The following is a 55,537-nucleotide window of genomic DNA, read 5'->3' as shown; positions in this document are numbered from 1 at the left end:
GGCCACCGCCATGGTTGCCGCCCAGGTGATCGGTAACGACGCGACCATCGCCGTGGCAGGGCAGTCGGGCAACTTCGAGTTGAACGTGATGTTGCCGGTGATTGCCCGCAACTTGCTGGAAAGCATCGAGCTGATGGCCAATGCCAGCCGCCTGCTGGCTGACAAGGCCATCGCCAGCTTCAAGGTCAACGAAGGCAAGCTCAAGGAAGCCCTGGCGCGCAACCCGATCCTGGTGACCGCGCTGAACCCGATCATCGGCTACCTCAAGGCCGCCGAGATCGCCAAGACCGCCTACAAGCAGGGGCGCCCGATCATCGACGTAGCGCTGGAGCACACCGACCTGTCGCGCGATCAGCTCGAAGCGTTGCTGGACCCGGAAAAACTCACTGCTGGCGGCATCTGACCCGCGTCAGCGCCCTGGAGAAGAAACGTCATGCAGCACTGGAAACGCACCACCGAAACCGCCAACCGCTTGTTCGAACAGGGCGAGTTGGTCGATGCCCGGGAACACTACCTGCAAGCGTTGGCCTTGGCCCAGGTGTTGTTCGAGCGCTGGCATGACGTCGACGAGGCGGTGGCGGTGTTCGTCATCGCCCACCACAACCTGGCCGACCTGCACCTGCGCCTCAACCAGCCACATGAGAGCGCCGACTACCTGTGCGCCGCTCACCAGCGGCTGCTCCAGGCCAGCCAGGAAGTGCGTCTGCCCCAGGCGCTGCGCGATGCGGCCCTGCGCCACAGCGCACGCACCTACACCGAGTTGCTCAGTTTCATTGCCGAATACGGCCAGTATCCGCGTACCGAACGGCTGCTCAATCGTCATTCGCCTGTAGCGGGCGAGTTGGCTGCGCAGCCGAACCTGGCGTCCAGAATCCCTGCTTACGGAGTCCATTGACATGTCCCATACCTTGCCTGCGTTGCCTTATGCCTACGATGCGCTGGAACCGCACATCGACGCCCAGACCATGGAGATTCACCACAGCAAGCATCACCAGACCTATATCAACAACCTCAACGCTGCCATCGAGGGTACCGAGTGGGCCGAGTGGCCGGTGGAAAGGCTGGTGGGTGCGGTCAAGCAGTTGCCTGAGAAGCTGCAAGGCGCGGTCATCAACCAGGGCGGCGGACACGCCAACCACACCCTGTTCTGGACCGTGATGGCGCCACAGGGTGGCGGCCAGCCGCAGGGGCGAGTGGCCCAGGCCATCGACGCTGAACTGGGCGGTTTCGATGCGTTCAAGGACGCCTTCACCAAGGCTGCGCTGACCCGCTTCGGCAGTGGCTGGGCCTGGCTCAGCGTAACGCCGGGCGGCAAGCTGGTGGTGGAAAGCAGCGGCAACCAGGACAGCCCGCTGATGCATGGCAACACACCCATCCTTGGCCTGGATGTCTGGGAGCATGCCTATTACCTCAAGTACCAGAACCGTCGTCCGGAATACATCGGTGCCTTCTACAACGTCGTTGACTGGGCGGAAGTGGAACGTCGTTATCTTGAAGCCTTGAAGTGAGTCGACCCGCCATGCGCTCGGAGGTGATGTCTGTCAGCAGTGTGCGCCTGTTCCGCCTGGCGCTTGGGACCTTGCTGTTGCTGGTCGGCACAGCGTTGCTGGTGGCACGCGGCATCGCCTGGCTAGACCTGGAGCCGCGCATGTTGCGTGCCCTCGAGGGCGGTGCACTGTGTGCGCTGGGCACGGCGCTGGGGGCGGTACCGGTGTTGGTCATTCGCAACATGCCGGTCGCCTTGGCCGACACGCTGCTGGGCTTTGGTGCTGGCGTGATGCTGGCGGCTACCGCGTTTTCCCTGATCATCCCAGGGCTCGATGCTGCCCAGTCCATCGGGTTCAGCCCATGGGGTGCTGGCGGCGTGATCAGCTTTGGCCTGTTGTTCGGCGCGTTGTGTCTATTCCTGGTCGACCTCAAGGTCTCCGGCGCTTCGCCAGAGGCCTTGGTTGGCTCCGAGCATCAGCCGGTGATCGCCGCGCGAATCTGGCTGTTCGTGATCGCCATCATCGCCCACAACATTCCTGAAGGTATGGCCATTGGTGTTTCTGCCGGTGGCGGGATGGCCGATGCCGATAGCCTGGCCATGGGTATCGCCTTGCAGGATGTGCCCGAAGGGTTGGTGATCGCGCTAGTGCTGGCGGGGGCGGGGATGCCTCGATTCAAGGCGTTTCTGATTGGTGCCGCGTCGGGGCTGGTGGAGCCACTGGCGGCAGTGATTTGCGCCTGGCTGGTGAACGTCGCTGAGCTGTTGCTGCCGCTGGGCCTGGCCTGCGCGGCGGGGGCGATGTTGCTGGTGGTGACTCAGGAAATCATCCCTGAGTCGCGCAGTAATGGGCATCATCGGCTGGCGAGTTTGGGGCTGTGCGTGGGGTTCTGTTTGATGATGGTGATGGATACGGCGATGGCCTGATTTTGGTCCAGGGCCAGGCGGTACATTTTTTGCGCCTGTGAGATCGAGCGCCGCCCGTGCGGCGCATCGCGAGCAAGGCTCGCTCCTACGTTTGTTTGCGGCCAATAACACCTGTGACAGACGCGCGCGACCGCCTTGTGCGTACGACTCGATATCAAGCCATGCGCCAAGGCGTTCGCGCGCAAATTCCACAGGCATAATTGGCCCGAAAAAAACGTAGGAGCGAGCCTTGCTCGCGATGCGCCGCGCGGGCGGCGCTCGATTTCGCCACCGCTGAAGGAGTTGTGTCGAGCCCTGAAGGCTTACTCGCCTTCGTCGAAGAAGTTGTTGATCAGCGCTACCAGGGCATCCATGGCATCGCCATCTTGCTCGCCCTCGGTAAGCAGATGGACCTGGGTTCCTTTACCTGCCGCCAGCATCATCACGGCCATGATGCTTTTACCGTCCACCATCTTGTCGGGGGCTCGGCCGACCCTGACCTGGCAGGGGAATCGACCGGCCACGCCGACGAATTTGGCTGCCGCCCGGGCATGCAGGCCCAACTTGTTGATGATGGTAATTTCGCGGGCGGGCATCGTGGTGCGGATCCTGTGGGCTATAGGTCGCGGTGGCGGACCTGGACGTTTTTCAGGGATTGCTGAAGTAGCTGGCCGAGGCGCTCGGTCAGGTACACAGAACGGTGGTGACCGCCAGTGCAACCAATGGCAATGGTGACGTAGGCGCGATTGCTGGCGGCAAAGCGGGGCAACCATTTCAGCAGGTAGCTGGAGATATCGTTGAACATCTCTTCGACATCCGGCTGGGCGGCCAGATAATCGATTACCGGTTGGTCGAGACCGGAGTGTTCACGCAGCTCTGGCTTCCAGTAAGGGTTGGGCAGGCAGCGGACATCGAACACCAGGTCGGCATCGACCGGCATGCCTCGCTTGAAACCGAACGATTCGACCAAAAAGGCTGTGCCAGGTTCAGGCTGGTTCAGCAGGCGCAGCTTGATCGAGTCGCGCAGCTGGTACAGGTTGAGGTTGGTGGTGTCGATCTTGAGGTCGGCCAGGTCGGAAATCGGCCCCAGCAACTCGCTTTCGACACGGATCGCTTCGGCCAGCGAACGGTTGGCGTTGGTCAGCGGATGGCGCCGCCGGGTCTCGGAGAAGCGTTTGAGCAGCGTTTCTTCGTCAGCGTCCAGAAACAGTACATCGCACTGGATGTGCCGGCCGCGGGCTTCTTCGAGCAGTTCGGGAAACCGCGTCAGGTGGCTCGGCAGGTTTCGAGCGTCGATGGAAACGGCAACCTTGGGCTGCTGTAGCTCGGTATTGATCAGCGCATTCTCCGCCAGCTGCGGTAGCAGCCCGGCGGGGAGGTTGTCGATGCAGTAGTAGCCGTTGTCTTCCAGCACATCAAGGGCGGTACTCTTGCCCGAGCCGGACCGGCCGCTGACGATGATCAGGCGCATGTTCAGTGCTCGTTCTGTGCGTCCAGGACAACCTGGAACAGGGCCTCGCTGCTGGCGGCGGAACGCAGGCGATCGCGGACCTCCTTGCGATCGAGCATGCTGGCGATCTGGCGCAGCAGTTCTAGGTGGGCATCAGTGGCGGCTTCGGGGACCAGCAGGACGAACAGCAGGTCGACCGGGGCGCCATCGATGGCGTCGTAATCGATAGGGGCATCCAGGTGCAGCAGTGCGCTAACCGGTGCAGTGCAACCTTCAAGTCGGCAGTGAGGGATGGCAATACCGTTGCCGAAACCGGTCGAGCCGAGTTTTTCACGGCCGATCAGTTTTTCGAAGACGTCTTGCATCTCCAGCTCTGGCACTTGTTCGGCAATGAGGTTGGCGACCTTTTCCAGGGCGCGCTTTTTACTGCCTCCCGGCACGTTCACCAGGGAACGGCCGGGGGTCAGGATGGTTTCAAGTCGGATCATGGATGAGGGGGATCAGCGTGCGGCTGCACCTTGCAGCAGGCTTTGCTGTTTTTCCTTGTGTTTTTTCAGTTGGCGGTCGAGCTTGTCGGCCATGGCGTCGATCGCTGCATACATGTCTTCGTGTTCCGCGTTTGCTACCACTTCGCCACCGGGAATCTGCAGGGTCGCTTCGACCTTCTGTTGCAGTTTCTCGACTTTCAGGATGACCTGCACGTTGGTGATCTTGTCGAAGTGACCCTCCACGCGCTTAAGCTTTTGCTCTACGTAGTCGCGCAGAGGGGAGGTGACTTCTACATGGTGTCCACTGATGTTGACTTGCATACAGCTTCTCCTTTGTTGCCCGTGCATAAAGAGGCAGGTATTGCACCTGCCCCGCAAACGCTTTGGCACATTCAGGGGCTACATCAGTCGCTTGCGCTCGCTCGACGGCGCGATGCCGAGGGACTCGCGGTACTTGGCGACGGTGCGACGGGCTACCTGAATGCCTTGTGCCTCCAGTAAACCAGCGATCTTGCTGTCACTCAATGGCTTTTTCTGATTTTCCGCCGCAACCAGTTTCTTGATGATCGCGCGGATCGCCGTAGACGAGCATTCTCCGCCTTCGGAGGTGCTGACGTGGCTGGAGAAAAAGTATTTCAGTTCGTAGATGCCACGGGGTGTGTGCATGTATTTCTGGGTGGTGACCCGGGAAATCGTCGACTCGTGCATGCCTACCGCTTCGGCGATGTCGTGCAGCACCAACGGCTTCATCGCTTCGTCACCGTGGTCGAGGAAGCCGCGTTGGTGCTCGACGATCTGGGTGGCGACCTTCATCAGGGTTTCGTTGCGGCTTTGCAGGCTCTTGATGAACCAGCGAGCCTCCTGCAGCTGATTGCGCATGAAGGTGTTGTCGGCGCTGGTGTCGGCGCGGCGGACAAACCCGGCGTACTGTGGATTGACCCGCAGGCGTGGGATCGCCTCCTGGTTCAGCTCGACCAGCCAGCGGTCGCTGTCCTTGCGCACGATCACGTCGGGCACCACGTATTCCGGTTCGCTGGATTCGATCTGCGAGCCTGGGCGCGGGTTGAGGCTCTGCACCAGTTCGATGACCTGGCGCAGCTCGTCTTCCTTGAGCTTCATGCGGCGCATCAACTGGCTGTAGTCGCGGCTGCCGAGCAGGTCGATGAAGTCGACCACCAAGCGTTTGGCTTCGGTCATCCACGGTGTGCTGGCGGGCAGTTGGCGCAGTTGCAGCAGCAAGCACTCGCCAAGATTGCGTGCGCCGACCCCGGCGGGCTCGAACTGCTGGATGCGATGCAGGACGGCTTCGACCTCGTCGAGTTCGATGTCCAGCTCTGGGTCGAAGCCCTCGCAGATTTCTTCGAGGGTGTCTTCCAGGTAGCCCTGGTCGTTGATGCTGTCGATCAGGGTGACGGCGATCAGGCGGTCGGTGTCCGACATCGGTGCCAGGTTCAGTTGCCACAGCAGGTGGCTCTGCAGGCTCTCGCCTGCGGATGTGCGGGTGGTGAAGTCCCACTCGTCATCATCGTTGCTGGGCAGGCTGCTGGCGCTGGTCTGGTAGATGTCTTCCCAGGCCGTGTCGACTGGAAGCTCGTTGGGAATGCGCTCGTTCCACTCACCGTCCTCCAGGTTCTCGGCACTGGGCGTGCTTTCCTGGAAACTGTTGTCCTGAACTTCGGCGGCCGGCTTGTTCTCGGCGTTGTCCGCCATCGGGTCGCTGTTGTCGAAGTCGTCGCCGTCTTCCTGACGTTCGAGCATCGGATTGGACTCCAGCGCTTCCTGGATTTCCTGTTGGAGGTCCAGGGTAGAAAGCTGGAGCAGGCGGATGGCCTGTTGCAACTGCGGTGTCATCGTCAGTTGCTGGCCCATTTTTAGGACGAGCGATGGTTTCATGGCAGGGGCTAAATACCTTGTTCGCCGGCGCGCATGCGCCATCCACTACACGAGGGCGCCGGGGCGCCAAATCAAGCAAGTTTTATGCCTTAAATTGTAGCGTTTGCCTAGAGCGCTGTAACAACTTAAGCCTCGTTGAGGCGCTATTGCCAGTGCTCCAGGCGCGCCGAGGTCAGAGCCGGAACTCGTGACCCAGGTAAACCTCTTTGACCAGATCGTTGGCCAGGATGGTCTCGGCATCGCCCTCGGCGATCAGTTGACCATCATTGACGATGTAAGCGGTTTCGCAGATATCCAGGGTCTCGCGGACGTTGTGGTCGGTGATCAGAACACCGATGCCCTTGGCCTTGAGGTGGTGGATGATCTGCTTGATGTCGCCCACGGAAATCGGGTCGACACCGGCGAACGGCTCGTCCAGCAGGATGAACTTCGGTGCGGTTGCCAGTGCCCGGGCGATCTCGACGCGGCGTCGCTCACCACCGGACAGGCTCATGCCGAGGTTGTCGCGGATGTGGCTGATGTGGAACTCCTGCAGCAGGCTTTCCAGCTCCTTGCGGCGGCCATCGCGGTCGAGGTCCTTGCGGGTCTCGAGAATCGCCATGATGTTGTCGGCCACCGACAGCTTGCGGAAGATCGAGGCTTCCTGGGGCAGGTAGCCGATACCGGCACGGGCGCGACCGTGCATCGGTTGGTGGCTGACATCGAGGTTGTCGATGCGCACGCGGCCCTGATCGGCCTGGACCAGGCCTACGATCATGTAGAAGCAGGTGGTCTTGCCGGCGCCGTTGGGGCCGAGCAGGCCGACGATCTGGCCGCTGTCGATCGACAGGCTGACGTCGCGCACGACTTGCCGACCCTTGTAGCTCTTGGCCAGATGCTGGGCTTTGAGGGTTGCCATTTACTCGGCCTTCTTCTTCGGCTGGATCACCATGTCGATACGCTGACGCGGTGCAGTCACGTTGCCACCACGGCCCGCGGTCGCAACCTGGGTCTTGGTGTTGTAGACGATCTTCTCGCCTTCGGTGGTGTTGCCTTCGTTCTCGACCTTGGCGCGGTCGGTGAGGATCACCATGTCCTTCTGCGCCTGGTACTGGATGGTCACGGCCCAGCCTTTCATTTTATCGGGCTTGGCGGCGCTCTGCTGCTGCTCGAAGTAGGCCAGGTTGCCCACCGAGGTCACCACGTCGATGTCGCCTGACTGGGCGCGAGTGATGGTCACGGTGTTGCCTTTGATCATCATCGAACCTTGGGTGATGATCACATCGCCGGTGTAGGTGGCCACACCTTGCTTGTCGTCCAGGTGAGCATTGTCGGCCTGGATGCGGATCGGCTGGTCACGGTCGTTCGGCAGGGCGAAGGCGCTCGCGCTTCCCAGTGCTGCGCTCAGGCTGAGCAAAAGGGGGAGGGTTTTAACGAGCCTCATACTGTCCTCTTACGTTAGAGAGCAAGTCCATCTTGCCTTCTTTCAAATACGCTTTCATTCCTTTGCCCGTAGTCGTGCCACCGGCGCCGTCGATTCTAACGGCTTGCTCGGTCTGCGCATATTGCTTCTGCGGGAACACGGTCATGCGTGAGCTGGTGATGATCATTTCGCGCTGCTTTTCGTCGGTACGGGCAACGCGAACCTGGTCGATCAGTTCGACCTCGGAGCCGTCCGGGTTGACCTCGGCGCGCTCGCTTTGCACATGCCAGGGGTACTCGGTGCCGCGGTACATGTGCAGGTCGGGTTTGGTCAGCAGGGTAACTTCACTGGCGGTGAGGTGCTCCACCTTGTCGGCGGTCATCTCATACTGCAGCTTGCCATCGGGCAGAAACTGCACGCTATGGGCATTGATCGCATAGTAGTCGATCGCGCTCTCGTCCACCTGAGCCGCCGGCTTGTCGAGGAAGCTCTCCGGGCTGACGTTCCAGTAGCCGATTGCCACCAGCAGGGCGGCAATGACCGCGAGCAGCGCAATATTGCGGGCTTTCTTGCTGAACATGGGCGGCCTTACAGGTAATTGGCGTTGGCAGCGTCCAGGGTGCCCTGGGCCTGCATGATCAGTTCACAGAACTCGCGGGCAGCCCCTTCGCCGCCGCGTGCCTGGGTCACGCCGTGGGCGTGCTGGCGAACGAACGGCGCGGCGCTGGCCACCGCCATGCCCAGGCCGACCCGGCGAATCACCGGAAGGTCGGGCAGGTCGTCACCCAGATAGGCGACTTGTTCATAGCTTAGGCCCAGTTCGGCGAGCAGGCCGTCCAGAACCACCAGTTTGTCTTCCCTGCCTTGGAACAGGTGCGGGATGCCCAGGTTCTTGGCCCGGCGCTCGACCACCGGGGTCTTGCGCCCGCTGATGATCGCCGTGGTCACGCCGGAGGCCATGAGCATCTTGATGCCTTGGCCGTCCAGGGTGTTGAAGGTCTTGAATTCGCTGCCGTCTTCGAGGAAGTACAGGCGGCCGTCGGTGAGGACACCGTCGACGTCGAAGACGGCCAGCTTGATGGCCTTGCCGCGTTGCATCAGGTCGTGGTTCATGTCCATTGCTCTCCTTACATGACCCCGGCGCGCAGCAGGTCGTGCATGTTCAGGGCGCCAGTCGGGCGGTCGTTCTGGTCGACTACCACCAGTGCGCTGATCTTGTGGTCTTCCATGATCTTCAGGGCTTCGGCGGCCAGCATTTCGGCGCGAGCGGTCTTGCCGTGCACGGTCATCACTTCGTCGATCAGGGTGCTGTGCACGTCGATGTTGCGGTCCAGGCTGCGGCGCAGGTCGCCGTCGGTGAATATCCCGGCCAGCGTGCCGTCCTGTTCGAGAACAACGGTCATGCCCAAGCCTTTGCGCGACATTTCCAGCAGCGCGTCCTTGAGCAGGGTGCCACGTTGCACCTGCGGCAGTTCATCGCCCGAGTGCATGACGTTCTCGACCTTCAGCAGCAGACGGCGGCCAAGGGCGCCACCGGGGTGCGAGAAGGCGAAGTCTTCGGCGGTGAACCCGCGGGCCTCGAGCAGCGCGATGGCCAGGGCGTCGCCCAGCACCAGTGCGGCGGTGGTGGAGGAGGTGGGTGCCAGGTTCAGCGGGCAGGCCTCTTGAGCGACGCTGGCGTCGAGGTTGACCTCCGCAGCCTGCGCTAGCGGCGAGTCCGGGTTGCCGGTGAGGCTGATCATCTGGATGCCCAGGCGCTTGATCAGCGGCAGCAGGGTGACGATTTCAGCGGTGCTGCCGGAATTGGACAGGGCAAGAATGACGTCGTCGCGGGTGATCATGCCCATGTCGCCATGGCTGGCTTCGGCCGGATGCACGAAAAACGCCGTCGTGCCGGTGCTGGCCAGGGTCGCGGCGATCTTGTTGCCGATGTGCCCCGACTTGCCCATGCCGACCACGACGACCCGGCCCTTGCTCGCCAGAATCAGCTCGCACGCCTTGACGAAGCTAGCGTCGATGCGGGCCATCAGGCTCTGGACGGCCTCGAGTTCAAGGCGCAGGGTACGCTGGGCGGATTGGATCAGCTCGCTGGATTGGCTCATGTCGGAAAGCAATGCCTGATGAAAAGGCGGCGATTATAGCCGCAATAGAAGAAACCCTCACCCTTTCGATTGTCCTATCAAATGTCATGAAAGTCTGTCCCTGGGCTGAACGACTCCATGCATGGCCTTGGGGCGGCACTGTCAGCGGTGATATAGTTCCCTGCTATTCGGCCCGCCAGGGGCGTGTGTGCCTTCAAGATGAGGGCCGGCGTCCACTAGGACGAGGCTGCACTAGCAAGGAGTCTAGATGAGTGTGGATAGCGCCTACGCGGTCGAGTTGAAGGGAGTCACCTTCAAGCGCGGTTCGCGCAGCATTTTCAGCAATGTCGACATACGCATCCCGCGCGGCAAGGTCACCGGCATCATGGGGCCATCGGGTTGCGGCAAGACCACGTTGCTGCGTCTGATGGGGGCGCAACTGCGTCCAGCCAGCGGCGAAGTCTGGGTGGCCGGGCAGAACCTGCCGACCCTGTCCCGAAGCGACCTGTTCGACGCACGCAAGCAAATGGGGGTGCTGTTCCAGAGCGGCGCTCTGTTCACCGACCTCGACGTGTTCGAGAATGTCGCGTTTCCGTTGCGGGTGCACACCCAGCTGTCGGATGAAATGATTCGTGACATCGTGCTCATGAAGCTGCAGGCCGTCGGCCTGCGCGGCGCCATCGACCTGATGCCGGACGAACTGTCGGGTGGCATGAAGCGCCGTGTGGCGCTGGCCCGGGCTATTGCACTGGATCCGCAGATTCTGATGTACGACGAGCCGTTCGTCGGCCAGGACCCGATCGCCATGGGCGTGCTGGTGCGGTTGATTCGTCTGCTCAATGACGCGCTGGGCATCACCAGCATCGTCGTGTCCCACGATCTGGCCGAAACCGCCAGCATCGCCGACTACATCTATGTGGTCGGTGATGGGCAGGTATTGGGCCAGGGCACCCCTGACGAACTGATGGGTTCCGACAACCCGCGCATTCGCCAGTTCATGAAGGGTGACCCGGACGGTCCGGTGCCATTCCACTTTCCCGCGCCTGACTATCGCGCCGATCTGCTGGGGGCGCGTTGATGCGCAGAAAATCCTTACTCGAACGTATCCGTCTGTTCGGTCGCTCGGCGATCGACGTGCTGGCGGTGCTGGGGCGTTCCTGTCTGTTCCTGTTCCATGCGCTGGTGGGGCGTGGCGGCATCGGCGGCGGTTTCCAGCTGCTGACCAAACAGCTGTATTCGGTTGGCGTGCTGTCGCTGGCGATCATCGTCGTGTCGGGCGTGTTCATCGGCATGGTGCTGGCGCTGCAGGGTTACAGCATCCTGACCAAGTACGGCTCCGAGCAGGCGGTGGGGCAGATGGTTGCCCTGACCTTGCTGCGAGAACTCGGCCCGGTGGTGACCGCGCTGCTGTTTGCCGGGCGCGCAGGCTCTGCGTTGACCGCCGAAATCGGCAACATGAAGTCCACCGAGCAGTTGTCGAGCCTTGAGATGATTGGTGTCGACCCACTGAAATACATCGTCGCGCCGCGCCTGTGGGCCGGTTTCATCTCGTTGCCGCTGCTGGCGCTGATCTTCAGCGTGGTCGGTATCTGGGGTGGGTCCTGGGTTGCCGTCGACTGGCTGGGCGTTTACGAGGGCTCGTTCTGGGCCAACATGCAGAACAGTGTTTCCTTTACCGACGACGTGCTCAACGGGCTGATCAAGAGCCTGGTGTTCGCCTTCGTCGTCACCTGGATCGCCGTATTCCAGGGGTACGACTGTGAGCCCACCTCAGAAGGGATCAGCCGTGCCACCACCAAGACCGTGGTCTATGCCTCGCTGGCTGTCCTGGGTCTGGACTTTATTCTGACCGCCTTGATGTTTGGAGATTTCTGATGCAAAACCGCACCCTGGAAATCGGTGTCGGCCTGTTCCTTCTGGCCGGGATCCTGGCGCTGCTGCTGCTGGCCCTGCGTGTCAGCGGGTTGTCGGCCAGCCCGAGCAGCGATACCTATAAAGTTTATGCCTACTTCGACAATATCGCCGGTTTGACTGTCAGAGCTAAAGTGACCATGGCCGGGGTAACCATCGGCAAGGTCACCGCCATCGATCTGGACCGTGATTCCTACACCGGTCGGGTGACGCTGCAGCTGGACAAGAATGTCGACAACCTGCCGGTCGACTCCACTGCTTCGATCCTGACCGCCGGGCTGCTTGGCGAGAAGTACATCGGCATCAGCGTGGGCGGTGAGGAAGATGTGCTCAAGGATGGTGCCACCATCCATGACACTCAGTCCGCACTGGTGCTGGAAGATCTGATTGGCAAGTTCCTGCTCAACTCCGTTGGCAAGGAACCGAAAGAAGCGCAACCCGCTAATTAAGGAGTTTCCATGATTTCGATCCTGCGACGTGGCCTGCTGGTGCTCCTGGCGGCCTTCCCTCTGATGGCCCTGGCAGCCACCGGGCAGACCCCTCACGATGTGGTGCAGGGCACGACCACCGCGCTGCTGGGTGATCTGAAGGCCAACAAGGAGCAATACAAGACCAACCCGAACGCCTTCTACGATGCGCTTAACCGCATCCTCGGCCCGGTGGTGGACGCTGACGGTATTTCCCGCAGCATCATGACCGTCAAGTACTCGCGCAAAGCCACGCCTGAGCAAATGCAGCGCTTCCAGGAAAACTTCAAGCGCAGCCTGATGCAGTTCTACGGCAACGCCTTGCTGGAGTACAACAACCAGGGCATCACCGTCGATCCGGCCAAGGCCGATGACGGCAAGCGTGCCAGTGTTGGCATGAAGGTGACTGGCAACAATGGTGCCGTGTATCCGGTGCAGTACACCCTGGAAAACATCGGCGGCGAGTGGAAGGTGCGCAACGTGATCGTCAATGGCATCAACATTGGCAAGCTGTTCCGCGACCAGTTCGCCGACGCCATGCAGCGCAACGGCAACAACCTGGACAAGACCATCGACGGCTGGGCCGGCGAAGTGGCCAAGGCCAAGGAAGCTGCCGACAATTCGCCTGACAAGGAAGTGAAATGAGTGACACCGGCGTGAGCATGGCCGAGCCCGGCGTTCTGCGCCTGGCCGGCGTGCTGGATTACCGCAGCGGCCCTGCTTTGCGCAAGCAAGGGCAGGCGCTGATCGCGGCGAGTCGCGAAACCCACCTGGTGCTGGATTGCTCGGCGGTTGCCAAGTCGTCCAGTGTCGGCCTGTCGCTGCTGCTGGGGTTCATGCGCGATGCACAGGCCGGCGGCAAACGCTGGGAAGTGCGCGGTATGCCCGACGACATGCGGGAAATTGCCGGGGTCTATGATCTTGATGAGGTGCTGGCGAGCTGATCGCTCGTCGGCAATGGAGGGCCCCTCGGTCAGCACATGCCTTTGATGGGCTTCGCAGGCGAGGGGCTTTTTTGTATGATGGCCGACCCGCGCGCATCGGGCGCCGATTGAGGTTGAGCATGCAGGCCGTAGAAGTTAAAAGCTTCCTTGAAGAGAAATTGCCGGGATCCCGGGTCGAAGTTGAAGGCGAAGGCTGCAACTTCCAGTTGAACGTGATCAGCGACGAGTTGGCTGGCCTGAGCCCGGTCAAGCGTCAACAGGCGATCTATGCTCACCTGAATCCCTGGATCGCCAATGGCAGCATCCATGCGGTAACCATGAAATTTTTCAGCAGCGCAGCCTGGGCTGAGCGCACCTGAGCCAACTTGGCGGCGAGATTCCAATGGACAAACTGATTATTACTGGCGGCGCTCGTCTCGACGGCGAGATCCGCATTTCGGGCGCGAAGAACGCGGCCCTGCCTATTCTGTCGGCCACACTGCTGGCCGATGGCCCGGTGACCGTGGGCAACCTGCCACACCTGCACGACATCACCACCATGATCGAGCTGTTCGGTCGCATGGGCATCGAGCCTGTGATCGACGAGAAGCTGTCGGTGGAGATCGACCCACGCACCATCAAGACCCTGGTAGCCCCCTACGAGCTGGTCAAGACCATGCGTGCTTCGATCCTCGTGCTCGGCCCGATGGTCGCACGTTTCGGTGAAGCCGAAGTCGCCCTGCCTGGCGGTTGCGCCATCGGTTCGCGTCCGGTGGACCTGCACATCCGCGGCCTCGAGGCCATGGGTGCGAAAATCGAAGTCGAAGGTGGCTACATCAAGGCCAAGGCGCCTGAGGGCGGCCTGCGCGGTGCGCACTTCTTCTTCGACACCGTCAGCGTGACCGGTACCGAGAACATCATGATGGCCGCTGCCTTGGCCAAAGGCCGCAGCGTGCTGCAAAACGCCGCCCGTGAGCCGGAAGTGGTCGACCTGGCCAACTTCCTGATCGCCATGGGCGCGAAGATCCAGGGCGCGGGCACCGACACCATCACCATCGATGGCGTCGAGCGCCTGCACTCGGCTACCTATCGCGTCATGCCCGACCGTATCGAGACCGGTACCTACCTGGTTGCCGCTGCCGTTACCGGCGGTCGCGTCAAGGTCAAGGATACTGATCCGACCATTCTCGAGGCTGTGCTGGAAAAACTGAAGGAAGCCGGTGCCGACGTCACCACCGGTGACGACTGGATCGAGCTGGACATGCACGGCAAGCGGCCGAAAGCCGTCAACCTGCGTACCGCTCCGTACCCGGCGTTCCCGACCGACATGCAGGCGCAGTTCATCTCGCTCAACGCCATTGCCGAAGGCACCGGTGCAGTGATCGAGACGATCTTCGAGAACCGCTTCATGCACGTGTACGAAATGCACCGCATGGGCGCTCAGATCCAGGTCGAAGGCAACACCGCCATCGTCACCGGGGTCAAGGCACTCAAGGGCGCGCCGGTAATGGCCACCGACCTACGTGCTTCGGCCAGCCTGGTGCTGTCGGCGCTGGTCGCCGAAGGCGATACCCTGATCGACCGCATCTACCACATCGACCGTGGTTACGAGTGCATCGAAGAAAAACTGCAGATGCTCGGCGCCAAGATCCGCCGCGTACCGGGCTAGTAGCCTGAGGGCGCAGGGTGTGGGAGCGGGTTTACCCGCGAAGCAGACGCCGCAATGTATGGCACCGGCTTTGCCGGTGTTCGCGGGGCTGGCCCGCTCCTACGCACGAATTGAATGCGGTCAGGCGAAACCCGCCTGGCCGGCTGTAGCCGCTTAAGGACCGACGTTTCCCATGTTGACCATCGCGCTATCCAAAGGCCGAATCCTCGATGACACGCTGCCACTGCTGGCTGAAGCCGGTATCGTGCCGACCGAGAATCCGGACAAGAGCCGCAAGCTGATCATTCCTACCACGCAGGAAGACGTACGCCTGCTGATCGTCCGTGCCACCGATGTACCGACCTATGTCGAGCATGGTGCCGCCGACCTGGGTGTGGCTGGCAAGGACGTGCTGATGGAGTACGGCGGCCAGGGCCTGTACGAGCCTCTGGACCTGCAGATTGCCCGCTGCAAACTGATGACCGCCGGCGTCGTCGGTGCACCGGAGCCCAAGGGGCGCCTGCGTGTGGCCACCAAGTTCGTCAACGTAGCCAAGCGCTACTACGCCGAGCAGGGCCGTCAGGTCGATATCATCAAGCTGTACGGCTCCATGGAGCTGGCACCGCTGATCAACCTGGCCGACAAGATCATCGACGTGGTCGACACCGGCAACACCCTGCGCGCCAACGGCCTGGAGCCCCAGGAACTGATCGCCACGATCAGCTCGCGCCTGGTGGTCAACAAGGCTTCGATGAAAATGCAGCACGCCCGCATTCAGAGCCTGATCGACACCCTGCGCAAAGCTGTCGAATCTCGACACCGCGGCTGACTCGAACGCGCGACCTTCGCTGTCGCGCCCGTCTATCCGCGTCATAGCCATTTTTCTCGGGTGCCCGCGCGGATGGACTGGTAGCCTAGGGCGCCTGAGCATTCGCTAATAATCGAGGCCCTCGCCATGACCGTGTCCACTGCAATTGCCCGTCTCAACGCTGCTGATCCAGATTTCGCCCGACATCTGGATCATCTGCTGAGCTGGGAAAGCGTGTCCGATGACGCGGTCAACCAGCGCGTGCTCGACATCATCAAGGCCGTGCGTGAGCGCGGCGATGCGGCACTGGTGGAATTCACCCAGCGCTTCGACGGCGTCGATGCCAAGCGCATTGACGACCTGATCCTCGGTCGCGAGCGTCTTGAGCTGGCACTGACTCGTATTACCCCTGAACAGCGCGAAGCCCTGGAAAAGGCCGCCAACCGCGTGCGCCTGTACCACGAGCGGCAGAAGCAGGACTCCTGGCAGTACACCGAGGCCGACGGCACCGTGCTGGGCCAGAAAGTTACCCCGCTGGACCGCGCCGGCTTGTATGTGCCGGGTGGCAAGGCGTCCTACCCATCCTCCGTGCTGATGAACGCCATCCCGGCCAAAGTCGCAGGTGTGGGTGAGGTGGTGATGGTGGTGCCGACTCCGCGTGGCGAGGTCAATGAACTGGTGCTGGCCGCAGCCTGCATCGCCGGGGTCGACCGGGTATTCACCGTGGGTGGCGCCCAGGCGGTCGCGGCCTTGGCCTATGGCACCGAGAGCGTGCCGCAGGTGGACAAGATCGTCGGCCCAGGCAACATCTATGTGGCCACCGCCAAGCGCCATGTGTTCGGCCAGGTGGGCATCGACATGATCGCCGGCCCGTCGGAAATTCTCGTGGTGTGCGACGGCCAGACCGTCCCTGACTGGATCGCCATGGACCTGTTCTCCCAGGCCGAGCACGATGAGGACGCCCAGGCCATCCTCGTCAGCCCGGATGCCGACTTCCTCGACCGCGTTGCCGCCAGCATCGACAAATTGCTGCCGACCATGGAGCGTGCCGAAATCATCGAGAAGTCGATCAACGGCCGTGGTGCCTTGATTCAGGTGCGTGACATGCAGCAGGCCATTGAAGTCGCCAACCGCATCGCCCCAGAGCACCTTGAGCTGTCGGTTGCCGACCCGCAGGCCTGGCTGCCGCAGATCCGCCACGCTGGCGCGATCTTCATGGGCCGCCACACCAGCGAAGCGCTGGGCGACTACTGCGCCGGCCCCAACCACGTGCTGCCGACTTCCGGCACTGCGCGCTTCTCGTCGCCGCTGGGGGTGTATGACTTCCAGAAGCGTTCGTCGATCATCTTCTGCTCCGAGCAGGGCGCGTCCGAGCTGGGCAAAACCGCCTCGGTCCTGGCCCGTGGCGAGTCGTTGACCGCCCACGCCCGCAGCGCCGAATACCGTATCCTGACCCAAGACAAGGGGAACTGAGCAATGAGTCGATTCTGGAGCCCCTTCGTCAAGGACCTGGTGCCTTACGTCCCGGGTGAGCAGCCGAAGCTGGCCAAGCTGGTCAAACTCAACACCAACGAAAACCCTTATGGCCCGTCGCCCAAGGCGCTGGAGGCCATGCGTGGCGAACTCAACGACAACCTGCGCCTGTACCCGGACCCGAACGGTGACCGGCTCAAGCAAGCGGTGGCCGAGTACTACGACGTGACCCCGGCTCAGGTGTTCGTTGGCAACGGTTCGGACGAAGTGCTGGCACACATCTTCCACGGCCTGTTCCAGCACGCCCAGGGCCCGCTGCTGTTCCCGGATGTCAGCTACAGCTTCTACCCGGTGTACTGCGGCCTGTACGGCATTCCGTTCGAGCAGGTACCGCTGGATGAGCAGTTCCAGATTCGCGTCGCGGATTATGCCAAGCCCAATGCCGGCATCATTTTCCCCAACCCCAACGCACCTACCGGCTGCCTGATGCCGCTGGAACAGGTCGAGCAACTGCTGCAGGCCAACCGTGATTCGGTGGTGGTGGTCGATGAGGCCTACATCGATTTCGGTGGTGAAACCGCGATCAAGCTGGTGGACCGCTACGACAACCTGCTGGTCACCCAGACCCTGTCCAAGTCGCGCTCTCTGGCCGGTTTGCGCGTCGGCCTGGCCGTAGGCCATCCAGACCTGATCGAGGCGCTGGAGCGGATCAAGAACAGCTTCAACTCCTACCCGCTGGACCGTATGGCGATCGTTGGCGCGGCCGTAGCCTTCGAAGACCAGGCTTATTTCGAAGAAACCTGCCGCAAGGTGATCGACAGCCGCGAGGCGTTGGTCGAACAGCTCGTCGCCAAGGGTTTCGAGGTGCTGCCATCGGCTGCCAACTTCATCTTCGCCCGTCACTCGCAGCAGGACGCGGCGCAGCTGGCGGCACGGCTGCGTGAACAGGGCGTCATCGTGCGTCACTTCAAGCAGGAGCGTATTGCACAGTTCCTGCGAATCACCATTGGCACGCCGGAGATGAACCAGGCGTTGCTCGATGCGCTGAACTAAGCCAGCAGCTCGATCGCCGTGGTTCTTCGCCACGGCGGTTGAGTCTAATGTGTATCGGTCGGGCTGTTGCGCACAGCCACTGGAGTGCCGTCCAGCACCAGCACGTAATCGTTGGCCTGGGCCATGCCCTGCGGATCGGTCCATTCCTGAAGCTTCGCCTGCACATTCGCGACCACCTGGCCATTTCGATGGATGACCACTGTCTCCTCGGACGTGCTGTTCCATAGCAGCTTGGCTTCACTCTCCTTTGCCCTTGCCTTGCGTACACCCGTGTTGCCCAGCAACGGGGTGCCATCGAGTTGCCAATCGGGTAGCAGGTCGAGCCCCATATGCCGCAACACAGTCGTGGCCACCGACGACTGCGCGGCAAAGCTGTAGAGGTTGTTCGGCCAGGGGTTGTCTTCTGGAATGCTGGGTTGGGTCAACTCTTCGTTCAGCGGTTTGTTACTGGCGATGAATATGGTCTTTTCCTGTTCTGTCACGCCGCCATGGCCCATGCCCCTGTAATCACGGCCATGGTCCGTGCTGACGATCACCAGCCAGTCCTCCTGCTGATGCTTGCGTTGGCGCTCGGCCACCTTGTCCAGCAGGCGGCCCAGGCGTGTATCTGCATTCTGCAGTGCTTCCTGATAGCGGGCACCGAAGCCGTTGCTGTGGCCAGTCTGGTCGGGCTCATCCAGCTGGATGAAGGTGAAGTCTGCCGACGTGCCATCGAGGATCTCCAGAGTGCGCTGGATGACCTGGTCGTCGGTCAAGCCGCTTTCGCGCACGTTGTTGCCCTGGGCATCTTCCAGCAGGAACGCGGTATTGATCGGTGCCCAGTTCACGACGCTCGAAATGTAGGCATTGGGCAGGGCTTGTCGAAGGCGCCTGAACACGCTTGGGTACGCTGGATCGAGCCTCAGCGAAGGATTGTTGGACACCACACCATGTTTGATGGCCCAGACGCCGGTCAGCAAAGTCATCCACCCTGGGCCGCTGTTGGTTTCTTGTTCCGTCGCCCGCCCAGTGATGCCTCCGGCATAGGCCTTGCCATAGTGCAGGCGCTTTTTCAGGTTGGTGTTTTCCCCCAGTTGCTCGTAGTGCAGCAATTGGACGCCGTCCATGCCGACGATCAAGGTCTTGGGTTGCACGGCCTGAGGTGACAGGTCGCAACCGGCCAGCAGCAGGCAAAGCATCAGGCTCAATCCGCGAAGCAGCATCGTTGGGCATCCTCCAGTGAGAGCCGTAAGCGTTGCAATTAGCATGGCAGCCCACAACTGGCAGAAATGCCAGGTGGTTTGATGTTGATCATGGCTTGCATTAAGCTTCGAAAATTCATCGGATGATTGGTTGAATGAAATGAGCAGTGAATTGTCCAGGCGCTCGCTGGTCGAGCTAGCGGTCGAGCGCATGCGTGAGCGTATTCTTCAGGGCGACTGGAAAGTCGGCCAACGCCTGCCGACCGAGCCCGAACTGGCCCTGGAGTTGGGCATCAGCCGTAACACCGTTCGTGAAGCCATGCGCGTGCTGGCATTCAGCGGCCTGGTGGAGATCCGTCAGGGTGATGGCAGCTACCTGCGCACTGCCCAGGACCCGTTGCAGGCGGTGTTGGCCATGTCGCGCTGCACCCCTGAGCAAGCCCGGGAAACGCGGCACATTCTGGAAACCGAAGCCATCGGCCTGGCAGCCCTGCGCCGCACTGAAGCGGACATTCAAGGCTTGCGTGAAGCGCTGCAAGGCAGTGGTGAACACTTTCACGGTGACGTCGATGCCTACGTGAGCTGCGATCTGGTGTTCCACCAGCGGCTGGTAGATGCCGCCCACAACCCGGCGTTGAGCGAGTTGTATCGCTATTTCTCCGGTGTGGTGGCCGCAGCACTGCAACACAACATGGCTACGGTCCCACGCAGCCAGGCGACCTTCGATCTGCACGGGCAGATTCTAGAGGCCATCGAACAGCGCGATCCGGAGCGGGCCAAGTGCCTGAGCCGTACCCTCATTGAATCCTGATATCGAGAAGGCCATGGCTGAACCAATGACCCGAAACACGACGGCTGTCGAGCGGGAGTTCGACGAACTGCTGATCGACGCTGAGGCCGACGACGAGCAAGTACAACAGCAGCCGGTGGTCCTGGTCCGGCCATGGTTGCTGTTGCTTGGCCTGGTACTGGTGGCGCTGAACCTGCGCCCGGCATTGTCGAGCATGGCGCCGGTGCTGGGCCAGGTTTCTGCAGGGCTGGGTTTGACGGGGTCCGAGGCTGGATTGCTGACCACGCTGCCAGTGCTTTGCCTTGGCTTGTTCGCACCGCTGGCGCCGATTCTGGCGCGCCGTTTCGGTAGCGAGCGGGTGATTCTGGGCATTCTGCTGACCCTGGCGCTGGGTATTCTGGTGCGCAGCACACTCGGCGTAGCCGGTGTGTTTGTGGGTAGCCTGGTGGCCGGTGCGAGCATTGGCATCATCGGTGTGCTGTTACCCGGCATCGTCAAACGCGATTTTCCGCAACATGCCGGCACGCTGACCGGCGTCTACACCATGGCGCTATGCCTGGGGGCTGCGATAGCAGCGGGCGCCACGGTGCCTCTGGCCACTCGATTCGAGGGTAGCTGGGCAATGGGGCTGGGGTTCTGGGTGGTGCCGGCATTCTTGGCGATGCTCGTCTGGTTGCCCCAGGCGCGCCAGGGGCACGGGCTGCACAAGGTCGCTTATCGCGTTCGCGGGCTGTGGCGTGATCCGCTGGCCTGGCAGGTCACGCTCTACATGGGGCTGCAGTCGTCGCTGGCGTACATCGTCTTTGGCTGGCTGCCGTCGATTCTGATCGGGCGCGGCTTGAGTCCGACCCAGGCAGGGCTGGTGCTGTCCGGCTCGGTGATCGTGCAACTGGTCAGTTCGCTCAGTGCGCCGTGGCTGGCCACCCGAAGCAAGGACCAGCGCGTGGCGATCGTGATCGTCATGCTGCTTACGCTGGCAGGGTTGTTCGGTTGCCTGTATGCGCCGCTTTCCGGGCTATGGGGCTGGGCCGTGGTGCTGGGGCTTGGCCAGGGCGGCACCTTCGCCCTGGCGCTGACACTGATCGTCCTGCGTTCCAGGGACGCGCATGTGGCTGCCAACCTGTCGAGCATGGCCCAAGGCGTTGGCTATACGCTGGCCTCAATGGGGCCGTTCGCCGTCGGGGTCGTGCACGACCTGACCGGGGGTTGGGCGGCGGTGGGCTGGATCTTTGCTGTGTTGGGTATCGGCGCCATCGTGTTCGGGCTTGGGGCGGGGCGGGCTTTGCATGTGCAGGTGAGTAGTGAAAAAGTCTGAAGATCTTCGCGGGTTTACCCGCGAAGAAGCCGGTACCGACCCAACAAACATTCATGTTGCGAATGGGCATGGCATTGCCTCGTGCCACGGATTATCGTGCACCTTTCGATTCCCTGGACGGACCTTCCCCATGAGCGACGCCAATCGTGACTTGATCAACCGCTTCTACCAGGCCTTCCAACGCCTGGACGCCGAGGCCATGGTGGCGTGCTACAGCGACGATGTCGTTTTCAGCGACCCGGTGTTCGGCACCCTGCGTGGCCAGGATGCCGGTGACATGTGGCGCATGCTCACCACTCGCGCCAAAGACTTTTCCCTGACCTTCGACCAGGTCAGGGCCAATCAGGACAGCGGTTGCGCACATTGGGTGGCCACCTACCTGTTCAGCCAGACCGGCCGTGTCGTCATAAACGATATCCAGGCGCGCTTCGTCATCCGCGATGGCCTGATCTGCCAGCACGAAGACAGCTTCGACCTGTGGCGCTGGTCGCGTCAGGCGCTGGGGCTGCCGGGTGTGCTGCTGGGATGGTCACCCATGCTGCAGAACAAGGTGCGTCAGCAAGCGTTCAAAGGGCTGCGTGCGTTTCAGCAAGGGCGCTGAGCGGGTAAGCTGTCGGCTTTATCATCAGTTCGAAGCATCGTGAGCGAAGTAGTCGAGAATCCTGCCGGCAAACCTTGGTACGTGTACCTGGTGCGGGCTGCCAATGGCTCGTTGTACTGCGGCATCAGTGATGATCCGCAGCGGCGGTTCATCGCGCATCAGAAGGGGCAGGGCGCCCGTTACTTCAAGACCAGCCCTGCCCAGGCACTGGTATACGTCGAGCAGTGGCCGGATAAAGGCGAGGCGCTGCGTCAGGAGCGGCTGGTGAAGAAGCTGCGCAAGTCGGCCAAGGAGGCGTTGGTGGCCTCCTATGGTGCCGGTATCGCAGCGCAGGCCCTGTAGGGGCGGGCTTGCCCGCGATAGGCTGCGCAGCGGCCCCTGGCAAGATCAGTCCTTGCGGCGCTTGAGCTGATCCACCAGCGTGGTCGGCAGGCCTTTGATGATCAGGGTGCCGGCGACCTCGTCATATTCCACCTTGTCCCCCAGCAAATGCGCCTCGAAGCTGATCGACAGCCCTTCGGCACGACCGGTGAAGCGGCGGAACTGGTTGAGGGTGCGTTTATCGGCCGGGATCTCCGGCGACAGCCCGTAGTCCTTGTTGCGGATGTGATCGTAGAACGCCTTGGGGCGATCTTCGTCGATCAAGCTGGACAGCTCTTCCAGCGTCACTGGCTCACCAAGCTTGGTCTGGGTGGTGGCGTACTCGACCAGGGTCTGGGTCTTCTCGCGTGCAGACTCCTCCGGCAGGTCTTCGCTCTCGACGAAGTCGCTGAATGCCTTGAGCAGGGTGCGGGTTTCCCCAGGGCCGTCGACCCCTTCCTGGCAGCCGATGAAGTCGCGGAAGTAGTCCGAAACCTTCTTGCCATTCTTGCCTTTGATGAACGAGATGTACTGTTTGGAATTCTGGTTGTTCTTCCACTCGGACAAGTTGATGCGCGCGGCCAGGTGTAGTTGACCCAGGTCCAGGTGACGTGAAGGGGTGACATCCAGCTCGGCGTTCACCGCCACGCCTTCGCTGTGGTGCAGCAGGGCAATGGCCAGGTACTCGGTCATGCCTTGTTGATAATGGGCAAAAAGGATATGCCCACCGGTGGAGAGGTTGGACTCTTCCATCAGCTTTTGCAGGTGCTCGACCGCCACACGGCTGAAGGCAGTGAAGTCTTTTTCGTCTTCCAGGTATTGCTTCAGCCAACCGCTGAGCGGGTAGGCGCCGGATTCACCGTGGAAGAATCCCCAGGCTTTGCCTTGCTTGGCGTTGTAGCTGTCGTTGAGGTCGGCCAGCAGGTTTTCGATGGCGTCCGATGCGCCAAGCTCGCTGTCACGTGCATGCAGCACGGCGGGGCTGCCATCGGGCTTCTTGTCGATCAGGTGAACGATGCAATGACGGATTGGCATGGAATTCTCGAATGGGGTTGGGCGGTGCATAGCCGCGCTGCAAAGTCGCTCAGTTTACCTGAGTGCACTGGCGATGCAGTGGCCAGATGTTGGCGTAAATGCCTGTTGTTCGTTTTTTGTTCAATTTTTTGCGTTTTCGGGCCAAACCCCCGAAAAACCTACACAAAATCGAAGTTGGCAGCGGATATTTATCCATTCCTGTGGTAGCTTTGCGCGGTCTTGCGCCCCCTCAAGTGGCGCATTGCTGGCAGTTGCTGGCGTCGTGTCGAACCAAACGCCGATTTTCGAATCTACATTCGCGATTGGCGCGGCCCTCCATTATTCAGGGGCTGGCCCGATAACGACGTAGCACGCTGCATAACCTCTGAATTTTTAGGGAAGGAACACCACCATGGCATTGACCAAAGACCAACTGATTGCCGACATCGCCGAATCGATCGCCGCGCCAAAAGCCACCGCTAAAAACGCTCTGGAGCAACTGGGCCAGATCGTTGCTGACCAACTGGAAAACGGCGCTGAAATCACCCTGCCAGGCATCGGCAAGCTGAAAGTCTCCGAGCGTCCTGCCCGTACCGGCCGCAACCCTTCGACTGGCGCTGCCATCGAAATCGCTGCCAAGAAAGTCGTCAAGTTCGTTCCGGCCAAAGCCCTGACCGACGCCATCAACAAGTAATTGTCGATGTCTTGATGAAACCGCGCCCGGCTTGCCCGGGCGCGGTTTTTTCATGCCTGTGATTTGCGCCGGGCGTGCCAGGCCTGGCGCGCGGCGTCATCCTGGAAGCTCCAGGCAACCATGCGGCTCTGCTTCTGCCCCTGGCCCATTTCGACGATACGCACCGCCTTGGCCCCGGCCTTTTTCAGCGCGGCCTCGATGCCTGGCAGGTTGCTGGCCTTGGACACCAGGCTGGTGAACCACAAAACTTGCTCAGCGTACTGCACGCTTTCCCCAACCAGCTGCGTGACGAAGCGGATCTCACCGCCCTCGCACCACAGTTCGTTGTTTTGCCCACCGAAATTCAGCACAGGCAACTTGCGCTTGGGGTCCTGCTTGCCCAGGTTTTTCCACTTGCGCTGGCTGCCACGGGTGGCTTCGTCGCGGGAAGCGTGGAAGGGTGGGTTGCACAGCGTCAGGTCAAAGCGTTCGTCCTCTTGCAGCAGGCCGCTGAGGATGTGCTTGCGGTTGGCCTGCTGGCGCAGGGTAATGCCCTTGCTCAGGCCATTGGCCTGGACGATGGCCTTGGCCGATGCCAGGGCCACGGGGTCGATGTCCGACCCCAGGAAGCGCCAGCGGTAGTCGCTATGGCCCAGCAGAGGGTAGATGCAGTTGGCACCTACACCGATATCGAGCGCGCGCACCTGTGGGCCCTTGGGGATTTCGCCAGCGTTGTCCTCGGCCAGCAGGTCGGCGGCCACGTGGACATAGTCGGCGCGGCCTGGAATCGGCGGGCATAGGTAATCGGCAGGGATATCCCAGTGCTGGATGCCGTACTGGGCCTTCAACAGGGCACGGTTGAACACCCGCACGGCTTCGGGGTTGGCGAAGTCGATGCTGGGTTTGCCGTGGGGGTTGGTGATGGTGAAGCGAGCCAGGTCAGGGTGCGCCTTGATCAGGCTGAGGAAGTCGTAGCGGCCCTGGTGGCGGTTGCGCGGGTGCAGGGTGGGTTTGTCGGTCATGGTAGGGTCCTGAAAAAGCATCGCCGCGGTTCGTCGCCACGACAAGCCGGCTACCACAGGTTGTGGGAGCCGGCTTGTCGTGGCGACGAACCGCGGCGATGGGCTGCAAAGCAGCCCGCTAAGGCTTCACTTTAAGTTACAGCGCAGCAATCCGCGCATGCTGCTCGGTGAAGTTGGCCAGGGCCTGCTCGGACTCGGCCAGCTTGGCGCGTTCCTTCTCGATCACCGCAGGCGGTGCCTTGTCGACGAAGGCGGCATTGGACAGCTTGCCACCCACGCGTGCCACTTCGCCTTGCAGACGCTGGATCTCCTTGTTCAGGCGAGCCAGTTCAGCGTCCTTGTCGATCAGGCCGGCCATCGGTACCAGCACCTGCAGGTCACCCACCAGTGCGGTGGCCGACAGCGGGGCCTCGTCCTGCTCACCGAGTACGGTGAACGATTCGACCTTGGCCAGCTTCTTCAGCAACGCTTCGTTTTCCAGCAGGCGACGCTGGTCGTCGGCATTGGCGTTCTTCAGGAACAGCGGCAGCGGCTTGCCTGGGCCGATGTTCATTTCGGCGCGGATGTTGCGCAGGCCGACCATCAGCTGTTGCAGCCACTCGATATCGCCTTCGGCGGCGACGTCGATGCGTGCTTCGTTCGCCACCGGCCACGGTTGCAGCATGATGGTCTTGCCGTCGATGCCGGCCAGCGGCGCGATGCGCTGCCAGATTTCTTCGGTGATGAACGGCATGAACGGGTGGGCCAGGCGCAGGGCCACTTCCAGCACGCGCACCAGGGTGCGACGGGTACCACGGGCGCGCTCGACCGGGGCGTTCTCGTCCCACAGAACCGGCTTGGACAGCTCCAGGTACCAGTCGCAGTACTGGTTCCAGATGAACTCGTACAGGGCCTGGCTGGCCAAGTCGAAGCGGAATTGCTCGAGCTGGCGGGTGACTTCGGCTTCGGTACGTTGCAGCTGCGAGATGATCCAGCGGTCGGCCAGCGACAGCTCGTAGGCCTCGCCGTTCTGGCCGCAGTCTTCGCCCTTGTCCAGGACGTAGCGGGCAGCGTTCCAGATCTTGTTGCAGAAGTTGCGGTAACCCTCGACGCGGCCCATGTCGAACTTGATGTCACGACCGGTGGAAGCCAGCGAGCAGAAGGTGAAGCGCAGGGCGTCGGTGCCGTAGCTGGCGATGCCTTCGGGGAACTCGGCCTTGGTCTGCTTGGCGATCTTCTCGGCAAGCTTGGGCTGCATCATGCCGCTGGTACGTTTTTCCAGCAGGGCGTCGAGGGTGATGCCATCGACGATGTCCAGCGGGTCCAGGACGTTGCCCTTGGACTTGGACATTTTCTGGCCCTGGCCGTCGCGCACCAGACCGTGCACGTAGACGGTCTTGAACGGTACTTGCGGGGTGCCGTCTTCGTTCTTGATCAGGTGCATGGTCAGCATGATCATGCGCGCAACCCAGAAGAAGATGATGTCGAAGCCGGTGACCAGCACGTCGGTGGAGTGGAAGGTCTTCAGGAACTCGGTCTGTTCCGGCCAGCCCAGGGTGGAGAAGGTCCACAGGCCCGAGCTGAACCAGGTGTCGAGTACGTCGTCGTCCTGACGCAGGACCACGTCGGCACCCAGGTTGTGCTTGGCACGGACTTCTTCTTCGTTGCGGCCGACATAGACCTGGCCGGCCTCGTCGTACCAGGCCGGAATGCGGTGGCCCCACCACAGCTGACGGCTGATGCACCAGTCCTGGATGTCGCGCATCCAGGAGAAGTACATGTTTTCGTACTGCTTGGGCACGAACTGGATACGGCCGTCTTCCACGGCGGCGATGGCAGGCTCGGCCAGCGGTTTGGTGGAAACATACCACTGGTCGGTCAGCCACGGCTCGATGACGGTGCCCGAACGGTCGCCTTTCGGCACTTTCAGGGCGTGGTCATCGATGCTTACCAGCAGGCCTTGGGCGTCCAGGTCGGCGACGATCTGCTTGCGCGCGACGAAGCGGTCCAGGTTGGCGTACTGGGCGGGCAGGCTGGTGTCGATCTGCTCGTTGACGCTGCCGTCGAGGTTGAAGGCCTGAGCGCTTGCCAGCACCAGGGCGTTCTTGTCGAAGATGTTGAGCAGCGGCAGGTTGTGGCGCTTGCCGACTTCATAGTCGTTGAAGTCGTGGGCCGGGGTGATCTTCACGCAGCCGGTGCCGAACTCCGGGTCGCAGTAATCGTCGGCGATGATCGGAATACGACGGCCGACCAGCGGCAGCTCGACGAACTTGCCGATCAGGGCCTGGTAGCGCTCGTCGTTCGGGTTGACGGCGACCGCCGCGTCACCCAGCAGGGTTTCCGGACGGGTGGTGGCGACGACCAGGTGGTCCTTGCCTTCCGCGGTTTTCGCGCCGTCGGCCAGCGGGTAACGCAGGTTCCACAGGTGGCCTTTCTCGTCGTGGTTTTCAACTTCCAGGTCGGAGATGGCGGTGTGCAGCTTGGTGTCCCAGTTGACCAGGCGCTTGCCGCGGTAGATCAGGCCGTCTTCGTGCAGGCGCACGAAGGCTTCCTTGACCGCTTCGGACAGGCCGTCGTCCATGGTGAAGCGCTCGCGGCTCCAGTCAACGGACGAGCCCAGGCGGCGGATCTGACGGCTGATGTTGCCGCCGGATTGCTCTTTCCATTCCCAGACCTTGTCCAGGAAGGCTTCGCGGCCCAGGTCGTGGCGGTTCTGGCCCTTGGCTTCGAGCTGGCGCTCGACCAGCATCTGGGTGGCGATACCGGCGTGGTCGGTACCTGGCTGCCACAGGGTGTTACGGCCCTGCATGCGGCGGAAACGGATCAGGGCGTCCATGATCGCGTTGTTGAAGCCGTGGCCCATGTGCAGGCTACCCGTCACGTTCGGCGGCGGGATCATGATGGTGTAGGACTCGCCTGCACCTTGCGGGGCGAAATAGTTCTCGGACTCCCAGGTGTTGTACCAGGAAGTTTCGATGGCGTGCGGCTGGTAGGTCTTATCCATGCGCGGCGGGACCCTATGGCATTAATTCGGGAAAGCCGGGAAGTATAACCAAGGTGGGGGCCGCAGGCGACTGCTGCCTGTACCGGCCCTATCGCCGGCAAGCCGGCTCCCACAGGTTCAGCGTCGGTCTCGCGGCCAACGTTTTGCCTGTGGGAGCCGGCTTGCCGGCGATAGGGCTGGTGCAGCTTACTCCGAACGCTTGATCAACCGCTCCATGCGCGCATCCAGCCGGCGCTTGATTTCGTTCTCGATGTGCGGGGTGAAGTCGTTGATCACGTCCTGCATGATCTGCTGCGCGGCGGCGCGAAGTTCGCTCTCCAGGTGCAGGAGGGTGTCCTGGCGGCGGGTCTGCGGGTCGTCCTCTGGCGCGGCGGCAGGCGGTGCCGCATTCACCGGCGGGTTGCCAGCAGGCTCGTCGAGCAGCAAGGGAATCTGTTCGACCGTTTCGGTCAGCAACGGCGGTTGCAGGTTGGCGTCACCCAGAAGCTGGCGAATCGACTCCAGGTCGTCGAGCAGATGGGTGGAATCGGGTAGGGCGGAAGGCTTGTCCATCGTCGTCAAAGTCGCTGTAAGCGGTGGTCTTGCAGAGCATAGCCCCGTTCGCGGTAGAAACGGAATCGTTCGCGTGCGGATTGGCGGATACCGGGCTCCTCGACGACGATTTCGGCAACCCGTTCGAACTGGTCGACGAACCCTGGCACCGAAGCGCCGAGGTTGATCAGCAGGTCACGGTGGTCGCCAGCATCGTCAGCCAGGCCTAAGGCTACCCTGGCATCGGCATGCGCCTCGGCCAGGTCGTGAGGTACGAACGCCTCGCCCTTGAAGCGCCATAGGCGCTGGTCCAGCTCATTGCGCTGCTCGGCGTCCTGGCAATGCAGGTAGACCCGGTGGCCGAGCCGCCAGGCCTTCTCGCACAGCTTGCAGGCGAAATCCAGCCGCGCCGACAGGGAGTCGGTGGGCAGGATGTAGAAATCGACTTTGCTCATGATGTGTTCTGCCGGCCGGTGGCGCACGGGGCGCCACCGGTTTCACGGCTTCAGGCGCCAGCGCGGTCCAGCAGGTACTGGGTCAGCAGCGGAACCGGACGGCCAGTGGCGCCCTTGTCCTTGCCGCCGCTGATCCAGGCAGTGCCGGCGATGTCCAGGTGCGCCCAGTTGTAGGCCTTGGCGAAGCGCGACAGGAAGCAGCCAGCGGTGATGGTGCCGGCCTTCGGGCCACCGATGTTGCCCATGTCGGCGAACGGGCTGTCCAACTGTTCCTGGTACTCATCGAACAGCGGCAGCTGCCAGGCGCGGTCGTCGGCGCGTTTGCCGGCGTCGAGCAACTGGCCGACCAGTTCGTCATTGTTGCCCATCAGGCCCGAAGTGTGGCTGCCCAGAGCGACGATGCAGGCGCCGGTCAGGGTGGCAATGTCGATCACCGCCTGGGGCTTGAAGCGTTCGGCGTAGGTCAGGGTATCGCACAGCACCAGACGGCCTTCGGCGTCGGTGTTGAGGATTTCCACGGTCTGGCCGCTCATGGTGGTGACGATGTCGCCAGGGCGGGTCGCGCCACCGCTTGGCATGTTCTCGGCACACGCCAGCAGGCACACCAGGTTGATCGGCAGTTGCAGTTCCAGCACCGCGCGCAGGGTGCCGAACACGCTGGCGGCACCGCACATGTCGAACTTCATTTCATCCATGCCGGCGCCAGGCTTGAGGCTGATGCCGCCGGTGTCGAAGGTGATGCCCTTGCCGACCAGCACGAACGGTTTTTCGCTCTTCTTGCCGCCCTGGTAGTTGAGCACGATCAGGCGCGGAGGTTGGTCGCTGCCCTGGCCTACGGCGTAGAAGGCGCCCATGCCCAGGTCCTTGATTTTCTTCTCATCCAGCACTTCGACCTTCAGCGCCTTGTGCGCCTTGCCCAGGTCCTTGGCCTGTTCGGCCAGGTAGCTTGGGTGGCACAGGTTCGGCGGCAGGTTGCCCAGGTCGCGGGTGAAGGCCATGCCAGTAGCGATGGCGCTGGCGTGCTTGACGGCGCGCTCGGCCTCGGCCTGGCCGGCCTTGTCGGTCAGCAGGGTGATTTTCTTCAGGGCACGCGGTTCGGCTTTCTGGCTCTTGAAACGGTCGAACACGTACTCGCCGTCGAGCAGGGTTTCGGCCAGCAGGCGGAACTTGCCGTAGTGGGCATCGCGGTTGCTCACGGCGATGTCATCCAGAGCCAGCACGGCATCGCCGCCGCCCAGGTTCTTCAACACACCGGCCACGCTGGCGACCAGCTTGCGCCAGCCGCGATCGCCAAGCGCCTCGTCCTTGCCGCTGCCGACCAGCAGCACGCGCTCGGCCTTGAGCCCCGGCAGGCTGTGCAGCAGCAGGGTCTGGCCAGGCTTGCCGGCCAGGTCGCCACGCTTAAGCAGAGCGCTGATGGCGCCATCGGTGGCTTGGTCGACGGCCTTGGCGACAGCGCCGAGTTTGCGGCCTTCACCAACCGGTACGACCAGCGTTGCGGTTTTCACGGATGCAGCGGCTACGCTTTTTACAACCAGTTCCATGTCAGGGTCCCCGAATGATCTTTACCGTAGGCGCTGAATGTTTGCGTGCGCCGGGCGGGCTTGGCCGCGTGGTCGCGTGCCAGTGGAAAAGCTGCCAGTTTGAGCCTGCGACAAGCGTGCTGACAACCCCGAAGTGCGGCTTCATGCGCGGCCAAGTGACAGGCGCGGTCAATCACAGGATAATGCGCGCACTTTTTATGGAGGTTCGCCGTTGGCGAACCAGCATTGGTCTGGCTGTACTACGTCATAGTCTGGCGCCATTGTTTGGCAGTCCGCCCCTGACAACCCAGGAGTGTCTGGTTTGATCGTCTTTCGTTATCTGTCCCGCGAGGTCCTGGTGACCTTGAGCGCCGTCAGCGCCGTGCTGCTGGTGATCATCATGAGCGGGCGCTTCATCAAGTACCTGGCCCAGGCCGCCCAAGGCGTGCTCGACCCCAGCGTACTGTTCCTGATCATGGGTTTCCGCTTGCCGGGTTTCCTGCAGTTGATCCTGCCGCTGGGCCTGTTCCTCGGCATTCTGCTGGCCTATGGCCGGCTGTACCTGGAAAGCGAGATGACCGTGCTTTCCGCCACCGGCATGAGCCAGCAGCGCCTGCTTGGCCTGACCATGGCCCCGGCGGCGCTGGTGGCCGTGTTGGTCGCCTGGCTGAGCCTGAGCCTGGCGCCACTGGGCGTTGCCCAGGTCCAGCAGATCATCAGCCAGCAGGATGCCCTGACCGAGTTCGACACCCTGGTGCCGGGCCGTTTCCAGACCCTGCGTGACGGCTCGCGGGTGACTTACACCGAGCAACTGACGGACGACCGTATCAACCTCGGTGGCGTGTTCATTTCCGAGAAGCGCTTCAACCAGGACAAGACCAAGGACCGTGCACCGTCGGTGCTGGTCGCCGAGAAAGGCCACCAGGAAGTGCAGGCCGACGGCAACCGCTATCTGGTTCTGGAGAACGGCTACCGTTACGACGGCAACCCTGGCCAGGCCGATTACCGTGCCATCAAGTACGACACCTATGGGGTGTTGCTGCCCAAGCCTGAAGTCAGCGAGGAAGTGACCGAGCGCGAAGCGATCCCGACCTCCCAGCTGATCGGCCAGAAAGGCCTGCGCGAGCGCGCCGAGCTGCAATGGCGCCTGTCGCTGCCGATTCTGGTGTTCATCGTGACCTTGCTGGCCGTACCGCTGGCCAGGGTCAATCCGCGCCAGGGCCGCTTCCTCAAGCTGCTGCCGGCGATTCTTCTGTACATGGCCTACCTGACGATGCTGATTTCCGTTCGTGGCGCCCTGGAAAAGGGCAAGTTGCCGATTGGCCTGGGTATCTGGTGGGTGCATGGCCTGTTCCTGCTCATCGGTCTGGGCCTGATGTATTGGGAACCGCTGCGCCTCAAGCGTGCCGCCCGTCGTGCGGAGGTGGCCCATGGCTAAGCTCGACCGTTACATCGGCCAGAGCGTGCTGCTGGCCATTCTGGCGGTACTGGGGATCATCCTCGGGCTGGCCTCGCTGTTTGCCTTCATCGATGAGATGAGCGACCTGAGCGACACCTACACGGTGATGGAGGCCGGCAACTTCGTGCTGCTGACTGCACCTCGCCGTCTGTACGAAATGCTGCCGATGGCTGCATTGATCGGCTGTCTGGTCGGCCTCGGCAGCCTGGCCAGCAGCAGTGAGCTGACCATCATGCGCGCCGCCGGCGTTTCCATCGGCCGCATCGTCTGGGCGGTGATGAAGCCGATGCTGGTGCTGATGCTGGTGGGCCTGCTGATTGGCGAATACGTCGCCCCGGTTACCGAGAACAAGGCCCAGGCCGACCGTTCCCTGGCCCAGGGCGGGGGCGAGGCGCAAAGCTCCAAGCGCGGCATGTGGCACCGTCAGGGTGACGAGTTCGTGCATATCAACGCCGTGCAGCCCAATGGCCTGCTGCTGGGCGTGACTCGGTACCGTTTCGACAACGAGCGCAAGATCATCACCTCAAGCTTCGCCCGCCGTGCGCAGTACAGTCAGGATCACTGGGTGCTCAGCGACGTCAGCACCACCTATTTCCGTGGCGATCACACCGAAGTGGTGAAGGCGCCGCAGGAACGCTGGGATGTCTCGGTTACGCCGCAGTTGCTCAATACCGTGGTGTTGGCACCCGAGTCGTTGTCGATCACCGGCTTGTGGGACTACATCCACTACCTGTCCGACCAGGGTCTGAACAACGCACGTTACTGGCTGGCGTTCTGGACCAAGGTGCTGCAGCCTGCGGTGACCGCGGCGCTGGTGCTGATGGCGATTTCCTTCATCTTCGGCCCTCTGCGCTCGGTAACGCTCGGCCAGCGGGTGTTCACCGGTGTTCTGGTAGGCTTCGTGTTCCGCATCGGTCAGGACCTGCTTGGCCCGTCGAGCCAGGTGTTCGGCTTCCCGCCGCTGCTGGCGGTGGTGATCCCGGCAGGGATCTGCGCCGTGGCTGGTTTGTGGCTGTTGCGCCGGGCCGGGTGATGATGGTGTGGCTTTAGTGATGTAGCGCTTGCGAGATCGAGCGCCGCCCGCGCGGCGCATCGCGAGCAAGGCTCGCTCCTACGTTTGTTTCGGGCCAGTTTTTCCTGTGGGATTTTCGCGCGAACGCTTTGGTGCACGACGCAATATCGAGCCGTGCAAACAAGGCGGTCGCGCGCGCCTGTCATAGGCGTTACTGGCCGTAAACAAACGTAGGAGCGAGCCTTGCTCGCGATGCGCCGCGCGGGCGGCGCTCGATCTCGCAGGCGCTGCAGCCCTCTCGACCTACACCTACGGCCAATATCACTTCTTCTGTTTGGGTACTCGCACCAACTGCGTCTCGGAATAGATGTCATGCCAGCCGCGCTTGCGCTTATCGATCAGTGCCCAGAAGAACCCCATCCCCAGGCACAGCCAAGAGGCAATCGACACCACGAAGCGCAACAGCGCTTGCCACAGGCTGATGGCACTGCCATCGGCGTTCTGCACGCGCACCCCCCACACCTGCATTCCCAGCGTCTGCCCACCATGGGTCCAGAATTTGGCGAAGAAGCCGAACAACGCAAACAGCAGGATCGTCGATAGCAGCGGGTCGCCATCCAGCGCGCCGGCATCGGTCAGTTCGCGCATGCGGGCTTCGCCGATGATGCTCATCTGGATCATCTTGTAAGCACCTGCGGTGACGATCAGCAGTGCCGTGCACAACAGGAAGTCATAGAACATCGCCGCCAGGCGCCGGCCCAGGCCAGCGGGTGGGAAATCTCCCTGAGGGGTGAGCAGAGGCTTGGACATGCGTTGCAGCTCCGTATGACGAAGCCGCTATTCTACGGGCAAAAAAAAGCCCCTGCACTTGGCAGGGGCTTTTCTTCGAAGTCGGGTTCGGCTTAGCCGGCGACCTGAACCTTGTCAGCCTGCATGCCTTTCTGGCCTTGCACGGCTTCGAAGGTGACCTTTTGGCCTTCTTTCAGGCTCTTGAAGCCGTTGCCTTCGATAGCGCGGAAGTGTACGAACAGATCCGGACCGCTTTCTGGGGTGATGAAGCCGTAACCTTTCTCGTCATTGAACCACTTGACGGTACCGTTCTGACGCTCAGCCATTGTCTTATTTCCTATGAAGCTTAAATTTTTAATGACAGTTTCTTTCACATTATTTGAGGTGAAAGAGTACTGGGCTGGGTTGCAGGAAAGTAAGAGACGTCGAACGGGTTGTAGCAAATTGCGGCTACTGGCCCAGGTCACGAACTGTTGCGACCCATGCAAACACAGTGCAGTGACTCTACGCCAACTCCCAAGAGAAAAACAAGCCCTTCGCACTGTAGGAAATCAGCGATTTGCCGATAACCGACCGAATTGTCGGAAACGGCATGGCGCCTGGCCTGGCGCCATGTTCAAAAGTTATTGGACAGGTTCGAAAACGAATATGTCGAACCTGTCACATGGCCTTTCAACCGCGATAGTAACGTTGCGGAACAAAAGGCATTTTGCTGACTTTCAGGGCAACCTGCTTGCCGCGGACAACGGCAAACAGAGGTGTATCGATAGCGCTGTGTTCGTTATCGACATAACCCATGGCCACAGGTGCGCCGAGTGTCGGGCCAAAGCCGCCGCTGCATACCTTGCCGACAATCTTGCCTTCGCCGTCGACGATGTCCGCGCCCTCACGCACCGGCGTGCGCTCTTGAGGCAGCAGGCCGACTCGTTTGCGTGCCACGCCTTGCTGCTGTTGGGCAAAGACCGCCTCGGCACCAGGGAAACCGCCAGCGCGTGCACCGTCGGCACGGCGAACTTTGGAAATGGCCCAAAGCAGGCTCGCCTCGATGGGGGTGGTCTCGGTATTCATGTCGTGGCCATACAGGCACAGACCGGCTTCCAGGCGTAGCGAGTCGCGCGCACCCAGGCCGATTGGCTGTACTTCGGGCTCGGCCAGCAGGCGACGGGCCAGGGCTTCGGCAGCGTTGACCGGTACCGAGATTTCATAGCCGTCTTCACCGGTATAGCCCGAACGGCTGACGTAGCAGTCTTCACCCAGCAGCTTCACCGGGCGGAACTGCATGAAGGTCATGCTCGCCACTTCCGGCGCCAGGCGCTCCAGCACCTTGACCGCTGCCGGGCCTTGCAGGGCCAGCAGGGCACGCTCCTCGAACAGGGGTTGAACTTCACAGCGCCCGCCGATGTGCTTTTGCAGGTGGGCCAGGTCCTGGTCCTTGCAGGCGGCGTTGACCACCAGGAACAGCACGTCTTCGCCCAGGTTGGCGACCATCAGGTCATCGAGGATGCCGCCTTGCTCGTTGGTGAACATGGCATAGCGCTGCATGCCTACCGGCAGGTCGGCGATATCCACCGGCACGAGGGTTTCCAGTGCCTTGGCCGCATCACTGCCGCGCAGGATGATCTGGCCCATGTGCGAGACATCGAACAGGCCGGCCTGCTCGCGGGTGTGCAGGTGTTCCTTGAGCACGCCCAGTGGGTATTGCACCGGCATGTCATAGCCAGCGAACGGTACCATGCGCGCACCCAGTTCCAGGTGCAGGGCGTGCAGTGGGGTCTTGAGCAGTGTTTCGGACATCGATGACTCCTTGGTTGTTTGTCGGGTCAACATTCGATGATGTTGACGGCCAGACCGCCGCGGGCGGTCTCCTTGTATTTGCTTTTCATATCGGCGCCGGTTTGGCGCATGGTGCGGATGACCTTGTCGAGCGACACGTAGTGCTGCCCGTCACCGCGCAAGGCCATGCGCACCGCATTGATGGCCTTCACCGAACCCATGGCGTTGCGTTCGATGCAAGGCACCTGGACCAGCCCGCCGATCGGGTCGCAGGTCAGGCCCAGGTTGTGTTCCATGCCGATCTCGGCGGCGTTTTCCACTTGTTGCGGGGTGCCACCCATCACTTCGCACAGGGCGCCGGCTGCCATGGAACAGGCCACTCCGACCTCACCTTGGCAGCCGACTTCGGCGCCTGATATCGAAGCGTTTTCCTTGTACAGGATGCCGATGGCGGCGGCAGTGAGCAGGAACCTCACCACGCCATCCTCGCTGGCCCCTGGGACGAAGCGTATGTAGTAGTGCAGCACCGCCGGGACGATGCCTGCGGCGCCGTTGGTCGGCGCGGTGACCACGCGGCCGCCGTAGGCGTTTTCCTCGTTCACTGCCAAGGCATAGAGGTTTACCCAGTCGAGCACCGACAGCGCATCGCGCAGGCTGGCTTCCGGGTGGCGGCTGAGCTGGCGGTAAAGCGCTGGGGCGCGACGCTTGACCTTGAGCCCTCCGGGCAAGATGCCTTCATGGCGGCAGCCGGCTTCGACACAGTCCTGCATCACTTGCCAGATGCGCAGCAGGCCGGCACGGGTTTCGGCTTCCGGGCGCCAGGCGGCTTCGTTGGCGAGCATGATCTGGCTCACCGACAGCTGCTGCGCGACGCAATGGCCGAGCAGTTCCTTGGCGGTCTTGAAGGGGTAGGTGAGTACCGTGGTGTCCTCGACGATGCGGTCCTGACCGGCGGCATCTTCGTCTACCACGAAGCCACCGCCCACCGAGTAGTACTCGCGGCTACGGATCTGCAAACCAGCCGCATCGAAGGCACGAAAGATCATGCCGTTGGGATGGTAGGCCAGGGGTTTGCGGATCATTGCCAGGTGCTGCTTCTCGATGAACGTGATGTCGTGTTCACCGAGCAGGCGCAGGTGACCGCTGCTGCGGATCGTCTGCAGGCGGGCGGGAATGGATTCGGTGTCGACGGTGTCAGGGTGCTCGCCTTCGAGGCCAAGCAACACCGCTTTGTCACTGCCGTGGCCCTTGCCGGTGGCACCAAGCGAGCCATACAGCTCGGCCTTGACGCTGACGGTGCGGCTCAACAGGTCATCGCGGCGCAGCCCCTCGGCGAAGCGTGCGGCTGCGCGCATCGGGCCGACCGTATGGGAGCTGGAGGGGCCGATGCCGATCTTGAACAGGTCGAAGACGCTCAGGGACATTTTCGGTGCTCCTCGCTCAGGCAGGCGACAGGTGCAGGGTCAGGACCGCTTTGCGATCCATCGCAGGCTTCGCCAGCTCCCACGGGACTTGCAGCAACACAAGGTCCTGTGGGAGCTGGCGAAGCCCGCGATGGGCCGCGAAGCGGCCCCAGCTATTTAAAGACCGCCTCAGGCGTCCTGATAGCTCTCGATCGACGGGCAAGCGCACACCAGGTTGCGGTCGCCAAACACGTTGTCGACTCGGCCGACAGGTGGCCAGTACTTGCTCTCCACCAGGCTCGGCAGCGGATAGACTGCCTGCTCGCGGCTGTACCCGTGAGCCCATTCGCCAACCAGTTCCGCCGCCGTGTGCGGGGCGTTCTTAAGCGGGTTGTCGTCCTTGTCCAGGCTGCCGTTCTCGACCGCACGGATTTCTTCGCGGATCTGGATCATCGCATCGCAGAAGCGGTCCAGCTCTTCCTTGGACTCGCTTTCGGTCGGCTCGATCATCAACGTGCCGGCCACCGGGAAGGACATGGTCGGGGCGTGGAAACCGAAGTCGATCAGGCGCTTGGCCACGTCGTCGACGCTGATGCCGCTGGTGTCCTTGAGCGGACGCAGGTCGAGGATGCACTCGTGGGCAACCAGGCCGTTACCACCGGTATACAGAACAGGATAGTGCTCTTCCAGGCGGCGGGCGATGTAGTTGGCGTTGAGAATGGCCATCTGCGAAGCACGCTTGAGGCCGGCTCCGCCCATCATGCGGATGTACATCCAGGTGATCGGCAGGATGCTGGCGCTGCCGAACGGCGCGGCGCACACCGCACCTTCGGTGTTTTCCAGCTGGGCGTGGCCCGGCAGGAACGGTGCCAGGTGCGACTTGACGCCGATCGGGCCGACGCCCGGGCCGCCACCGCCGTGGGGAATGCAGAAGGTCTTGTGCAGGTTCAGGTGCGACACGTCGCCGCCGAACTTGCCTGGGGCGCACAGGCCGACCATGGCGTTCATGTTGGCGCCGTCGATGTACACCTGGCCGCCGTTGTCGTGGATGATCGCGCAGATTTCGCCGATCGCTTCCTCGAACACACCGTGGGTCGACGGGTAGGTGATCATGATCGCGGCCAGGCGCTCGCGGTGCTCGATGGCCTTGGCGCGCAGGTCTTCCACGTCGACGTTGCCGCGGGCGTCACACGCGGTAACCACCACGCGCATGCCGGCCATGTGGGCGGTCGCAGGGTTGGTGCCGTGGGCCGACGACGGGATCAGGCAGATGTCGCGGTGGCCTTCGCCACGGCTGCGGTGGTAGGCGCGGATGGCCAGCAGGCCGGCGTACTCGCCCTGAGAGCCGGCGTTGGGTTGCAGCGACACGGCGTCGTAACCGGTGGCGGCGCAGAGCATGGCTTCCAGCTCGGTGGTCATCTGCAGGTAGCCCTGGCTCTGCTCGGCCGGGGCGAACGGGTGCAGGTTGCCGAACTCGGCCCAGGTGACCGGGATCATTTCGCTGGCGGCGTTGAGCTTCATGGTGCACGAGCCCAGCGGGATCATGCTGCGGTCCAGCGCCAGGTCCTTGTCGGCCAGGCGGCGCAGGTAGCGCATCAGCTCGGTTTCGCTGTGGTAGCGGTTGAACACCGGGTGCTCGAGGATGGCCGACTGACGCAGCAGCGCGGCAGGCAGGCGCGAACCGGTGCTGGCGGCCAGGGCGGCGAAGTCAGGCTGGGCCTTGTCGCCGGCCAGCACTTGCCAGAGCGCTTCGACGTCAGCCTGGGTGCTGGTTTCATCGAGGGACAGGCCCAGGTGGCCGGCATCGATCTGGCGCAGGTTGATGCGCTGGGCGCGGGCTTTGTCGTGCAGGCCGGCGGTGGCGGCACCGGTGGCCAGGGTGATGGTGTCGAAGGCGGTTTCGCCAACCACTTCGATGCCCAGGGTCTTCAGGCCGGCGGCCAGGATCGCGGTCAGCGCGTGGGTACGCTCGGCGATGCGCTTGAGGCCTGCCGGGCCGTGGTACACGGCGTACATGCTGGCGATGTTGGCCAGCAGAACCTGGGCGGTGCAGATGTTGCTGGTGGCCTTCTCGCGGCGGATGTGCTGCTCGCGGGTTTGCATGGCCAGGCGCAGGGCGGTCTTGCCGAAGCGGTCGATCGACACGCCCACCAGGCGGCCCGGCATGTCACGCTTGAAGGCGTCGCGGGTGGCGAAGTAGGCCGCGTGCGGGCCACCGAAGCCCAGTGGCACGCCGAAGCGCTGGGCGCTGCCGATGGCCACGTCGGCATCGAACTCGCCGGGCGGGGTCAGCAGGGTCAGGGCCAGCAGGTCGGCGGCAACGGCAACCAGTGCGTTGGCGGCGTGGAAACGCTGCACCAGTTCACGGTAGTCGAACACTTCACCGTTGCTGGCCGGGTATTGCAGCAGGGCGCCGAAGAAGGCGCTGACGTCGGTCAGTTCGCGCTCGTCGCCAACCACGATTTCGATGCCCAGCGGTTCGGCACGGGTGCGCAGCACGTCGAGGGTCTGCGGGTGGCAGTGGCTGGAGGCGAAGAAGGCGTGGCTGGCCTTGTTCTTCGACAGGCGTTTGCAGAAGGTCATGGCCTCTGCGGCAGCGGTCGCTTCGTCGAGCAGCGAGGCGTTGGCGATCGGCAGGCCGGTGAGGTCGCTGATCAGGGTCTGGAAGTTCAGCAGCGCTTCCAGGCGGCCCTGGGAAATTTCTGGCTGGTACGGGGTGTAGGCGGTGTACCAGGCCGGGTTTTCCAGCAGGTTGCGCAGGATCGGCGCCGGGGTGTGGGTGTTGTAGTAGCCCTGGCCAATGTAGCTCTTGAACAGCTGGTTCTTGCCGGCGATGGCTTTGAGCGCGGCAAGGGCGTCGGCTTCACTCTGGCCGTCTTCGCTGCCCAGCACGCTGGTGCCCTTGATGCTGTCGGGGATGACCGCGGCGGTCATGGCTTCCAGCGAGTCGAAACCCAGGCTGGCGAGCATGGTTTGCTCGTCGGCGGCGCGTGGGCCGATGTGACGGGCGATGAATTCGTTGGCGGTGCCGAGGTTGATGGTCATGGTCGGATTCCTCAAGCGTCGTCGTTGGCTTTGATCAGGCGGTCGTAGGCGTCCTGGTCGAGCAGGGCAGCCACTTCGTTCATGTCGGCGGGGATGAAGCGGAAGAACCAGCCTTCGCCCAGCGGGTCTTCGTTGACCAGCTCTGGGCTGTCGTTGAGGCCTTCGTTGACGGCGACCACTTCACCGCTCAGGGGCATGTACACGCCGCTGGCTGCCTTGACCGATTCGACGGTGGAGGCTTCGGCACCTTTGTCGTACTGCTGCAGATCCGGCAGTTGCACGTAGACCACATCGCCAAGGGCGTTCTGGGCGTAGGCGGTGATGCCCACGGTGACGCTGCCATCGGCTTCGACGCGCAGCCATTCGTGATCTTCGGTGAAACGCAACTCGCTCATGGGAATTCCTCGGGAAGCAGGGCGTTGGGCGCGGTTGCTCCGCGCTCTTGGGTTGGATTTCCCTTAGCAATAATGCGGCCAGTATGTAAAAAGTCTTTTAAATCAATTAGTTAGAGATTAGTTGAAATGAATTCGACATTTTTGTGGAATGAAAACGCTACAGATGAATCGGATTGGAAAAGGGTTGGAGGATCAAACCCTTGCGTGGAGCCATTCGAATGGGTGTGTAGTGGTTTCGATACGGTGTAGTGATTTCGATACATGTTGTACGTCCACTGGCCTTATCGCCGGCAAGCCGGCTCCCACAGGTTCACCACAGGTTTCAAGAACTGTGGCGTACCTGTGGGAGCCGGCTTGCCGGCGATAGGGCCGGTACAACCGATATCAGGCCTTGGTTGGAATACCGTACTTGCGCAACCGCTGGGCAATCGCGGTATGCGAGGTCTGCAGCCGTCCCGCCAGCTGCCGGGTGGAGGGGTAGCTGGCATACAGGCGCTGCAACAGTTCGCGCTCGAAATCCCCCACCGCCTGCTCCAGGCTGGCCACGTCACCATCCTGGCCACGCGCTACCGACGTACCGGCGATGTCGAGATCGCCAATGTCCACCAGGTTGCCCTCACAGATGGCGGCAGCGCGGAAGATCACGTTCTGCAGTTGGCGCACGTTGCCCGGCCAGGGGTTGGCCAGCAGCGCGGAATGGGTGGCGGGCGCCAGACGGCACGGCGGGCGCTGGATCTGGGTGCAGGCCTGCTGCATGAAGAAGTGCGCCAGCATCAGAATGTCCTGGCCACGCTCGCGCAGCGGAGGAACCTGCAGGTTCAGCACGTTCAGCCGGTAGAACAGGTCTTCGCGGAAGGTGCCTTCGGCGACCATGCGTTCCAGGTCGCGGTGGGTGGCGCTGATGATGCGTACATCGACCTTAACCTCGCGGTCTCCGCCAACCCGGCGGAAACTGCCATCGCTGAGAAAACGCAACAGCTTGGCTTGCAGGTACGGGGACATCTCGCCAATTTCGTCGAGGAACACCGTGCCTTGGTTGGCCAACTCCATGAGCCCCGGTTTGCCGCCGCGCTGGGCACCGGTGAAGGCACCCGGGGCGTAACCGAACAGCTCGCTTTCAGCCAGGCTTTCGGGCAGCGCGGCGCAGTTGAGGGCCAGGAACGGGGCCGCGTGGCGGCTGCTGATGGCGTGGCAGGCGCGGGCCACCAGTTCCTTGCCGGTGCCGGTCTCACCGTGTATCAGCAGCGGTGCGTCCAGGGCCGCCACGCGCAGGGCGCGGGCCTTGAGGGTGCGGATCACCGGCGACTCGCCGAGCAGGGCGTCGAAGCCTTCGGCATGGTCGTGGTGCAGGGCTGAAAGCCGTTCACCCATGCGCGTGGGCGGGTACAGGGTCAACAGGCCGCCAGCATTGGTGATCGGCGTGGCATCCAGCAGCAGGCTCTGGCCGTTGAGCTGCATTTCGCGCATTGGCAGGTGGAAGTTGTTGTCCAGCAGGGCCTGTAACAGGGCCGGGTCGTCGAACAGCTCACTCACCGAACGCCCGGCCGATTCACGGCCACACAGGGCGATCAATGCCGGGTTGGCCAGCAGCACCTTGCCCGCGCTGTCCACTGCCAGCACCGGGTCGCTCATGGCGGCGAGCAGGGCGTCGAGTTGCAGGTGGCGACGTTGGCCAGGGAGGATATCGACCACGTCCACCGACTGCACGCCACGCACCTCGAACAGCGCATCATGCAACTCTTCCAGCACAGCTGGGCTGAGGGTCGGGGCGTCGATGTAGACGTTTGGCGGGACCATCTCCACGGCATCCAGGTTGAGGTTGCGGGCACCGAGCAGGGCCAGGACTTCCTGGGTGATGCCGACGCGGTCGATGAAGCTGACATGGATGCGCATGGGGTAGGGCGGGGTTATGGCCGGGGAGGGCGGTAGTATGCCTCGGGAAAACGCTGAAAACTAATCGCTGCGGCTTGTTGCCACCACCCAGCGGAGCACATGGAGGAGCAACTGTCTTGTGCTGGCTGTACCGGCCCCATCGCCGGCAAGCCGGCTCCCACAGGTGTTGCGCTGGCCTCAGGTGCGACGCTGTACCTGTGGGAGCGGGCTTGCCCGCGAATGGGATTACTCCAGGTGTTCTGGCTTGATCGGGTCGCCGGACTTCACATCGAGCTTCTGGCGGATGTCTTCGAACATCGCGTCGTAGAGCTTGTGTGGCGAACCGAGGGTCTCGAATTTTTTGGGTGGGGCAAGGTGGGCCTGAGCTTTGCGACTCAATATCATGAGAAAGCTGGGCAGGACCTGGTCTTTGGCCAGGAAGAACTTTTCGTCGACACTTTTGCCTTCGATGCTGCCATGCATACGGAACTGGATGCCGCGGCCTTCGCTGGGGTCCTGCGTTGCTTCGTACTCGATGTTGAGGTCGTAGCTGTGGTCATTGGTGTTCAGCGCGTCGCGCTCGATATGTACATGACCGGGTTTGAACTGAGCCATGGCGAAATCTCCGGAAGGTTGATAACGGCGGGTACCGCAGCACCCGCCGACTGCAATCAACGGTAGCTGATACCCGGCTTGGCGGTGCTGACGCGGGTGCCAGCAGTGCCTTTGACAATGTCCTCGATCTTCTCCAGCGAGCTGATCACTGCCACCTTGCCGGTGTGACGGGCGAAATCGCAGGCGGCCTGCACTTTCGGCCCCATGGAGCCGGCAGCGAAGCCCAGGCGTTCGAGTTCATCGGGGTGCGCCTCGGCGATGGCCTTTTGTGTCGGCTTACCCCAGTCAATGTACGCCGCATCCACATCGGTGGCGATTATCAGAAGGTCGGCTTCCAGCTGCTCGGCCAGCAGCGCCGAGCACAGGTCCTTGTCGATGACCGCTTCGATGCCTTTGAGCTTGCGGTTTTCATCGTACATGGTGGGAATGCCGCCACCGCCCGCGCAGATCACGATGCTGCTCTTTTCCAGCAGCCACTTGATCGGGCGAATTTCGAAAATGCGCTTGGGTTTCGGGCTGGCCACCACTCGGCGGTACTTGTCGCCGTCGGCCTTGACCACCCAGCCTTTTTCCTTGGCCAGGCGCTCGGCTTCTTCCTTGCTGTAGACCGGGCCGATGAACTTGGTCGGGTCCTTGAAGGCCGGGTCGTTGGCGTCGACTTCCACTTGGGTGAGCAGGGTGGCGAAAGGCACTTCGAAGGCCAGCAGGTTGCCCAGTTCCTGTTCGATCATGTAACCGATCATGCCCTCGGTTTCGGCGCCGAGCACATCCAGGGGGTAGGCTTCATCGGGTTTGTAGGCCATGCCCTGGAGCGACAGCAGCCCGACCTGAGGGCCGTTGCCGTGGGCGATGACCAGTTCGTTGCCGGGGTGAATCTTGGCGATCTGCTCGGTGGCGGTGCGGATATTGGCGCGCTGGTTGTCAGCGGTCATGGGCTCGCCGCGGCGCAGCAGGGCGTTGCCGCCCAAAGCAACAACGATACGCATGGGGAATGTCCTTTAACGAAAGAAGGGAGCGCTGCTCCTGAGTGAAACACCGCCCCTGTGGGAGCGGGTTCACCCGCGAATGCGTTGGCAGGACCAGCGATGTTGCCTGGTCTGGCCCTTTCGCGGGTCAACCCGCTCCCACAGAGGTCAGGGTGTCCCTGCGGTCGAGTAGGCGCTTACAGGTCAGCCAGGGTCGACACCAGAATCGCCTTGATGGTGTGCATGCGGTTCTCCGCCTGTTCGAAGGCGATGCAGGCTGGCGACTCGAACACGTCGTCGGTCACTTCGATGCCGTTGGCCAGGTCTGGATACTGTTCGGCGATCTGCTTGCCGACCTTGGTTTCGGAGTTGTGGAACGCCGGCAGGCAGTGCATGAACTTGGTCCGTGGGTTGCCGCTGGCTTTCATCAGCTCCTTGTTCACCTGGTAGGGTTTGAGCTGCTTGATGCGCTCGCCCCAGGCTTCGATCGGCTCGCCCATCGACACCCAGACGTCGGTGTGGATGAAGTCCACGCCCTTGACCGCGGCTTTCGGGTCTTCGGTGAGGGTGATGCGTGCACCGCTTTCTTCGGCGTACTTGTGGCAACGTTCGACCAGGTCGTCATGGGGCCACAGGGCTTTTGGCGCGGCAATGCGCACATCCATGCCGAGCTTGGCGCCGATCAGCAGCAGCGAGTTGCCCATGTTGTTGCGGGCATCGCCCAGGTAGGCGTAGCTGATGTCGTGCAGCGGCTTGTCGCTGTGCTCGCGCATGGTCAGCACGTCAGCGATCATCTGGGTCGGGTGGTACTCATCGGTCAGGCCGTTGAACACCGGCACGCCAGCGAATTTGGCCAGCTCTTCGACGATTTCCTGCTTGAAGCCGCGGTACTCGATGGCATCGTACATGCGCCCGAGCACGCGGGCGGTGTCCTTCATGCTTTCCTTGTGGCCGATCTGCGACGAGTTGGGGTCGATGTAGGTGACATTGGCGCCCTGGTCGTAGGCGGCGACTTCGAAGGCGCAGCGGGTACGGGTCGAGGTCTTTTCGAAGATCAGGGCAATGTTGTTGCCTTTGAGGTGCTGCTGCTCGGTGCCGGTGTACTTGGCGCGCTTGAGGTCGCGGGACAGGTCCAGCAGGTACTTCAGCTCGCGGGTGGTGTGGTGTTCCAGGCTGAGCAGGTTGCGGTTGTGAATGTTGAACGCCATGACGGTATCTCCTTGAGTTCGGTAATGACCCCGGCCAACGCTTCGTGGGCGCGGCCGGGTGTAATGGGCGTTAGTAGTCGATTGGGTCGCGCACGATTGGGCAGGTCATGCAGTGGCCGCCGCCGCGGCCCCGGCCCAGCTCGCCGGCGCTGATGGTGATGACCTCGATCCCGGCCTTGCGCAGCAGGGTGTTGGTGTAGGTGTTGCGGTCGTAGCCGATGACCACACCAGGCTCGATTGCCACCACGTTGTTGCCGTCATCCCACTGTTCGCGTTCGGCGGCGAAGCTGTTGCCGCCGGTCTCGACCACGCGCAGCTTGACCCCCAGTTGCTCGCCGACCACTTCGATGAACGACTTGTTGATGCGCCGCACGTCCATGCCGTATGGCTTGCTTTCGTCCGGACGGATGATGAACGGCACGATCTCTTTCACCACTTCCGGGAAGACCGTGACCAGGTCGCGGTCGCAGAAGCTGAACACGGTGTCCAGGTGCATGGCGGCGCGGGATTTCGGCAGGCCGGCGACGATGACTTCCTTGACCGCGCCTTTGGCGAACAGGTTGCGCGCCAGCTGGCCGATGGCCTGGCGCGAGGTGCGCTCGCCCATGCCGATCAGCACGATGCCCTTGCCGATAGGCATCACGTCACCGCCTTCGAGGGTGGATTGGCCATGCTCCTTGTCCGGGTCGCCGTACCAGACCTGGAAGTCGGCATTGGTGAACTCTTTGTGGAACTTGTAGATGGCGGTGGTCAGCAGGGTTTCCTGGCGTCGCGCCGGCCAGTACATCGGGTTCAGCGTCACGCCGCCGTAGATCCAGCAGGTGGTGTCGCGGGTGAACTGGGTGTTGGGCAGCGGCGGCAGGATGAAGCTGGAGTGGCCCAGGTAGTCGTTGTACATCTTGACCACATCGGCGCCGTGACTCTGCGGCAGGTCCTGGCCAGCCACGCCGCCGATCAGGAATTCGGCCAGGTGGCGCGGCTCGAGGCTCTCAAGCCAGCTGCGCACTTCGTTGTTCAGGCCCACACCGACGGTGTCGTCGGTGATCTTGCGGTCGAGGATCCATTTCAGGGCTTCTTTGTCCTGCACGATGTCGGTCAGCAGGTTGTGCATCTCCAGCACATCCACGCCGCGCTCGCGCATCTTGGTGACGAAGTCGAAGTGGTCACGCTTGGCCTGGTCGACCCAGATCACGTCATCGAACAGCAGTTCGTCGCAATTGCTTGGGGTCAGGCGCTTGTGTGCCAGACCTGGGGAGCAAACCATCACTTTACGCAGCTTGCCCGCTTCGGAGTGGACACCGTACTTCTGTTTTTCAGTAGCCATTGTTCAATCCTCCATTGAGTGCAAAAACGTGGGTCACAGGGTCAGGAAGCCGTCGTACAGGCCATAGGCCGCCACCAGGGCGCCGATGACCACGGCTGCGAAGATCAGTTTTTCCACGTTGGTGAAGATGGGTTGGCCCACTTCGCGCTTGGCCTTGGCGAACAGGATCACGCCAGGGGCATACAGCAGGGCCGAGAGCAGCAGGTATTTCACGCCACCGGCGTACAGCAGCCAGACGGCATAGAGCAGGGCGATGGCGCCGATGAACAGGTCCTTGCTGCGCTCTGCAGCGGCTTGTTCGTAGGTTTCGCCGCGCATTGCCAGCAGGAAGCCGTAGGCCGCCGACCACAGGTAAGGCACCAGGATCATCGAGGTGGCGAGGTAGATCAGCGACAGGTAGGTACTGCTTGAGAACAGCGTGATCACCAGGAAGATCTGCACCATGGCGTTGGTCAGCCACAGGGCGTTGGCCGGCACCTGGTTGGCGTTTTCGCGGCGCAGGAACTCCGGCATGGTGTGGTCCTTGGCTGCGGCGAACATGATTTCCGCGCACAGCAGCACCCACGACAGCAGGGCACCGAGCAGCGAGATGATCAGGCCGACGCTGATCAGTACCGCACCCCAATGGCCGACCACGTGTTCGAGCACCGCGGCCATCGACGGGTTCTGCAGCTTGGCCAGCTCTGGCTGGGTCATCACGCCCAGCGACAGCACGTTGACCAGCACCAGGAACAGCAGCACCGTGATGAAACCGATGACGGTGGCCTTACCGACGTCGGAGCGTTTTTCCGCCCGCGACGAGAAGATGCTTGCGCCCTCGATGCCGATGAACACCCAGACGGTGACCAGCATCATGTTGCGTACCTGGTTCATCACGCTGCCCAGCTCTGGTGTGCCTACGGCCCAGATGTCAGCGGTGAAGATGTCGAGCCTGAAGGCGAACAGGCAGATCAGGGCGAACAGCACCAATGGCACGACCTTGGCCACGGTGGTCACCAGGTTGATGAACGCCGCTTCCTTGATGCCGCGTAGCACCAGGAAGTGCACGGCCCAGAGCAGAATCGACGCGCCGATGATGGCGGCCGGCGTGTTGCCCTCGCCGAAGATCGGGAAGAAATACCCCAGGGTGCTGAACAACAGGACGAAGTAGCCGACGTTGCCCAGCCAGGCACTGATCCAGTAGCCCCAGGCCGAGGAGAAGCCCATGTAGTCGCCAAAGCCTGCCTTGGCGTAGGCGTACACCCCGCCGTCCAGGTCAGGCTTGCGGTTGGCCAGGGTCTGGAACACGAAGGCCAGGGTCAGCATGCCCACCGCAGTGATGGCCCAGCCAATCAGCACGGCGCCAACGCCTGCGCTGGCGGCCATGTTTTGCGGCAGTGAGAAGATGCCGCCACCAATCATCGAGCCGACGACAAGTGCAACTAACGCACCGAGTTTTAGTTTTCCGGATGAATCAGACATTTAACAACTCCTACCAGGAGAAAGTTGACGACAGATTAAATCCGACGCCGGGATCATTAGCTGACTTAGGTCAGCTGATGATGACGTGAAGTGGGAAAATTCCTTCACGTAGCTCCTGGAGAGTGCCGACAGCTCAGCTGCAGGCCTAGTGCGCTGGCACCTCCATGTCCTTCTAGAGCAAACGCTCTGTTCAGCCTGCGAACTCTGAAACTAGCCGCTTTTGCCGCTTTCGCAAATTTTTCACAAGAATTTTGAGTTTTATCATTTTCTTTTCCAGCTGCCTGGCAACTGCTAGTTTTTACAGAAGGCACGGCATATACAAAGCAGTTATGAGTGCTATAGCTTTAATGGCTTACTCTCATATAAAGCTGTTTCCTTATATGAGTAGGTAGCTGTTTCAAATGAATGACAGCGCATCAAAAGGAGCCCCATGAGCGAGCCGGGACAGAAGCTGCGCCTAGGCGCATTGATCGCGTTGGTGGTCGGTTCGATGATCGGTGGCGGGATCTTCTCGCTGCCGCAGAACATGGCCGCCCGCGCCGATGTCGGTGCGGTGCTGATCGGTTGGGCCATCACCGCGGTGGGCATGCTGGCCCTGGCCTTCGTGTTCCAGACCCTGGCCAACCGCAAGCCTGAGCTGGACTCCGGGGTGTATGCCTACGCCAAGGCTGGCTTTGGTGAGTACATGGGCTTTTCATCGGCCTGGGGCTACTGGATCAGCGCCTGGCTGGGCAACGTCGGCTACTTCGTCCTGCTGTTCAGCACCCTGGGCTTCTACTTTCCGGTGTTCGGTGAGGGCAACACACCGGTGGCCATCGGTTGCGCCTCGATGTTGCTGTGGGCAGTGCACTTTCTGGTGTTGCGCGGGATCAAGGAAGCGGCGTTCATCAACCAGGTGACCACTGTGGCCAAGGTGGTACCGCTGCTGATCTTCATCGTCATCGCCGCCTTCGCTTTTCGTGCCGACATCTTCACCCGTGACATCTGGGGGCTGAGCAACCCGCAGTTCGGCAACGTGCTGGACCAGGTGCGCAACATGATGTTGGTGACGGTGTTCGTGTTCATCGGCATCGAAGGCGCTAGCGTCTATTCCGGGCGCGCCCAGCGCCGTTCGGACGTGGGCAAGGCCACGGTAATCGGGTTCCTGGGCGTGCTGGCGTTGTTGGTGCTGGTCAACGTGCTGTCGCTGGGGGTGATGACCCAGCCGGAGTTGGCTGGGCTGCAGAACCCTTCGTTAGCCTCGGTGCTCGAGCATATCGTCGGGCCATGGGGCGCGTTGCTGATCAGCATCGGCCTGGCCGTATCGTTGCTTGGCGCCTTGTTGTCCTGGGCGCTGCTGTGCGCCGAAATTCTTTACGCCACGGCGCGGGACAAGACCATGCCGCGCTTTCTGGCAAAGGAAAACGCCAACCATGTGCCGGCCAATGCCCTGTGGTTGACCAACTGCATGATCCAGGGCTTCTTGCTGATTACCCTGTTTTCGGCCGGTACCTACACCAGCCTGATCTACCTCGCCTCTTCCATGATTCTGGTGCCTTACCTGTGGTCGGCGGCCTATGCGGTGCTGCTGGCGCTGCGTGGCGAAACCTACGCTGGGCAGGGCGCGCTGCGGCGCAAGGATCTGCTGGTGGCGGCGGTGGCATTGCTCTATGCGATCTGGCTGCTGTACGCCGGTGGGCTCAAGTACCTGCTGCTGTCGGCGCTGCTGTACGCCCCGGGTGTGATCCTGTTCGCCCGGGCCAAGCGCGAGCAGGCGCAGGTGTTGTTCACCACCTGGGAGAAGCTGATTTTCGCAGCGGTGCTGGTGGGCGCGGGGCTGGCGGCCTACGCCCTGTATTCAGGGTTGCTGAGCCTGTGACGCGTCTGTGCCCAGCGCTGCGGCCTGCTCGGGGCGCGACCAGATCCACAGGTTGCCCAGGGTCATGCCGGCAATCGCCAGGAACACCGGCCAGCGGTGTTCGAGGAAGGTCAGCATCAGGATCGCACACACCAGCATGCTGATGGTGGCACTGACTTTGGCGCGGCGCTGGATCACCTTGCCATTGCGCCAGTTGTGCAGAATCGGCCCGAACACCCGGTGGTTCTCCAGCCAGGCCGACAGGCGCGGCGAGCTGCGGGTGGCGGCCCAGGCGGCCAGCAGAATGAACTCGGTAGTGGGCAGCCCCGGGATGACGATCGCGACCAGGCCGATGCCAAGGCTGACATAAGCCAGGATGGCGTAAAGCAAGCGGGACAGTTTCGAGCGGGCAGGTCGTGTCATGGTCTCACTGCGAAAAACGGTCGGCCACCGGAGAGGTGGCCGGGTATAGCGTATCAGGCCAGCGCGGCATCGGCGGCGTAGGCATGCTTGAGCAGCTCAGTGAAGCGTTCGAAGGCAGCGACTGCACCGCGTTCGGCGGCCGCGTCTTCTTCGGCCGATAGCTCCAGGCCATCGAGTATACGCGTGAATTGCTTCCAGCCCTCGGCCCGACCGCCAGCCGGTTCGCCCAGGTGGCGGGCACCGAAACTGTCGGACAACTCCAGCGCCACGGCACGCTTGATCAGAAACGCGGCGCCCAGTTTGGAGCCTTCGGAGACGAAGATCCAGCCCATGGCCTCACCCAGGCTGGGGTTTTGCAGTGCGCCGGACACTGCGGCCGGTACCTGGGTGTCGAGGTCGGCGAGGTCCAGGCGGGCCTGCTCGGCGCGGCAACGTTCAGCCAGGTCGGGGACGATGGCGATCAGTTTCGGGTCGTTGTACAGCGCCTGCAGTTCGGACTGGAACAGGTACTGGGCAACGACGAAGCGGGCGAAACTTTCGCGGCTGTCGAACGGGGCGTGGGATTTGACCAGGGCATCCAGCTCGGTGTGCGGTGCGTGGGTGACTTGGTTCAGGCGCTGGGAGCGCAGGGCTGGGCGTTCGGTGGTCATGGGCAGTCCTTGGGAAATTTGGGCTTCTAGTGACAAGACGAAGCAGGGGGCGTTGGACAGTAAAAGTTTTTGTCGGTACTGGCCAAAATCGCCGGCAAGCTGGCTCTCGGGGACACCACGCAACTCGTTGAGTCAGCGGGGACTCTGTGGGAGCCGGCTTGCCGGCGATCACCGGCGAAGCCGGTGCCATACACCGCGTTGCTTGTATCGCCGGCAAGCCGGCTCCCACATGGACCGCGTCGACCTCTAGATCATCGCAGTGACTGTAGAGCTGGCTTGCCGGCGATCGGGTCAGTGAAGGCTAGCGATCAGATATCCCAGACCACATTGATCGCGAAGTTACGCCCAGGCATGGTCAAACGGTCCAGATTGGCCGGCTGGGTCACACCGGCCTCCCCCTGGCCGTCGTAGCTGCGCACCGAATCCCACTGCCAGTACTTCTTGTCGGTGAGGTTGTACAGGCCGGCGTTGACGGTGACGTCGTCGGTCACTTTGTAGAAGCCAGTCAAGTCCAGCACACCGTAGCCTGGGGTGCGGAACTTCGAGCTCGAACCATCCGGGGCGTAGAAGTTGGTGTCGTCCACGCGGGTCTTGCGCTTGACCAGAGTCCAGCTCAGCAGACCACCGTAGTTCTGCTGCTCGTAACCAAGGCCGAACACACCTTTGAGCGGGTTGACGGAGTTCAGGGGCTCTCCGGTGTCATCGTTGCGGCCATAGGTGTAGGCAATCGAGCCCTGGGTGTACAGGCCTTGCGGCGCGCCAAAGTGGTCGAGGTTCAGACGGCCCTTGAACTCGGCGCCCTTGATGGTCGCATGCTTGATGTTGTTGGCCTGGAAGGTCTGTTCCAGGTTGGCGCTCTGCACGGCGTCTTCGTCGATGAAGTCGCGGTATTTGTTGTAGAACACCGCCACATCGAAGTTACCGGCATCGAAGTTGCCACGCAGGCCGGTTTCGTAGCTTTTGCTCTTCTCCGGCTCAAGGTTCGGGTTGCCCTCTACGCGGTAGCCTTGCTCGATGTTTTGGAAGCGGCCGTACATGGCCTTGGCGGTAGGGGTGCGGAAGCCTTCGGCGTACTGGCCGTACCAGGTGTAGTTGTCATTGAAGGCGTAGGTCAGGCCGAACTTGGGCGAGACACGGTGCCACTTCTTGGCCGAGTCGTCCTGAGAGGTAGGCGCCGTACCGCTGGACTCCAGGCCACGCAGGAATTCCTCGGTAAACTTCGGCTCCATGCGCGTGTAGTCGTAGCGAGCGCCTGGCATGAAGGTCCAGTTGTTCCAGCGAATCTCGTCCTGGGCAAACAGGCTGTAGGTGTTCACGGTCGGGTCCGGGAAATCGCTGACCAGTGCCTGGCCGTCTGCGGAGCGTTCAGCACCGATGGCAGAGCAACCGGAACCAACGGCCAGACAGGTGCCGGTGCCGCTGCGCGAACCGGTGACTTTCTCATGCTTGAGCGTGGTGCCGTAGGTCAGCAGGTGGTCGGTGGCACCGATACTGAAGGCCTTGTCCAGCTGGGCGTCGAACACCCACTGGCGGTCCTTGTAGGTGGTGTCGCGAGTACGCAGAACCTCGCGGCCAGGTGGCGCGTAGACTTCCTCGGTGTGTTGGTCGGTCTTGGCGATCTGGTAGTTCAGGCTCCATTTCACGTGGTCGGCGACCAGCGAATCCAGGCCGAACTCATGGTTGATGCCGAAGCGCTCGCGGGTGATTGTGTCGTTGCCATTGCGCGCTTTGTAGTAGCCCATGCCACCAAAGCCCGGAATGAACGGCCCACCCACGGCACTGAGGATGTTCTGGTCACGGTCATCCTTGTAGCGCTCGTAGGTGAAACCCAGGCGCGCATCGTCGGCATAGTTCCAGCCCAGCTTGGCCAGCACGTTGGTGGTGCGTACGTCCATCGTGTTGGCTTCGGTGCGGTCCAGGCCGGTGCCGCCGTGGCTGCCGTACGATTCGGTCTCGTGGCCGTTGCGTTGGCTCAGGTGCAGCAGGCCGTCGAAATCGCCCTGGCGGCCGGCCACGGTGGCCGAGGTCAGCCAGCTGTCGTCCGCCGAGCTGTAGCCGGTCTTCAGGCGGGCACCGACGTCCTTACCTGGCTTGATGATGTCGTCCGGGTCGAGGGTGAAGTAGCTCACCGCGCCGCCGATGGCGTTGCTGCCGTACAGCACCGAGGCCGGGCCGCGCAGAATCTCCACACGCTTGACGATCTCGGGGTCTACATAGTTGCGCTGGGTCTGCGCGTAGGGGCCGTAGAAGAAGCTGTCGGGAATGGACACGCCATCGACCTGGGTGAGAATGCGCTCACCGTCGATGCCGCGAATGTTGTAGCCGTTCAGGCCGCTGCGTTGGCCGGTGCCGGCCACCGAGACACCCGGTTCATAGCGCACCAGGTCCTGGATGTTGTTGACGTTCTGACGGTCCAGCTGTTCACGCGTCTGCACGGTCACGGTGCTGGGCACCTGGCTGACGTCCTGGGCGCTGCGGGTGGCACTGACGGTCATCTGCTGCAGGGCGATGGCATTGCCGGCTGACTGGCGCTCAAGCACTACGTTGCCATTGCTGATCTTGCGAAAGCCCAGGCCGGTGCCGTGCAGCAACTGTTTGAGCGCGGCTTCTGGCGGCAGTGAGCCCTGCACGCCGGGGGATGCGATGCCATCGGCCAGCTCCGCGCTGAACCCGACCTGCCATCCGGTGACCTGGCTGAACGCATTGATCGCCGCCACCAGTGGTTGCTGGGCAATGTTGAAGCGGTAGTCGCCCATGCGCGGGCTGCTGGCCTGGGCCGGTTCTGCGGCCAGTGCTGGCAGGCTACAGGCGCCGCTGGCGAGCAGTGCCAGGGTCAGCAGGGACAGTTGCCCTGTACGGCGGGGAAGGGTGGACGGACGAGTTGGACCTGTGGACATCGAAAGCGCTCCCTGACGCGCGAACTGTTATAGGTGATGACTGTTCTCGTTTTCAAACAAGAATCAGTTGCATTGGCTATAACGTGACGGGCGGGGTGCTGCGATCGCGTAAAAATAAATTCGCTCCAGCGCCGGCAAGCCGGCTCTCACATGAACAGCGATGACCTCAAGATCAGCGCAGTACCTGTAGGAGCCGGCTTGTCGTGGCGACGAACCGAGGCGATGAGGCCGGTGCAGGAATTTCAGTTGAGAATGACTACGGCAGGGTACTCATGCAACTGAGCCGAGGTGATGTGGGCCAAGGCGCGCAAGGTCTCCAGCGGCTGGTCCAGGCGATAGTTACCGGTGACGGCCACATCGTCCAGGTGGCTGTTACGGTTGATGATCCAGCCGGGGTAGTAGCGCCTGACTTCCGCCAGCACCTGGCTCAACGGGCAGTTTTCGAACACCAGGCGGCCGTCGACCCAGGCCAGGTCCTTGTGCATGTCCGGGCGCTGGCGCTGGCCAAACCCTTGGGGGCCGACGCTGATGCTGTCACCGGCATTGAGGCGGATGCGCTGGTCGCTGGCGGCCAGCAGGTCGACATCCCCACGTTGCACGCGCACCTGCGCTTCGCCATCGAGGTAACGCACGGCGAAATCGGTGTCACGTACCTGGGCACGTAGCGGCCCGGCCTGCACTTCCAGCGGCAGTTGGGCGCCGCCAGGTATCTGGAAGTAGGCTTCACCTTGCAGCAGCCGCGCGACCTGCTGGCCGTCACGCTGCTCGCTGGCAAACGCGGAATTGGTGTTCAGCAGCACCTTGGCGCCATCGCCCAGTTCCAGCCGCTGGCGCTCGCCAACCACGGTCAGGTGATCGGCCTGCAGGCGTACGGGCAGGTTGCCGAAGGTGAACAGACCGACCAGCAGCACGGCAGCGGTGGCCAGCGGTTTCCAGTGTCGCTTCAGGCGCCCCTGCAAAGAGCTGCGTTGGTCGTGGTGCAGCTGCACGGCAGCGTGGCGCAGAGGGGCGCCATTCCACATGGCTTCCGCTTCGACATAGGCCTCGGCGTTTTCCGGTGCCGCGCTCAGCCACGCCTCGAAGGCGCGAGTGTCGTCTTCGTCAGCGCATTGCAGGCGGATGAGCCAGTCCAGCGCCTCGTCCATGGCACGGGCGCGGGCGTCTGGCCCGGCAGGTGACGGGCGAGTGACGGGGCTGTCGGTCACGGTTGATCCTTGAAATGATTTTTCCCGAATGATCAAGGCTTAGGCGAGGCATGGCAAGGGCTTTGCCGTGCTCACCGGGCAGGCGGTCGGCTCACTTGAGGCGGTCGGCCACACCCATGCAGATGGCCATGATCAGTTTCAGTTCCTTCTGAACCGTGCTGGCCGAGACGTTCAGTTGCTCGGCGATTTCCAGGTAGCTGGCGCCATGCAGGCGGCTGAGGATGAAGATGCGTTGCTGGCGTGGGGTGAGCTGGCTGAGGCTCACGCTCAGGCGTTTGAGCAACTGTTCGGCGTGGGCGGCGTCTTCGCTGCTGCTGGTCGGTGCGGCGACGTTGTGCAGTACCTCCTCGGGCACATCGTCGACCAGCGTGCGCGCTTGCACCCGGCGCGTGCGCAGGTGGTCCAGTGCCAGGTTGCGTGCGGTCTGGAACACGAACGGCTCAAGGTGCTCGATGGGGCGTTCGCTCAGCGCACGTGAGACCCGCAGGTAGGTTTCCTGCAGCAAGTCCTCAGCGGTGCTGGGGTTACCCACCATGCGCTGCAGGGTGCGCAGCAGGGTAAGGCGCTGGACGAGAAAGACGGAGTTGAACCGGGACTGACTCACGGGGGGACCTGGCCGACGAAAGGTTAATGATAATGCTTATCATCTGTGCCTGAGGTCAAGCCCGAAAGTGTTAGGAAAAGGTAAAGATTGTGAATAACACGCTGGAAGGGGTTCGCCATGGCATTTTTAGTGCGTGGAAGATCGAGCGCCGCCCGCGCGGCGC

General features: G+C 62.3%; 56 protein-coding genes (1 of these 56 cut by a window edge). 22 read left to right on the top strand and 34 right to left on the bottom strand.

Features of this window, described 5'->3' with window-relative positions:
• The 4 genes in view from PspTeo4_RS29125 to PspTeo4_RS29110 are tightly spaced (at most 30 nt apart) and all read left to right on the top strand, a layout consistent with a single transcriptional unit that may run on beyond the window.
• A protein-coding gene (locus PspTeo4_RS29125; RefSeq protein ID WP_322367051.1) for a class II fumarate hydratase crosses the window boundary here: on the top strand, nt 1-403 show its 3' end. It extends 974 nt beyond the left edge of the window; 403 of the gene's 1,377 nt are visible here — the last part of the coding sequence; its start codon lies off the left edge, out of view; its stop codon occupies nt 401-403.
• Between the two features lie 30 nt (nt 404-433).
• A complete protein-coding gene (locus PspTeo4_RS29120) occupies nt 434-895 on the top strand; it encodes a hypothetical protein (protein ID WP_322367050.1) in 462 nt (153 codons plus the stop codon).
• 1 nt (nt 896) lies between these two features.
• Nucleotides 897-1,508 (top strand): superoxide dismutase, encoded by a 612-nt coding sequence (locus tag PspTeo4_RS29115; protein ID WP_322367049.1) that lies wholly within the window; start codon nt 897-899, stop codon nt 1,506-1,508.
• Nucleotides 1,509-1,519: 11 nt separating this feature from the next.
• On the top strand, nt 1,520-2,413 hold the full coding sequence (locus tag PspTeo4_RS29110; protein WP_322367066.1) for a ZIP family metal transporter: 894 nt from the start codon (nt 1,520-1,522) through the stop codon (nt 2,411-2,413).
• 302 nt (nt 2,414-2,715) lie between these two features.
• On the opposite strand, the gene PspTeo4_RS29105 is transcribed toward PspTeo4_RS29110, so the two are convergent.
• The 10 genes from PspTeo4_RS29105 to PspTeo4_RS29060 form a co-directional block, all read right to left on the bottom strand.
• Nucleotides 2,716-2,988: an HPr family phosphocarrier protein gene (locus PspTeo4_RS29105; protein ID WP_322367048.1), complete on the bottom strand. Its 273-nt coding sequence runs from the start codon at nt 2,986-2,988 to the stop codon at nt 2,716-2,718.
• A gap of 20 nt (nt 2,989-3,008) precedes the next feature.
• Nucleotides 3,009-3,863 (bottom strand): RNase adapter RapZ, encoded by an 855-nt coding sequence (rapZ, locus tag PspTeo4_RS29100; RefSeq protein WP_023382149.1) that lies wholly within the window; start codon nt 3,861-3,863, stop codon nt 3,009-3,011.
• Between the two features lie 2 nt (nt 3,864-3,865).
• Complete coding sequence (gene ptsN, locus PspTeo4_RS29095; protein WP_322367047.1) at nt 3,866-4,330, bottom strand: PTS IIA-like nitrogen regulatory protein PtsN; 465 nt, start codon at nt 4,328-4,330, stop codon at nt 3,866-3,868.
• A 12-nt stretch (nt 4,331-4,342) separates the two neighbouring features.
• A complete protein-coding gene (gene hpf, locus PspTeo4_RS29090) occupies nt 4,343-4,651 on the bottom strand; it encodes a ribosome hibernation-promoting factor, HPF/YfiA family (RefSeq protein ID WP_322367046.1) in 309 nt (102 codons plus the stop codon).
• Between the two features lie 78 nt (nt 4,652-4,729).
• Nucleotides 4,730-6,223: an RNA polymerase factor sigma-54 gene (locus PspTeo4_RS29085; RefSeq protein ID WP_322367045.1), complete on the bottom strand. Its 1,494-nt coding sequence runs from the start codon at nt 6,221-6,223 to the stop codon at nt 4,730-4,732.
• 172 nt (nt 6,224-6,395) lie between these two features.
• Nucleotides 6,396-7,121: an LPS export ABC transporter ATP-binding protein gene (lptB, locus tag PspTeo4_RS29080; RefSeq protein ID WP_322367044.1), complete on the bottom strand. Its 726-nt coding sequence runs from the start codon at nt 7,119-7,121 to the stop codon at nt 6,396-6,398.
• A complete protein-coding gene (lptA, locus tag PspTeo4_RS29075) occupies nt 7,122-7,646 on the bottom strand; it encodes a lipopolysaccharide transport periplasmic protein LptA (RefSeq protein ID WP_023382145.1) in 525 nt (174 codons plus the stop codon). It abuts the gene before it with no gap.
• A complete protein-coding gene (lptC, locus tag PspTeo4_RS29070; protein ID WP_322367043.1) occupies nt 7,633-8,205 on the bottom strand; it encodes an LPS export ABC transporter periplasmic protein LptC in 573 nt (190 codons plus the stop codon). Before lptC ends, lptA begins: the two co-directional genes overlap by 14 nt.
• A gap of 8 nt (nt 8,206-8,213) precedes the next feature.
• Nucleotides 8,214-8,738 (bottom strand): HAD family hydrolase, encoded by a 525-nt coding sequence (locus tag PspTeo4_RS29065; protein ID WP_322367042.1) that lies wholly within the window; start codon nt 8,736-8,738, stop codon nt 8,214-8,216.
• Between the two features lie 14 nt (nt 8,739-8,752).
• Nucleotides 8,753-9,727, bottom strand: a complete 975-nt coding sequence (locus PspTeo4_RS29060; protein ID WP_322367041.1) for a KpsF/GutQ family sugar-phosphate isomerase — start codon at nt 9,725-9,727, stop codon at nt 8,753-8,755.
• A gap of 247 nt (nt 9,728-9,974) precedes the next feature.
• On the opposite strand from PspTeo4_RS29060, the gene PspTeo4_RS29055 reads away from it, so the two are divergent.
• The 10 genes from PspTeo4_RS29055 to hisC all read left to right on the top strand — a co-directional run bounded on the left by PspTeo4_RS29055 (nt 9,975) and on the right by hisC (nt 17,989).
• Nucleotides 9,975-10,784, top strand: coding sequence for an ATP-binding cassette domain-containing protein (locus PspTeo4_RS29055; protein WP_085623991.1), 810 nt, complete (start codon nt 9,975-9,977; stop codon nt 10,782-10,784).
• The gene (gene mlaE, locus PspTeo4_RS29050; protein ID WP_322367040.1) at nt 10,784-11,581 is read left to right on the top strand and encodes a lipid asymmetry maintenance ABC transporter permease subunit MlaE; all 798 of its coding nucleotides are present in this window, start codon (nt 10,784-10,786) and stop codon (nt 11,579-11,581) included. Before PspTeo4_RS29055 ends, mlaE begins: the two co-directional genes overlap by 1 nt.
• Nucleotides 11,581-12,066, top strand: coding sequence for an outer membrane lipid asymmetry maintenance protein MlaD (mlaD, locus tag PspTeo4_RS29045; RefSeq protein WP_023382140.1), 486 nt, complete (start codon nt 11,581-11,583; stop codon nt 12,064-12,066). The genes mlaE and mlaD overlap by 1 nt, the downstream gene beginning before the upstream one ends.
• 9 nt (nt 12,067-12,075) lie before the next feature.
• Nucleotides 12,076-12,729, top strand: a complete 654-nt coding sequence (locus PspTeo4_RS29040; protein WP_322367039.1) for an ABC transporter substrate-binding protein — start codon at nt 12,076-12,078, stop codon at nt 12,727-12,729.
• Nucleotides 12,726-13,028 (top strand): STAS domain-containing protein, encoded by a 303-nt coding sequence (locus tag PspTeo4_RS29035; RefSeq protein ID WP_322367038.1) that lies wholly within the window; start codon nt 12,726-12,728, stop codon nt 13,026-13,028. Before PspTeo4_RS29040 ends, PspTeo4_RS29035 begins: the two co-directional genes overlap by 4 nt.
• Nucleotides 13,029-13,147: 119 nt before the next feature.
• Nucleotides 13,148-13,387 (top strand): BolA family protein, encoded by a 240-nt coding sequence (locus PspTeo4_RS29030; protein ID WP_003255121.1) that lies wholly within the window; start codon nt 13,148-13,150, stop codon nt 13,385-13,387.
• Between the two features lie 23 nt (nt 13,388-13,410).
• Entirely contained in the window at nt 13,411-14,676 is a 1,266-nt protein-coding gene (murA, locus tag PspTeo4_RS29025) for a UDP-N-acetylglucosamine 1-carboxyvinyltransferase (protein ID WP_322367037.1), read from the top strand.
• Nucleotides 14,677-14,848: 172 nt separating this feature from the next.
• Nucleotides 14,849-15,484: an ATP phosphoribosyltransferase gene (hisG, locus tag PspTeo4_RS29020; RefSeq protein ID WP_322367036.1), complete on the top strand. Its 636-nt coding sequence runs from the start codon at nt 14,849-14,851 to the stop codon at nt 15,482-15,484.
• 126 nt (nt 15,485-15,610) lie between these two features.
• Nucleotides 15,611-16,936 (top strand): histidinol dehydrogenase, encoded by a 1,326-nt coding sequence (gene hisD, locus PspTeo4_RS29015; RefSeq protein ID WP_322367035.1) that lies wholly within the window; start codon nt 15,611-15,613, stop codon nt 16,934-16,936.
• Nucleotides 16,937-16,939: 3 nt separating this feature from the next.
• Nucleotides 16,940-17,989: a histidinol-phosphate transaminase gene (gene hisC, locus PspTeo4_RS29010; protein ID WP_322367034.1), complete on the top strand. Its 1,050-nt coding sequence runs from the start codon at nt 16,940-16,942 to the stop codon at nt 17,987-17,989.
• A 44-nt stretch (nt 17,990-18,033) separates the two neighbouring features.
• Here hisC and PspTeo4_RS29005 read toward each other — a convergent pair whose 3' ends face one another.
• A complete protein-coding gene (locus PspTeo4_RS29005; protein ID WP_322367033.1) occupies nt 18,034-19,191 on the bottom strand; it encodes an alkaline phosphatase family protein in 1,158 nt (385 codons plus the stop codon).
• Nucleotides 19,192-19,330: 139 nt separating this feature from the next.
• Here PspTeo4_RS29005 and PspTeo4_RS29000 point away from each other — a divergent pair, with 139 nt between their 5' ends.
• The 4 genes from PspTeo4_RS29000 (at nt 19,331) to PspTeo4_RS28985 (ending at nt 22,218) form a co-directional block, all read left to right on the top strand.
• Complete coding sequence (locus tag PspTeo4_RS29000; RefSeq protein WP_322367032.1) at nt 19,331-19,981, top strand: FadR/GntR family transcriptional regulator; 651 nt, start codon at nt 19,331-19,333, stop codon at nt 19,979-19,981.
• A gap of 13 nt (nt 19,982-19,994) precedes the next feature.
• Nucleotides 19,995-21,275, top strand: a complete 1,281-nt coding sequence (locus PspTeo4_RS28995) for a CynX/NimT family MFS transporter (protein ID WP_322367031.1) — start codon at nt 19,995-19,997, stop codon at nt 21,273-21,275.
• 130 nt (nt 21,276-21,405) lie between these two features.
• Nucleotides 21,406-21,876: a nuclear transport factor 2 family protein gene (locus PspTeo4_RS28990; protein WP_322367030.1), complete on the top strand. Its 471-nt coding sequence runs from the start codon at nt 21,406-21,408 to the stop codon at nt 21,874-21,876.
• A 39-nt stretch (nt 21,877-21,915) separates the two neighbouring features.
• Nucleotides 21,916-22,218: a GIY-YIG nuclease family protein gene (locus tag PspTeo4_RS28985; RefSeq protein ID WP_322367029.1), complete on the top strand. Its 303-nt coding sequence runs from the start codon at nt 21,916-21,918 to the stop codon at nt 22,216-22,218.
• Between the two features lie 45 nt (nt 22,219-22,263).
• Here PspTeo4_RS28985 and yejK read toward each other — a convergent pair whose 3' ends face one another.
• Nucleotides 22,264-23,271 carry a nucleoid-associated protein YejK gene (gene yejK / locus PspTeo4_RS28980; RefSeq protein WP_322367028.1) on the bottom strand — a complete coding sequence of 336 codons (1,008 nt, stop codon included), beginning with the start codon at nt 23,269-23,271 and terminating at the stop codon, nt 22,264-22,266.
• Between the two features lie 391 nt (nt 23,272-23,662).
• Between yejK and PspTeo4_RS28975 the strand changes: the two genes are divergently transcribed.
• Entirely contained in the window at nt 23,663-23,944 is a 282-nt protein-coding gene (locus PspTeo4_RS28975; RefSeq protein WP_023382125.1) for an HU family DNA-binding protein, read from the top strand.
• A gap of 50 nt (nt 23,945-23,994) precedes the next feature.
• Here PspTeo4_RS28975 and rlmF read toward each other — a convergent pair whose 3' ends face one another.
• From rlmF to PspTeo4_RS28950, 5 genes are all read right to left on the bottom strand, one after another.
• The gene (gene rlmF, locus PspTeo4_RS28970) at nt 23,995-24,945 is read right to left on the bottom strand and encodes a 23S rRNA (adenine(1618)-N(6))-methyltransferase RlmF (protein WP_322367027.1); all 951 of its coding nucleotides are present in this window, start codon (nt 24,943-24,945) and stop codon (nt 23,995-23,997) included.
• Between the two features lie 136 nt (nt 24,946-25,081).
• Entirely contained in the window at nt 25,082-27,928 is a 2,847-nt protein-coding gene (locus tag PspTeo4_RS28965; RefSeq protein ID WP_322367026.1) for a valine--tRNA ligase, read from the bottom strand.
• Nucleotides 27,929-28,114: 186 nt separating this feature from the next.
• A complete protein-coding gene (locus PspTeo4_RS28960; protein WP_322367025.1) occupies nt 28,115-28,480 on the bottom strand; it encodes a DNA polymerase III subunit chi in 366 nt (121 codons plus the stop codon).
• A 5-nt stretch (nt 28,481-28,485) separates the two neighbouring features.
• A complete protein-coding gene (locus PspTeo4_RS28955) occupies nt 28,486-28,914 on the bottom strand; it encodes a DNA polymerase III subunit chi (RefSeq protein WP_322367024.1) in 429 nt (142 codons plus the stop codon).
• A gap of 50 nt (nt 28,915-28,964) precedes the next feature.
• Nucleotides 28,965-30,458 (bottom strand): leucyl aminopeptidase, encoded by a 1,494-nt coding sequence (locus PspTeo4_RS28950; RefSeq protein WP_322367023.1) that lies wholly within the window; start codon nt 30,456-30,458, stop codon nt 28,965-28,967.
• A gap of 301 nt (nt 30,459-30,759) precedes the next feature.
• On the opposite strand from PspTeo4_RS28950, the gene lptF reads away from it, so the two are divergent.
• Nucleotides 30,760-31,875: an LPS export ABC transporter permease LptF gene (lptF, locus tag PspTeo4_RS28945; protein ID WP_322367022.1), complete on the top strand. Its 1,116-nt coding sequence runs from the start codon at nt 30,760-30,762 to the stop codon at nt 31,873-31,875.
• Nucleotides 31,868-32,929 (top strand): LPS export ABC transporter permease LptG, encoded by a 1,062-nt coding sequence (gene lptG, locus PspTeo4_RS28940; RefSeq protein ID WP_322367021.1) that lies wholly within the window; start codon nt 31,868-31,870, stop codon nt 32,927-32,929. Before lptF ends, lptG begins: the two co-directional genes overlap by 8 nt.
• A gap of 300 nt (nt 32,930-33,229) precedes the next feature.
• Here lptG and PspTeo4_RS28935 read toward each other — a convergent pair whose 3' ends face one another.
• The 12 genes from PspTeo4_RS28935 to arcD (PspTeo4_RS28880) all read right to left on the bottom strand — a co-directional run bounded on the left by PspTeo4_RS28935 (nt 33,230) and on the right by arcD (PspTeo4_RS28880) (nt 47,758).
• Nucleotides 33,230-33,718 carry an RDD family protein gene (locus PspTeo4_RS28935; protein ID WP_322367020.1) on the bottom strand — a complete coding sequence of 163 codons (489 nt, stop codon included), beginning with the start codon at nt 33,716-33,718 and terminating at the stop codon, nt 33,230-33,232.
• Nucleotides 33,719-33,810: 92 nt separating this feature from the next.
• Nucleotides 33,811-34,023, bottom strand: coding sequence for a cold-shock protein (locus PspTeo4_RS28930; RefSeq protein WP_003257941.1), 213 nt, complete (start codon nt 34,021-34,023; stop codon nt 33,811-33,813).
• A 346-nt stretch (nt 34,024-34,369) separates the two neighbouring features.
• Nucleotides 34,370-35,491, bottom strand: a complete 1,122-nt coding sequence (gene gcvT, locus PspTeo4_RS28925) for a glycine cleavage system aminomethyltransferase GcvT (RefSeq protein WP_322367018.1) — start codon at nt 35,489-35,491, stop codon at nt 34,370-34,372.
• 26 nt (nt 35,492-35,517) lie between these two features.
• Nucleotides 35,518-36,894: an L-serine ammonia-lyase gene (locus tag PspTeo4_RS28920; protein WP_322367017.1), complete on the bottom strand. Its 1,377-nt coding sequence runs from the start codon at nt 36,892-36,894 to the stop codon at nt 35,518-35,520.
• A 168-nt stretch (nt 36,895-37,062) separates the two neighbouring features.
• Complete coding sequence (gene gcvP, locus PspTeo4_RS28915) at nt 37,063-39,918, bottom strand: aminomethyl-transferring glycine dehydrogenase (protein WP_322367016.1); 2,856 nt, start codon at nt 39,916-39,918, stop codon at nt 37,063-37,065.
• Between the two features lie 11 nt (nt 39,919-39,929).
• A complete protein-coding gene (gene gcvH / locus PspTeo4_RS28910; protein WP_322367015.1) occupies nt 39,930-40,313 on the bottom strand; it encodes a glycine cleavage system protein GcvH in 384 nt (127 codons plus the stop codon).
• A 384-nt stretch (nt 40,314-40,697) separates the two neighbouring features.
• Nucleotides 40,698-42,206, bottom strand: coding sequence for a sigma-54-dependent transcriptional regulator (locus PspTeo4_RS28905; protein WP_322367014.1), 1,509 nt, complete (start codon nt 42,204-42,206; stop codon nt 40,698-40,700).
• Nucleotides 42,207-42,431: 225 nt separating this feature from the next.
• Nucleotides 42,432-42,800 (bottom strand): DUF5064 family protein, encoded by a 369-nt coding sequence (locus tag PspTeo4_RS28900; RefSeq protein ID WP_322367013.1) that lies wholly within the window; start codon nt 42,798-42,800, stop codon nt 42,432-42,434.
• A gap of 56 nt (nt 42,801-42,856) precedes the next feature.
• A complete protein-coding gene (gene arcC, locus PspTeo4_RS28895) occupies nt 42,857-43,786 on the bottom strand; it encodes a carbamate kinase (protein WP_322367012.1) in 930 nt (309 codons plus the stop codon).
• Nucleotides 43,787-43,962: 176 nt separating this feature from the next.
• Entirely contained in the window at nt 43,963-44,973 is a 1,011-nt protein-coding gene (locus tag PspTeo4_RS28890; RefSeq protein ID WP_027920178.1) for an ornithine carbamoyltransferase, read from the bottom strand.
• A gap of 70 nt (nt 44,974-45,043) precedes the next feature.
• Complete coding sequence (gene arcA, locus PspTeo4_RS28885) at nt 45,044-46,297, bottom strand: arginine deiminase (RefSeq protein WP_322367011.1); 1,254 nt, start codon at nt 46,295-46,297, stop codon at nt 45,044-45,046.
• A gap of 33 nt (nt 46,298-46,330) precedes the next feature.
• Nucleotides 46,331-47,758 (bottom strand): arginine-ornithine antiporter, encoded by a 1,428-nt coding sequence (gene arcD, locus PspTeo4_RS28880; RefSeq protein WP_322367010.1) that lies wholly within the window; start codon nt 47,756-47,758, stop codon nt 46,331-46,333.
• 430 nt (nt 47,759-48,188) lie between these two features.
• Here arcD (PspTeo4_RS28880) and arcD (PspTeo4_RS28875) point away from each other — a divergent pair, with 430 nt between their 5' ends.
• Entirely contained in the window at nt 48,189-49,616 is a 1,428-nt protein-coding gene (gene arcD, locus PspTeo4_RS28875; RefSeq protein ID WP_322367009.1) for an arginine-ornithine antiporter, read from the top strand.
• Here the strand turns inward: arcD (PspTeo4_RS28875) and PspTeo4_RS28870 are convergent.
• From PspTeo4_RS28870 to PspTeo4_RS28850, 5 genes are all read right to left on the bottom strand, one after another.
• Complete coding sequence (locus PspTeo4_RS28870; protein ID WP_322367008.1) at nt 49,596-50,018, bottom strand: YbaN family protein; 423 nt, start codon at nt 50,016-50,018, stop codon at nt 49,596-49,598. The two genes, arcD (PspTeo4_RS28875) and PspTeo4_RS28870, sit on opposite strands and share 21 nt — an antisense overlap.
• A 53-nt stretch (nt 50,019-50,071) precedes the next feature.
• Complete coding sequence (locus PspTeo4_RS28865) at nt 50,072-50,668, bottom strand: biliverdin-producing heme oxygenase (protein ID WP_322367007.1); 597 nt, start codon at nt 50,666-50,668, stop codon at nt 50,072-50,074.
• 308 nt (nt 50,669-50,976) lie between these two features.
• A complete protein-coding gene (locus tag PspTeo4_RS28860; protein WP_322367006.1) occupies nt 50,977-53,565 on the bottom strand; it encodes a TonB-dependent receptor in 2,589 nt (862 codons plus the stop codon).
• Between the two features lie 242 nt (nt 53,566-53,807).
• On the bottom strand, nt 53,808-54,770 hold the full coding sequence (locus PspTeo4_RS28855) for a FecR family protein (protein WP_322367005.1): 963 nt from the start codon (nt 54,768-54,770) through the stop codon (nt 53,808-53,810).
• 91 nt (nt 54,771-54,861) lie between these two features.
• Entirely contained in the window at nt 54,862-55,374 is a 513-nt protein-coding gene (locus PspTeo4_RS28850) for a sigma-70 family RNA polymerase sigma factor (protein WP_322367004.1), read from the bottom strand.
• Nucleotides 55,375-55,537: the final 163 nt, after the last annotated feature.

This window comes from Pseudomonas sp. Teo4 (assembly GCF_034387475.1).
In the GTDB taxonomy this organism is placed as follows: Bacteria; Pseudomonadota; Gammaproteobacteria; order Pseudomonadales; family Pseudomonadaceae; genus Aquipseudomonas.
The sequence above is the reverse complement of the archived record's forward strand: the minus strand, read 5'-3'. Positions and strand labels throughout refer to the sequence as shown.

Bases quoted from the DNA above. Each gene is read 5' to 3' on its own strand.
- PspTeo4_RS28920 (WP_322367017.1), bottom strand. From the start codon at position 36,894: ATGTCCCTGAGCGTCTTCGACCTGTTCAAGATCGGCATCGGCCCCTCC.
- PspTeo4_RS28990 (WP_322367030.1), top strand. From the start codon at position 21,406: ATGAGCGACGCCAATCGTGACTTGATCAACCGCTTCTACCAGGCCTTC.
- PspTeo4_RS28965 (WP_322367026.1), bottom strand. From the start codon at position 27,928: ATGGATAAGACCTACCAGCCGCACGCCATCGAAACTTCCTGGTACAAC.
- mlaD (WP_023382140.1), top strand. From the start codon at position 11,581: ATGCAAAACCGCACCCTGGAAATCGGTGTCGGCCTGTTCCTTCTGGCC.
- PspTeo4_RS28890 (WP_027920178.1), bottom strand. From the start codon at position 44,973: ATGGCGTTCAACATTCACAACCGCAACCTGCTCAGCCTGGAACACCAC.
- PspTeo4_RS28960 (WP_322367025.1), bottom strand. From the start codon at position 28,480: ATGGACAAGCCTTCCGCCCTACCCGATTCCACCCATCTGCTCGACGAC.
- arcD (WP_322367009.1), top strand. From the start codon at position 48,189: ATGAGCGAGCCGGGACAGAAGCTGCGCCTAGGCGCATTGATCGCGTTG.
- gcvT (WP_322367018.1), bottom strand. From the start codon at position 35,491: ATGTCCGAAACACTGCTCAAGACCCCACTGCACGCCCTGCACCTGGAA.
- PspTeo4_RS28905 (WP_322367014.1), bottom strand. From the start codon at position 42,206: ATGCGCATCCATGTCAGCTTCATCGACCGCGTCGGCATCACCCAGGAA.
- PspTeo4_RS28900 (WP_322367013.1), bottom strand. From the start codon at position 42,800: ATGGCTCAGTTCAAACCCGGTCATGTACATATCGAGCGCGACGCGCTG.
- PspTeo4_RS29085 (WP_322367045.1), bottom strand. From the start codon at position 6,223: ATGAAACCATCGCTCGTCCTAAAAATGGGCCAGCAACTGACGATGACA.
- mlaE (WP_322367040.1), top strand. From the start codon at position 10,784: ATGCGCAGAAAATCCTTACTCGAACGTATCCGTCTGTTCGGTCGCTCG.
- PspTeo4_RS29035 (WP_322367038.1), top strand. From the start codon at position 12,726: ATGAGTGACACCGGCGTGAGCATGGCCGAGCCCGGCGTTCTGCGCCTG.
- PspTeo4_RS29065 (WP_322367042.1), bottom strand. From the start codon at position 8,738: ATGAACCACGACCTGATGCAACGCGGCAAGGCCATCAAGCTGGCCGTC.
- rlmF (WP_322367027.1), bottom strand. From the start codon at position 24,945: ATGACCGACAAACCCACCCTGCACCCGCGCAACCGCCACCAGGGCCGC.
- PspTeo4_RS29030 (WP_003255121.1), top strand. From the start codon at position 13,148: ATGCAGGCCGTAGAAGTTAAAAGCTTCCTTGAAGAGAAATTGCCGGGA.
- PspTeo4_RS28995 (WP_322367031.1), top strand. From the start codon at position 19,995: ATGGCTGAACCAATGACCCGAAACACGACGGCTGTCGAGCGGGAGTTC.
- PspTeo4_RS28860 (WP_322367006.1), bottom strand. From the start codon at position 53,565: ATGTCCACAGGTCCAACTCGTCCGTCCACCCTTCCCCGCCGTACAGGG.
- PspTeo4_RS29040 (WP_322367039.1), top strand. From the start codon at position 12,076: ATGATTTCGATCCTGCGACGTGGCCTGCTGGTGCTCCTGGCGGCCTTC.
- PspTeo4_RS29115 (WP_322367049.1), top strand. From the start codon at position 897: ATGTCCCATACCTTGCCTGCGTTGCCTTATGCCTACGATGCGCTGGAA.
- lptB (WP_322367044.1), bottom strand. From the start codon at position 7,121: ATGGCAACCCTCAAAGCCCAGCATCTGGCCAAGAGCTACAAGGGTCGG.
- hisC (WP_322367034.1), top strand. From the start codon at position 16,940: ATGAGTCGATTCTGGAGCCCCTTCGTCAAGGACCTGGTGCCTTACGTC.
- PspTeo4_RS29000 (WP_322367032.1), top strand. From the start codon at position 19,331: ATGAGCAGTGAATTGTCCAGGCGCTCGCTGGTCGAGCTAGCGGTCGAG.
- PspTeo4_RS28870 (WP_322367008.1), bottom strand. From the start codon at position 50,018: ATGACACGACCTGCCCGCTCGAAACTGTCCCGCTTGCTTTACGCCATC.
- lptA (WP_023382145.1), bottom strand. From the start codon at position 7,646: ATGAGGCTCGTTAAAACCCTCCCCCTTTTGCTCAGCCTGAGCGCAGCA.
- PspTeo4_RS29005 (WP_322367033.1), bottom strand. From the start codon at position 19,191: ATGCTGCTTCGCGGATTGAGCCTGATGCTTTGCCTGCTGCTGGCCGGT.
- PspTeo4_RS28975 (WP_023382125.1), top strand. From the start codon at position 23,663: ATGGCATTGACCAAAGACCAACTGATTGCCGACATCGCCGAATCGATC.
- arcD (WP_322367010.1), bottom strand. From the start codon at position 47,758: ATGTCTGATTCATCCGGAAAACTAAAACTCGGTGCGTTAGTTGCACTT.
- PspTeo4_RS28865 (WP_322367007.1), bottom strand. From the start codon at position 50,668: ATGACCACCGAACGCCCAGCCCTGCGCTCCCAGCGCCTGAACCAAGTC.
- gcvH (WP_322367015.1), bottom strand. From the start codon at position 40,313: ATGAGCGAGTTGCGTTTCACCGAAGATCACGAATGGCTGCGCGTCGAA.
- yejK (WP_322367028.1), bottom strand. From the start codon at position 23,271: ATGCCAATCCGTCATTGCATCGTTCACCTGATCGACAAGAAGCCCGAT.
- PspTeo4_RS28950 (WP_322367023.1), bottom strand. From the start codon at position 30,458: ATGGAACTGGTTGTAAAAAGCGTAGCCGCTGCATCCGTGAAAACCGCA.
- PspTeo4_RS28955 (WP_322367024.1), bottom strand. From the start codon at position 28,914: ATGAGCAAAGTCGATTTCTACATCCTGCCCACCGACTCCCTGTCGGCG.
- murA (WP_322367037.1), top strand. From the start codon at position 13,411: ATGGACAAACTGATTATTACTGGCGGCGCTCGTCTCGACGGCGAGATC.
- hisD (WP_322367035.1), top strand. From the start codon at position 15,611: ATGACCGTGTCCACTGCAATTGCCCGTCTCAACGCTGCTGATCCAGAT.
- gcvP (WP_322367016.1), bottom strand. From the start codon at position 39,918: ATGACCATCAACCTCGGCACCGCCAACGAATTCATCGCCCGTCACATC.
- lptG (WP_322367021.1), top strand. From the start codon at position 31,868: ATGGCTAAGCTCGACCGTTACATCGGCCAGAGCGTGCTGCTGGCCATT.
- PspTeo4_RS29060 (WP_322367041.1), bottom strand. From the start codon at position 9,727: ATGAGCCAATCCAGCGAGCTGATCCAATCCGCCCAGCGTACCCTGCGC.
- PspTeo4_RS29055 (WP_085623991.1), top strand. From the start codon at position 9,975: ATGAGTGTGGATAGCGCCTACGCGGTCGAGTTGAAGGGAGTCACCTTC.
- lptC (WP_322367043.1), bottom strand. From the start codon at position 8,205: ATGTTCAGCAAGAAAGCCCGCAATATTGCGCTGCTCGCGGTCATTGCC.
- rapZ (WP_023382149.1), bottom strand. From the start codon at position 3,863: ATGCGCCTGATCATCGTCAGCGGCCGGTCCGGCTCGGGCAAGAGTACC.
- hpf (WP_322367046.1), bottom strand. From the start codon at position 4,651: ATGCAAGTCAACATCAGTGGACACCATGTAGAAGTCACCTCCCCTCTG.
- PspTeo4_RS29110 (WP_322367066.1), top strand. From the start codon at position 1,520: ATGCGCTCGGAGGTGATGTCTGTCAGCAGTGTGCGCCTGTTCCGCCTG.
- PspTeo4_RS28935 (WP_322367020.1), bottom strand. From the start codon at position 33,718: ATGTCCAAGCCTCTGCTCACCCCTCAGGGAGATTTCCCACCCGCTGGC.
- hisG (WP_322367036.1), top strand. From the start codon at position 14,849: ATGTTGACCATCGCGCTATCCAAAGGCCGAATCCTCGATGACACGCTG.
- arcA (WP_322367011.1), bottom strand. From the start codon at position 46,297: ATGGCTACTGAAAAACAGAAGTACGGTGTCCACTCCGAAGCGGGCAAG.
- arcC (WP_322367012.1), bottom strand. From the start codon at position 43,786: ATGCGTATCGTTGTTGCTTTGGGCGGCAACGCCCTGCTGCGCCGCGGC.
- PspTeo4_RS28930 (WP_003257941.1), bottom strand. From the start codon at position 34,023: ATGGCTGAGCGTCAGAACGGTACCGTCAAGTGGTTCAATGACGAGAAA.
- PspTeo4_RS29120 (WP_322367050.1), top strand. From the start codon at position 434: ATGCAGCACTGGAAACGCACCACCGAAACCGCCAACCGCTTGTTCGAA.
- PspTeo4_RS29105 (WP_322367048.1), bottom strand. From the start codon at position 2,988: ATGCCCGCCCGCGAAATTACCATCATCAACAAGTTGGGCCTGCATGCC.
- ptsN (WP_322367047.1), bottom strand. From the start codon at position 4,330: ATGATCCGACTTGAAACCATCCTGACCCCCGGCCGTTCCCTGGTGAAC.